This window comes from Streptosporangium sp. NPDC087985, from assembly GCF_044741965.1.
GTDB lineage: Bacteria > Actinomycetota > Actinomycetes > Streptosporangiales > Streptosporangiaceae > Streptosporangium.
In genome coordinates this window covers 1-57,671 of sequence record NZ_JBIUTQ010000003.1, presented here as the reverse complement: position 1 = coordinate 57,671, position 57,671 = coordinate 1, and the positions used below count along the sequence as shown (strand labels likewise).

General features: G+C 67.9%; 47 protein-coding genes and 2 pseudogenes (1 of these 49 running past the window's edge). 25 read left to right on the top strand and 24 right to left on the bottom strand.

Going from position 1 to position 57,671, the window contains the following annotated elements; all coding sequences use genetic code 11:
• Positions 1-1,113 carry the start of an AfsR/SARP family transcriptional regulator gene (locus ACIN94_RS09140; RefSeq protein ID WP_400701874.1) on the bottom strand. The gene continues 2,223 nt to the left of window position 1, outside the view, so the window shows 1,113 of its 3,336 coding nt (coding positions 1-1,113); its start codon is at positions 1,111-1,113; its stop codon lies beyond the left edge, outside the window.
• A 108-nt stretch (positions 1,114-1,221) separates the two neighbouring features.
• Here ACIN94_RS09140 and ACIN94_RS09135 point away from each other — a divergent pair, with 108 nt between their 5' ends.
• The 4 genes from ACIN94_RS09135 (at position 1,222) to ACIN94_RS09120 (ending at position 6,866) form a co-directional block, all read left to right on the top strand.
• A complete protein-coding gene (locus tag ACIN94_RS09135; protein ID WP_400701871.1) occupies positions 1,222-1,788 on the top strand; it encodes a YbhB/YbcL family Raf kinase inhibitor-like protein in 567 nt (188 codons plus the stop codon).
• Positions 1,789-1,971: 183 nt separating this feature from the next.
• Positions 1,972-3,483, top strand: a complete 1,512-nt coding sequence (locus tag ACIN94_RS09130; RefSeq protein ID WP_400701868.1) for a hypothetical protein — start codon at positions 1,972-1,974, stop codon at positions 3,481-3,483.
• A 71-nt stretch (positions 3,484-3,554) separates the two neighbouring features.
• On the top strand, positions 3,555-5,801 hold the full coding sequence (locus ACIN94_RS09125) for a SulP family inorganic anion transporter (RefSeq protein ID WP_400701865.1): 2,247 nt from the start codon (positions 3,555-3,557) through the stop codon (positions 5,799-5,801).
• Positions 5,802-5,870: 69 nt separating this feature from the next.
• Positions 5,871-6,866, top strand: coding sequence for an NAD-dependent epimerase/dehydratase family protein (locus ACIN94_RS09120; protein ID WP_400701862.1), 996 nt, complete (start codon positions 5,871-5,873; stop codon positions 6,864-6,866).
• A 90-nt stretch (positions 6,867-6,956) separates the two neighbouring features.
• Here ACIN94_RS09120 and ACIN94_RS09115 read toward each other — a convergent pair whose 3' ends face one another.
• Together ACIN94_RS09115 and ACIN94_RS09110 are read right to left on the bottom strand one after the other, a co-directional pair.
• Positions 6,957-7,640, bottom strand: a complete 684-nt coding sequence (locus tag ACIN94_RS09115) for a response regulator (protein ID WP_400701859.1) — start codon at positions 7,638-7,640, stop codon at positions 6,957-6,959.
• A complete protein-coding gene (locus tag ACIN94_RS09110) occupies positions 7,637-8,791 on the bottom strand; it encodes a sensor histidine kinase (protein ID WP_400701856.1) in 1,155 nt (384 codons plus the stop codon). Before ACIN94_RS09110 ends, ACIN94_RS09115 begins: the two co-directional genes overlap by 4 nt.
• A 177-nt stretch (positions 8,792-8,968) precedes the next feature.
• Between ACIN94_RS09110 and ACIN94_RS09105 the strand changes: the two genes are divergently transcribed.
• From ACIN94_RS09105 to ACIN94_RS09095, 3 genes are all read left to right on the top strand, one after another.
• Complete coding sequence (locus tag ACIN94_RS09105; protein WP_400701853.1) at positions 8,969-9,199, top strand: hypothetical protein; 231 nt, start codon at positions 8,969-8,971, stop codon at positions 9,197-9,199.
• Between the two features lie 148 nt (positions 9,200-9,347).
• Positions 9,348-9,770 (top strand): STAS domain-containing protein, encoded by a 423-nt coding sequence (locus tag ACIN94_RS09100; protein ID WP_400701850.1) that lies wholly within the window; start codon positions 9,348-9,350, stop codon positions 9,768-9,770.
• A gap of 102 nt (positions 9,771-9,872) precedes the next feature.
• The gene (locus tag ACIN94_RS09095; RefSeq protein WP_400701847.1) at positions 9,873-10,001 is read left to right on the top strand and encodes a hypothetical protein; all 129 of its coding nucleotides are present in this window, start codon (positions 9,873-9,875) and stop codon (positions 9,999-10,001) included.
• Between the two features lie 179 nt (positions 10,002-10,180).
• On the opposite strand, the gene ACIN94_RS09090 is transcribed toward ACIN94_RS09095, so the two are convergent.
• The 3 genes from ACIN94_RS09090 to ACIN94_RS09080 all read right to left on the bottom strand — a co-directional run bounded on the left by ACIN94_RS09090 (position 10,181) and on the right by ACIN94_RS09080 (position 11,886).
• Positions 10,181-10,909: a class I SAM-dependent methyltransferase gene (locus tag ACIN94_RS09090; RefSeq protein WP_400701844.1), complete on the bottom strand. Its 729-nt coding sequence runs from the start codon at positions 10,907-10,909 to the stop codon at positions 10,181-10,183.
• Positions 10,910-11,056: 147 nt separating this feature from the next.
• The gene (locus ACIN94_RS09085) at positions 11,057-11,671 is read right to left on the bottom strand and encodes an HAD-IA family hydrolase (RefSeq protein WP_400701841.1); all 615 of its coding nucleotides are present in this window, start codon (positions 11,669-11,671) and stop codon (positions 11,057-11,059) included.
• 2 nt (positions 11,672-11,673) lie between these two features.
• Entirely contained in the window at positions 11,674-11,886 is a 213-nt protein-coding gene (locus ACIN94_RS09080; protein ID WP_400701838.1) for a hypothetical protein, read from the bottom strand.
• A 330-nt stretch (positions 11,887-12,216) separates the two neighbouring features.
• Here ACIN94_RS09080 and tnpA point away from each other — a divergent pair.
• The 3 genes and pseudogenes from tnpA to ACIN94_RS09065 all read left to right on the top strand — a co-directional run bounded on the left by tnpA (position 12,217) and on the right by ACIN94_RS09065 (position 14,732).
• Positions 12,217-12,616 (top strand): annotated as a pseudogene (gene tnpA / locus ACIN94_RS09075) (IS200/IS605 family transposase).
• A gap of 6 nt (positions 12,617-12,622) precedes the next feature.
• Positions 12,623-13,912, top strand: a complete 1,290-nt coding sequence (locus ACIN94_RS09070) for an RNA-guided endonuclease InsQ/TnpB family protein (RefSeq protein ID WP_400701835.1) — start codon at positions 12,623-12,625, stop codon at positions 13,910-13,912.
• Positions 13,913-13,952: 40 nt separating this feature from the next.
• Complete coding sequence (locus tag ACIN94_RS09065; RefSeq protein WP_400701832.1) at positions 13,953-14,732, top strand: aminoglycoside phosphotransferase family protein; 780 nt, start codon at positions 13,953-13,955, stop codon at positions 14,730-14,732.
• A 143-nt stretch (positions 14,733-14,875) separates the two neighbouring features.
• Here the strand turns inward: ACIN94_RS09065 and ACIN94_RS09060 are convergent, their stop codons facing one another.
• The 3 genes from ACIN94_RS09060 to ACIN94_RS09050 all read right to left on the bottom strand — a co-directional run bounded on the left by ACIN94_RS09060 (position 14,876) and on the right by ACIN94_RS09050 (position 17,383).
• Positions 14,876-15,070, bottom strand: a complete 195-nt coding sequence (locus ACIN94_RS09060; protein ID WP_400703020.1) for a dihydrofolate reductase family protein — start codon at positions 15,068-15,070, stop codon at positions 14,876-14,878.
• 32 nt (positions 15,071-15,102) lie between these two features.
• Complete coding sequence (gene tnpB, locus ACIN94_RS09055; protein ID WP_400701829.1) at positions 15,103-16,470, bottom strand: IS607 family element RNA-guided endonuclease TnpB; 1,368 nt, start codon at positions 16,468-16,470, stop codon at positions 15,103-15,105.
• A 325-nt stretch (positions 16,471-16,795) separates the two neighbouring features.
• Positions 16,796-17,383, bottom strand: coding sequence for a TetR/AcrR family transcriptional regulator (locus ACIN94_RS09050; RefSeq protein ID WP_400701826.1), 588 nt, complete (start codon positions 17,381-17,383; stop codon positions 16,796-16,798).
• 127 nt (positions 17,384-17,510) lie between these two features.
• Here ACIN94_RS09050 and ACIN94_RS09045 point away from each other — a divergent pair, with 127 nt between their 5' ends.
• Together ACIN94_RS09045 and ACIN94_RS09040 are read left to right on the top strand one after the other, a co-directional pair.
• Entirely contained in the window at positions 17,511-19,832 is a 2,322-nt protein-coding gene (locus tag ACIN94_RS09045) for an MMPL family transporter (RefSeq protein ID WP_400701823.1), read from the top strand.
• Between the two features lie 422 nt (positions 19,833-20,254).
• A complete protein-coding gene (locus tag ACIN94_RS09040) occupies positions 20,255-20,884 on the top strand; it encodes a DUF899 domain-containing protein (protein WP_400701820.1) in 630 nt (209 codons plus the stop codon).
• 11 nt (positions 20,885-20,895) lie between these two features.
• On the opposite strand, the gene ACIN94_RS09035 is transcribed toward ACIN94_RS09040, so the two are convergent.
• Positions 20,896-21,024, bottom strand: a complete 129-nt coding sequence (locus ACIN94_RS09035; protein WP_400701817.1) for a hypothetical protein — start codon at positions 21,022-21,024, stop codon at positions 20,896-20,898.
• A gap of 181 nt (positions 21,025-21,205) precedes the next feature.
• Positions 21,206-22,216 (bottom strand): amidohydrolase family protein, encoded by a 1,011-nt coding sequence (locus tag ACIN94_RS09030; RefSeq protein WP_400701814.1) that lies wholly within the window; start codon positions 22,214-22,216, stop codon positions 21,206-21,208.
• A 125-nt stretch (positions 22,217-22,341) separates the two neighbouring features.
• On the opposite strand from ACIN94_RS09030, the gene ACIN94_RS09025 reads away from it, so the two are divergent.
• On the top strand, positions 22,342-22,755 hold the full coding sequence (locus tag ACIN94_RS09025) for a MarR family winged helix-turn-helix transcriptional regulator (protein WP_400701811.1): 414 nt from the start codon (positions 22,342-22,344) through the stop codon (positions 22,753-22,755).
• 127 nt (positions 22,756-22,882) lie between these two features.
• Here the strand turns inward: ACIN94_RS09025 and ACIN94_RS09020 are convergent, their stop codons facing one another.
• From ACIN94_RS09020 to ACIN94_RS08995, 6 genes and pseudogenes are all read right to left on the bottom strand, one after another.
• The gene (locus ACIN94_RS09020; protein WP_400701808.1) at positions 22,883-23,758 is read right to left on the bottom strand and encodes an IS701 family transposase; all 876 of its coding nucleotides are present in this window, start codon (positions 23,756-23,758) and stop codon (positions 22,883-22,885) included.
• 23 nt (positions 23,759-23,781) lie between these two features.
• A pseudogene (locus ACIN94_RS09015) lies at positions 23,782-24,159 on the bottom strand (transposase); the annotation flags it as partial.
• A 342-nt stretch (positions 24,160-24,501) separates the two neighbouring features.
• Positions 24,502-24,984: a (2Fe-2S)-binding protein gene (locus tag ACIN94_RS09010; protein ID WP_400701805.1), complete on the bottom strand. Its 483-nt coding sequence runs from the start codon at positions 24,982-24,984 to the stop codon at positions 24,502-24,504.
• Positions 24,981-25,913: an FAD binding domain-containing protein gene (locus ACIN94_RS09005; protein WP_400701802.1), complete on the bottom strand. Its 933-nt coding sequence runs from the start codon at positions 25,911-25,913 to the stop codon at positions 24,981-24,983. Before ACIN94_RS09005 ends, ACIN94_RS09010 begins: the two co-directional genes overlap by 4 nt.
• Positions 25,910-28,222: a xanthine dehydrogenase family protein molybdopterin-binding subunit gene (locus tag ACIN94_RS09000; protein WP_400701799.1), complete on the bottom strand. Its 2,313-nt coding sequence runs from the start codon at positions 28,220-28,222 to the stop codon at positions 25,910-25,912. Before ACIN94_RS09000 ends, ACIN94_RS09005 begins: the two co-directional genes overlap by 4 nt.
• A gap of 79 nt (positions 28,223-28,301) precedes the next feature.
• Entirely contained in the window at positions 28,302-29,546 is a 1,245-nt protein-coding gene (locus tag ACIN94_RS08995) for a Dyp-type peroxidase (protein WP_400701796.1), read from the bottom strand.
• A gap of 47 nt (positions 29,547-29,593) precedes the next feature.
• Here ACIN94_RS08995 and ACIN94_RS08990 point away from each other — a divergent pair, with 47 nt between their 5' ends.
• On the top strand, positions 29,594-29,728 hold the full coding sequence (locus ACIN94_RS08990; RefSeq protein WP_400701793.1) for a hypothetical protein: 135 nt from the start codon (positions 29,594-29,596) through the stop codon (positions 29,726-29,728).
• A 254-nt stretch (positions 29,729-29,982) separates the two neighbouring features.
• Here the strand turns inward: ACIN94_RS08990 and ACIN94_RS08985 are convergent, their stop codons facing one another.
• Positions 29,983-30,546, bottom strand: coding sequence for an EF-hand domain-containing protein (locus ACIN94_RS08985; RefSeq protein ID WP_400701790.1), 564 nt, complete (start codon positions 30,544-30,546; stop codon positions 29,983-29,985).
• A 75-nt stretch (positions 30,547-30,621) separates the two neighbouring features.
• Here ACIN94_RS08985 and ACIN94_RS08980 point away from each other — a divergent pair, with 75 nt between their 5' ends.
• The 5 genes from ACIN94_RS08980 to ACIN94_RS08960 all read left to right on the top strand — a co-directional run bounded on the left by ACIN94_RS08980 (position 30,622) and on the right by ACIN94_RS08960 (position 36,191).
• Positions 30,622-31,683 (top strand): SDR family oxidoreductase, encoded by a 1,062-nt coding sequence (locus ACIN94_RS08980; RefSeq protein ID WP_400701787.1) that lies wholly within the window; start codon positions 30,622-30,624, stop codon positions 31,681-31,683.
• Positions 31,680-33,338 carry a fatty acyl-AMP ligase gene (locus tag ACIN94_RS08975; RefSeq protein WP_400701784.1) on the top strand — a complete coding sequence of 553 codons (1,659 nt, stop codon included), beginning with the start codon at positions 31,680-31,682 and terminating at the stop codon, positions 33,336-33,338. The genes ACIN94_RS08980 and ACIN94_RS08975 overlap by 4 nt, the downstream gene beginning before the upstream one ends.
• Before the next feature lie 48 nt (positions 33,339-33,386).
• Positions 33,387-33,671, top strand: coding sequence for an acyl carrier protein (locus ACIN94_RS08970; protein WP_400701781.1), 285 nt, complete (start codon positions 33,387-33,389; stop codon positions 33,669-33,671).
• A 224-nt stretch (positions 33,672-33,895) separates the two neighbouring features.
• Positions 33,896-35,593 (top strand): alpha/beta hydrolase, encoded by a 1,698-nt coding sequence (locus tag ACIN94_RS08965; protein WP_400703017.1) that lies wholly within the window; start codon positions 33,896-33,898, stop codon positions 35,591-35,593.
• Positions 35,594-35,756: 163 nt separating this feature from the next.
• A complete protein-coding gene (locus ACIN94_RS08960; RefSeq protein ID WP_400701778.1) occupies positions 35,757-36,191 on the top strand; it encodes a hypothetical protein in 435 nt (144 codons plus the stop codon).
• A gap of 361 nt (positions 36,192-36,552) precedes the next feature.
• On the opposite strand, the gene ACIN94_RS08955 is transcribed toward ACIN94_RS08960, so the two are convergent.
• Together ACIN94_RS08955 and ACIN94_RS08950 are read right to left on the bottom strand one after the other, a co-directional pair.
• Positions 36,553-36,789 carry a hypothetical protein gene (locus ACIN94_RS08955; RefSeq protein WP_400701775.1) on the bottom strand — a complete coding sequence of 79 codons (237 nt, stop codon included), beginning with the start codon at positions 36,787-36,789 and terminating at the stop codon, positions 36,553-36,555.
• On the bottom strand, positions 36,786-37,217 hold the full coding sequence (locus ACIN94_RS08950) for an ATP-binding protein (RefSeq protein ID WP_400701772.1): 432 nt from the start codon (positions 37,215-37,217) through the stop codon (positions 36,786-36,788). The genes ACIN94_RS08955 and ACIN94_RS08950 overlap by 4 nt, the downstream gene beginning before the upstream one ends.
• 414 nt (positions 37,218-37,631) lie before the next feature.
• On the opposite strand from ACIN94_RS08950, the gene ACIN94_RS08945 reads away from it, so the two are divergent.
• The 3 genes from ACIN94_RS08945 (at position 37,632) to ACIN94_RS08935 (ending at position 38,979) form a co-directional block, all read left to right on the top strand.
• Positions 37,632-38,474, top strand: a complete 843-nt coding sequence (locus ACIN94_RS08945) for a helix-turn-helix domain-containing protein (RefSeq protein ID WP_400701769.1) — start codon at positions 37,632-37,634, stop codon at positions 38,472-38,474.
• A 9-nt stretch (positions 38,475-38,483) separates the two neighbouring features.
• Entirely contained in the window at positions 38,484-38,696 is a 213-nt protein-coding gene (locus ACIN94_RS08940) for a DUF397 domain-containing protein (RefSeq protein ID WP_400701766.1), read from the top strand.
• An 85-nt stretch (positions 38,697-38,781) separates the two neighbouring features.
• Positions 38,782-38,979, top strand: a complete 198-nt coding sequence (locus ACIN94_RS08935) for a DUF397 domain-containing protein (protein ID WP_400701763.1) — start codon at positions 38,782-38,784, stop codon at positions 38,977-38,979.
• A 10-nt stretch (positions 38,980-38,989) separates the two neighbouring features.
• Here ACIN94_RS08935 and ACIN94_RS08930 read toward each other — a convergent pair whose 3' ends face one another.
• From ACIN94_RS08930 to ACIN94_RS08915, 4 genes are all read right to left on the bottom strand, one after another.
• On the bottom strand, positions 38,990-39,352 hold the full coding sequence (locus ACIN94_RS08930; protein WP_400701760.1) for a hypothetical protein: 363 nt from the start codon (positions 39,350-39,352) through the stop codon (positions 38,990-38,992).
• Positions 39,353-39,555: 203 nt separating this feature from the next.
• A complete protein-coding gene (locus tag ACIN94_RS08925; protein WP_400701757.1) occupies positions 39,556-43,722 on the bottom strand; it encodes an Eco57I restriction-modification methylase domain-containing protein in 4,167 nt (1,388 codons plus the stop codon).
• Positions 43,722-46,661: a DEAD/DEAH box helicase gene (locus tag ACIN94_RS08920; RefSeq protein ID WP_400701754.1), complete on the bottom strand. Its 2,940-nt coding sequence runs from the start codon at positions 46,659-46,661 to the stop codon at positions 43,722-43,724. The genes ACIN94_RS08925 and ACIN94_RS08920 overlap by 1 nt, the downstream gene beginning before the upstream one ends.
• 45 nt (positions 46,662-46,706) lie before the next feature.
• Positions 46,707-52,949 (bottom strand): protein kinase, encoded by a 6,243-nt coding sequence (locus tag ACIN94_RS08915; RefSeq protein WP_400701751.1) that lies wholly within the window; start codon positions 52,947-52,949, stop codon positions 46,707-46,709.
• A gap of 692 nt (positions 52,950-53,641) precedes the next feature.
• Here ACIN94_RS08915 and ACIN94_RS08910 point away from each other — a divergent pair.
• From ACIN94_RS08910 to ACIN94_RS08900, 3 genes are all read left to right on the top strand, one after another.
• Positions 53,642-53,908, top strand: coding sequence for a hypothetical protein (locus tag ACIN94_RS08910; protein ID WP_400701748.1), 267 nt, complete (start codon positions 53,642-53,644; stop codon positions 53,906-53,908).
• Between the two features lie 623 nt (positions 53,909-54,531).
• Positions 54,532-55,887, top strand: a complete 1,356-nt coding sequence (gene iscB, locus ACIN94_RS08905; protein ID WP_400701745.1) for an RNA-guided endonuclease IscB — start codon at positions 54,532-54,534, stop codon at positions 55,885-55,887.
• A 19-nt stretch (positions 55,888-55,906) separates the two neighbouring features.
• On the top strand, positions 55,907-57,145 hold the full coding sequence (locus ACIN94_RS08900; protein ID WP_400701742.1) for a hypothetical protein: 1,239 nt from the start codon (positions 55,907-55,909) through the stop codon (positions 57,143-57,145).
• Positions 57,146-57,671: the final 526 nt, after the last annotated feature.

Below are 57,671 nucleotides of genomic sequence, written 5' to 3'. Positions count from 1 at the left end.
TGCCGAGAACACCGTCTGTGGGACCTGGGATGGCTCGGCCACCGGGGCGAGCTCGACCAGCCACACCCCGTCGGACATCCGGCCGGCGACCGCCTCTGCCGATTCGATCGACAGCCTGGTCTTGCCCGCGCCGCCAGGGCCGAGCAGGGTGACCAGCCGGTGGCCGGCGAGGAGCTCGGCCGTCCGCGCCACGTCGCGTTCCCGGCCGACGAAGCTGGTGATCCTGGCCGGCAGGTTGCTCCGCGGTGGAGCCGCGGGCGGTGAGGCGCTCTCTCCGGGGGTCGGACGGTGCGGGCCGCTCCCGCCGGGTGACGGGCGCGGCGGGCCGCTCTCATCGGGTCGCGGGGACCGTGGACCGTTCTCGGTCCACTCGTGGCGCAGCATGGAGAGGTGGAGAGCGGCCAGCTCGGGCGAGGGATCCGCGCCCAGCTCGTCGGCGAAGACCGCGCGGGCGTCCTCGTAGGAGGCCAGTGCCTCGACCCGGCGGCCCGAGCCGTACAGGGCGCGCATGAGCTGGCCGCGGAGCCGCTCGCGCAGCGGGTGGGCGGCGATCAGCGCGGGCAGCTCCGCGGCCACCTCGGCCTGCCGTCCGAGCAGCAGGTCGGCCTCGACACGGTCCTCGAGGGCGGCCAGCCGGAGCGCGTCCAGCCGGGCGACCGCGGCGGTGACGGTGTGGTCACACGTCAGACCGGCCAGGACGGGCCCACGCCAGAGCGCGAGCGCCGCGTGGAGCGCGACGGCGGCGCCGTCGGGGTCACCCGCCCCGAGGGCCGCGCGGCCCTTGGCCGCCAGCCGGGCGAACCGGTGGGCGTCCACCCGGTCGGGATCGACGGCCAGCCGGTAGCCGGCCGCGCCGATCTCCACCAATCCACGCTGATCGGCCAACACGGCACGTAATCGGGAGACCAGGGCCTGCAACGCGTTTCCCACGGCGTTCGGCGGGCGGTCTCCCCACACCCCGTCGACCAGCCGGTCGACGGGCACCGTCCGGCCCGCGTCGAGAAGCAGCAGGCCGAGGAGGGTGCGCAGGCGCTGTCCCGTGATCTCGACCGCCTCACCGCGGTGGCCGATCTCCAGGGGCCCGAGAATGGCGAAGGTCAATTCCGTGTCCAACCTCACCCCCTCCATGCTTTGATTCTGTCCGATTCCCGAGCATTTCCGCGCCCTGGAACCTCGCGATCCGGTCTGCGCATCTTCCAGACCCGCGTAGCATCATCGGGCATGGGGCAGCCGAACACGTCTACGCGCCGCCCGCGGCAGACCGTCGGGACGGTGCTCGCCGCGGCGCTTGTCGCTGTCTCCTCCGGCTGTGGCATGGTGGGGAGTTCCGCCTCCGCCGACAGACTGCAGCTGGAGCCGATCAGCGTCTCGAGTCCCCGGCTGAAGGACGGCGCTCCTCTGCCATCCGGATACTCCTGCAACGGTTCGGCCGGCAATCCGCCGCTGCGGTGGTCACGGGTGCCGGAGAGCACCAAGTCCGTCGCGCTCGTGGTGGACAACAACGCACGTACCGGCGGAGAGGTGAACTGGGTCGTGTTCGACATCGACCCGCGCACCAACGAGCTGGCCGAGAGCAGCGTCCCGGTGGGAGCCGTCGAGGGAAGCACGACAGGCGGCAAGGTGGGCTATACCCCTCCATGCCGCGCCAGGGAGAACTATCGTTTCACCGTCTATGCGCTCAACGGCAAGGTCGACCTCAAAAAGGGTGCCTCCCTCGACAAGACCTTGAAGAGCATCGCGGACAAGACGATCGCCTGGGGGCGGCTCACCGCGACGCACATCGAGTGACAGCTCAGACACCGGAGGTATTAGTGCTTACCGATTCTTCACGTAGGGTGTGACAACGCTCATAGTGGTCCGACACAATCAGATCCAATGTCCGAGCGCAGGTGATGCAAGGGGGCAGGTCGCGTCGATGGCCGCGCGACCTCACCGGCGCCGCTGGAAGGCCATGGCCTTGAGGGTGGTGCAATGATCGCGGTCGTAATGAGTTTGGTCGCCGTCGTGCTCCTCGTGCTCGTCGTCGTGGCACTGGGAATGCGGTCGATGAACCGCAGGGAGAGCGCACTCCCCGCAGAGCGCCTGCGCGAGATGGCGGAGAAGGAGGCGCAGACGCCCGTCACGTCCATCGACGACTTCGCCACGCGTGAGCCGAAGATGAACCACTTCTCGCCCGATCTCACCCCGTTCGACGAGCCCAAGCCACCGCGCCAGCCGCGCCCGGCGAGCTCGCGCGGCAAGAGGGGTATGAACGAGTTCGGTCAGGCCGACGACTACGACGACGACTACTGGACACGGCTCCAGGCCGACGAGGGCGGTTTCGGAGGCTCCCTGGGAGCCCGGATGGGCGCCAGCCGTCCCGTCGAGGAGAACGATCCGTTCCAGGCGAACGCCGACTCCGCCACCGTGCAGGTCCCGCTGCCGAGCAAGACCCCGTCTCCCCGGATGGACGCCGACGCGGTGACCACGCAGGCACCGCTGCCGAACAGGACTCCGGCGCCCCGGCCCGCACCCACACCCGCACCCGCATCGGCCTCCACCTCTCTGCCTTCGGGTCTCGCCGATCTCATCGGGCCGGTGCAGCCGAACCCGGCCCCCACGAGCGCAGCGCTCGCCGAGCAGAGGACGGTCACCTTCGCGGCCCCCACGCCCGGCGCCTTCGGCGAGAGCCGTCCCCCGCGCTCGAGTTCCCGCAGGAGCAGAGGCAACCGCAACTCCGGTTCGGGCCCGGGCAACGGCGGTCCTTCCCGGCCCGACCCGTTGAGCGACCCGCTGGGCGGCTCCTACCCGCGCGGCACGGGTCCGGCGACCTCCAGCGGCTCCATGCCGGCGCTCGGCGGTTCTCCGAACCCGGAACCCGGCATCGGATCGCTCACCCCGATGCCTCCGATGGGCCCCACGACCAGCGGCGGCTTCCCCGTGGCGCCGGGCACGGATCCGTTGTCGGGGTCGCCCTACGGCACCACGCCGCCCCCGCCCACCTCCGACAACCCCTGGGCCCAGGCCACCGCTCCGGGCTCCGGAGGCTGGCCGGCCGCCAACACCGCCGACATCCTCGACGACCCGGCGCCGTCCTACAACTCGTACCAGGCGCCGGTGTACAACGCCCCGCCGGCGGCTTCCTACGAGGTCAGTTCCGGCTGGGCCACAATCGACGACGACGCGCTCACCGGCCCGACTCCGGCGATCTCAACTCCGACCGGCCCCTCCCGCAGCGTCTCTCCCCACGAGGGCCGCCCAGTCGAGGCGCGACCGGGCGGGGGCTACGGCTATGACCCCCACCAGCAGTCCACCCCGGCGCCGCCCGCCGCCTGGCCTGACCCCGCCCCCGGCGGGGGTGACGGTACCAACACCAACTGGCCGAGCTACGGCGACCTTTACGGCGCTCCCCCCGCCGCCACCCCCGAGGGACCGGGCCATGCCGACTCCCGGGGCAACCGCCGCCGACCGCAGGAGCCGGACTACCCCGACTATTACCGCTGATTCCCCCCTCCCCCGGTAAAGACCTCCGGCAACCGCTCAGGCGGGGGAGGGTGGAACCGTAGAGTCTGCCCATGAAGGCAGACACGGATAGTGGCGCGGTTATTACGGAAAGTCATTTCACGTCCGTAGTACGGCACGATCTGCCCGCCTCTCTGGTGGTCTTCCTGATAGCGGTTCCCCTGTCGCTGGGCATCGCGGCGGCCTCGGGAGCCCCGCTTGTGGCCGGGCTCATCTCCGCCGTGGTGGGGGGCGTGGTGGCGGGTTACCTGGGCGGCTCCGCCGTCCAGGTAAGCGGTCCCGCCGCCGGCCTCTCCCTGGTGGTCGCCGACCTGGTCACGACGTACGGCTGGCGCGCCACCTGCATGATCACTTTGCTGGCGGGTGTCCTCCAGTTCCTCCTGGGGCTGTTCCGGTTCGCCCGCGCGGCGCTGGCGGTCTCCCCCGCCGTGGTGCACGGCATGCTCGCCGGGGTCGGCGCGGTGATCGCACTCTCCCAACTTCACGTCGTGCTGGGAGGCAGCCCGCAACGCTCCGCCATCGAGAACCTGATCGAACTGCCTCAGCAGATCATCCACAACCACAACCACGCGGTCTTCGTCGGCCTGCTCACCATCGCCGTCCTGATCGGCTCGGCCCGGCTGCCGCAGCGGCTGCGGACCGTCCCGGCGCCGCTGACGGCCCTGCTGGTCGCCTCGGTGACCGCCGGGGTGTTCGGCTGGGACGTCACCCGGGTCGACCTCTCCTCGGCCATGAGCGAGTGGGCTACACCGATCTGGCCGCGGGGCGACTGGCACGCGGTCCTCGGTGCGGTGCTGCTGGTCGCCTTGCTGGCCGGGGTGGAGTCTCTTCTCTGCTCGGTGGCCACCGACAGACTGCACGACGGCAGGCGGGCCGATCTGGACAGAGAGCTCACCGCCCAGGGCGTGGCCAACATGGTGACCGGCGCGCTGGGCGGCCTGCCCGTCGCGGGAGTCATCGTGCGCAGCGCCGCCAATGCCCGGGCGGGGGCGCGCAGCCGCTGGTCGGCGATCCTGCACGGCGTATGGATCCTGGTGCTCACGGTCTGCCTGGGACAGACGATCAGGCTCATTCCCATGGAGGCGCTCGCCGCGCTGCTGGTCTTCATCGGCGTCCAAATGATCAACATGGGGCACCTGCGGAACCTGCGCGGCCACGGCGAGGTACGGGTCTACGTCGTCACCATGGCCGGGGTCGTACTGCTTGGCCTCGCCGAAGGCATACTGTTCGGCCTCGGCCTCGCCGCGCTGTCCGCACTGCGCCGCCTCACCTGGATCACCGTACGGGCCACGCCCGAACCCGACGGCCGCTGGCATGTGCTGATCGGCGGCTCCCTGACCTTCCTCGGCGTGCCGAAGCTCACCTCGGAGCTGCAGGCCGTCCCCGCCGGAGCCGCGGTCCAGCTGGACCTGAACATCGACTTCATGGACAACGCGGCTTTCGAGGCCGTCCATGCCTGGCGGCAGGACCACGAGCGCGGCGGCGGCATCGTGGACATCGACGAACTCCACGACGAGTGGTACGCCATGGCCGCCGGCGGCGCCCGGACGCTCCGGGCCAAGACACCGCCGCGCGCACCGGAGCGCTGGTGGCTGCCCTGGGCTCACCGGCGGGGACGGCCCGGCCCCCAGGGGGCGCCGGTCTCGGCCCCGCACGCGCCGGCGGCGGGCAGCCCCGCCGTACCGGACCTGCTCGCCGGGGCACGGGAGTTCCACCGTAGTACGGCGCCGCTGGTCCGTCCGTTCCTGCATGCGATGGCCCGCGGGCAGGAGCCCTCCCACCTCTTCATCACCTGCGCGGACTCCCGGATCGTGCCAAACCTGATCACCGCCAGCGGTCCGGGGGACCTGTTCACCGTCCGCAACCTCGGCAACCTGGTGCCGCGCCGGGGCACGGCCTCCCCGGACGACTCCGTAGCGGCGGCGATCGAGTACGCAACCGAGACGCTCAACGTCCAGACCATCACGGTCTGCGGCCACTCCGGCTGCGGGGCCATGGCCACCTTGCTGGACGGCGGCCCCAAGGCGGCGTACAGGACCGCTCTCGACCGCTGGCTACGTCATGGCAACCACAGCCTGGCCAGGTTCGTCGCCGGCGAGAGCGACGGCGCCGACAACGGCCCGCTGGACCGCCTCTGCAGGGTCAACGTAATCCAGCAACTGGAGAACCTGCGGACCTATCCCGAGGTGGACCGGCTCGTCCGCGCGGGACGCCTGCACCTGGTGGGCCTCTACTTCGACATCGCCACGGCCCGGGTCCACGTCCTCGAAAGACCAACGATCCCCGCCAGTCCGCTCTGAGCGTACGGCTTGCGCCAGGGGTGAAATCTCATGGCCTCCTCCCTGGACGGGGACGAAGAATGAGCCGCCATGAGAACTCTGATCATCGGCGGTTCGGTCTTCCTCGGCCGGGCGATCGCCGAGGAGGCGCTGCGGCGCGGGCACGAGGTCACGACATTCAACCGGGGCAGGAGCGGCACCGACCTGCCCGGTGCCGAGGCCATCAGGGGTGACCGTGGGGTCACCGAGGATCTGAAGCGCCTGGCGGACGGCAGGGAGTGGGACGCCGTCATCGACGTCTGCGGGTTCGTCCCCCGCATCGTCGGGGAGTCGGTGCGCGCGCTCAACGGCAGGGCGGCCACCTACGCCTTCATCTCCAGCATCTCGGCCTGCGCCGGCTGGCCGGGGGCGGTCGACGAGAGTACGCCCCGGTTCGAGTGCGCCCCGGACGCCGGTCCCGAGGACGGGGACTACGGCACGCTCAAGGCGGGCTGCGAACGGGCGGTGGAGCAGGGTTTCGACGGCAACGCACTGATCATCGAGCCGGGCCTCATCCTCGGCCCGCACGAGAACGTCGGCCGGCTGCCCTGGTGGCTCACCCGGATCGCCCGGGGCGGTCAGGTGCTCGCCCCGGACGACCCGGACATGGCGATGCAGCTCATCGACGCCCGCGACATCGCCGCCTTCACGCTGACCCAGGCCGAGGCGGGGGTGAACGACCGCTTCTTCACCAGCGGGGTCCAGGGCAACATCACCTACGGCGACTGGCTGGCCGAGTGCCGCGCGGTGACGGGCTCGGACGCGGAGTTCGTCTGGGTGAAGGACCGGTTCCTGCTCGACCGGAAGGTCGAGCCGTGGACGGAGCTGCCGCTCTGGGCCCCGGAGATCCCCGAACTGACCGGGGCGTGGCTTCCCTCGTCCGCCAAGGCCCACGCGGCCGGGCTGCGCTGCCGCCCCGTCACCGAGACCGTCCGCGACACCTGGGCCTGGCTCCGCGACATCCCCGTGGAGGAGCGTTCCTTCGGCAGGCATGGCATCGATCCCGGGAAGGAGGCCAGAATTCTCGCCGAGTGGGCCCAGAGATGACACCGCTGGAGGACCGCCACGGGGACGTGGAGTCCGGAGCCGGACGGCTTGTCGGCGTGGGCGCCCGTCCGGGGCCGGCCCGCCGATCCGTCACTCCTGGCCGTCGAGAAGCCCCGCGTCGTGGACCAGCAGCGCGATCTGGACACGGTTGTTGAGACCGAGCTTGGCCAGGATGGCGGAGACGTGGGTCTTGACCGTGGGGACGCTGAGGTAGAGCGCGGCGGCGATCTCGGCGTTGGACCTGGCCTGGCCGACCGCGAGGGCGACCTCGTGTTCGCGGTCGGCCAGCAGTGCCAGGCGGTCTCTGGCGTGGGTGCGACGCCGGTCCTGGCCCGCGTCGGCGACCCGGGCGATGAGGCGCCGGGTCACCGCCGGAGACAGGACCGGATGGCCCCGCGCCACCTGGCGTACCGCGGTCACGATCTCCTCGGGCGGGGTGTCCTTGAGGAGAAACCCGGCGGCTCCGGCACGCAGGGCGCGCAGGACGTGTTCATCGGCGTCGAAGGTGGTCAGAACGATGACCTCCGGCGCGCGGCTGCGGTCGCGCAGGATCTCGGTGGCGGTCAGCCCGTCCATCGCGGGCATTCTGATGTCCATCAGGACCACGTCGGGGGCGTGCCGGTCGACCAGGGCGAGCGCCTGTGCGCCGTCACCCGCCTCGGCGACCACGCGGATGTCGGGGGCGCCGCCCAGCATCATCACCAGGCCGGCGCGGACCAGCGGGTCATCGTCGACGATGATCAGGTCAACCGTCCAGGGCTCGGATGCGGTCATGGCGGCCATGGTAGCCAGGCCGCCAGCCGCCAGCCGCCTCCGGCGGTGGGGCCGTGCTCCAGGCGCCCGTCGGCGAGGGCGACGCGTTCGGCCAGACCCACCAGCCCCTGACCGGGCCGCTCGCCGGGCATGGGCGTGAGGTCAGAGGCGGCGTTGTCCACCTCGACGGTCAGTCCCCGGCCTGGTGCCCCCGTCAGGCGTATGCGCACCTCGGCTCCGGGGGCGTGCTTGCGGGCGTTGGTCAGGGCCTCCTGCACGATCCGGTAGGCGGTGCGGCCCACTCTGTCGGGGACGTTCCCGGTGATCTCCTCACCCAGGTCCACCCGCATCCCGGCCCCGCCTGACTCCTCAGCGAGCTGCCGGACGTCGGCGAGGGTGGGCTGGGGCAGCTCGCCGACCGGGGCGCGGAGAACGCCGACGACCTCGCGCAGGTCCTGCAACGCCTGATGGGCGCTCTCCCGGATCACCTTGGCCGCGCGGGCGACTTCCTCGGCGGAGGCATCGGGGTGATACTCCAGCGCGCCGGCGTGCACGCTCAGCAACGACAGCCGGTGGCCGAGCACATCGTGGATCTCCCGGGCGATCGCCTCACGGGCCTGGTGCTGGGCCTGCTCGGCGCGGAGGAGCGCCTCGGTCTCCGCGCGGGCGGCGCGGTCGCGCAGCGACAGGGCGAGCCGGCGCCGGTGGTGGATGAACAGACCCCAGCCGACCGCGGCGCCCTGGAGCGTGACACCAAACGACAACAGCAGGAAAGGAGATGTATCGGGCTCGGGGCGGAGCGCGACGTAGACGAGGGCCGTAAACAGGCTCAGCGCGAAGACGGCCGCCGTGGTCCGTGGGCGACGGTGCACCGCGACCGTGAACAGCGCCACCAGCATCGCACCGGCGACCATCTCGGAGAGGGCCGACAGGACGACCAGCGCCACGGCGAGCTCGACCGGTCGGCGGCGGCGCAGCCAGAGCGCGGCGCAGCCCAACGTGCCGACGAGCTGGTCGAGGTTGAACAGCCATGCCCCGGACGGGGAGGACGCCTGCAGCCGCTCGGCGGCCGTCAGGATCCCAAAGGCCACCGCGAGCAGGAACAGGCAGATGTCCACGGCCCAGTCGCGGGAGCTACGCCGGGGCGCGGGCGCGGTCACAGATCCGTTCATCTTTCCGAGAGCCTACGGTCCGGGAGAGGATCTCGCCCGCTGCGGGCATCGGGCGATACCAAAGTCGCGGCGGGCGATACCTCTGTCGGCCGTGACGGCCGGAACGGCTACGCCGGTCGAGGGGGGAGATCCCGATGGCCCATCCCCGGCAACGGCGGCGGTCCCTAGCGTCGAGGCATGCGCAAAGCCATTCAGCTGCTGGGGATCGTCATGCTCCTCCAAGGTGTCAGCGGAGCCATCGACCATCTGGCCTTTCAGCCCTTCCTCGGCCTGTTCCTCAACCTCTTCAACCGGGTGATCGTCAGTCACGTGGACTTCCTGGCCGAGCACGCCCTCTACGCGAACCTGAGCCTGGCGACCCTTGGAGTCGTCGTGGCCGTCGCCGCGGACCGGGCCCGGCCGTCATGACGTCCAACGGCATGCTCGCCCGGTTGACGAGGAAAGTCCTGATCCCGGTGGAATCACCGCCGGCTTTACCCCCTGTGTCAGTAGATTCCCGGCACTGATAAGAAGACTTGTGGCCTGCCCTGGAACCTGCAGGCGTGAGGAGTCTGTCATGTTGTTCGGGGCCGGGCGTGGCCCGGCGTTCACCCTCTCGTGCGACGTGCACGAGAGGGCGACCGTCATCCGGGTCGGCGGAGAGCTCGGATTCCACTCCGCTCCACTTCTCCGGGAGCAGCTGGACCGCGCCTGGGGGTCCGGTACGGCCTTTCTCATCGTGGACCTGACGGATGTCACCTTCTGCGACTCGGTCGGACTGAGCGAACTGGTCTCCGCCCTGCAGCACAGCGAGGCCGTAGGTACCCCGTTCGTGCTCAGCGGCGTGCACGGCTACCTTGAGCGCGTGCTGACCATCACCGGTCTCCGCAAGGCCTTCGAGGTCCACCCCAGCCCCGAGGACGCGCTGCGCCAGGTGCCCCCGGCCCTGCCCGGCAGACGTCCCGGCCCGCCGGATCCGGTTGAGGAGTCCGGTCCGTAGGAACATGGCGCTTCCGTCGCACCAGACCGTCACCCCGGCCACCTCACCGCGCATCTGCGCTCCCTCGGCGTCACCGCCTTCGGCGTCGACCTGTCGCCGGAGATGATCGCGCTGGCCCGCGACGCCCATCCAGGGCTCCGCTTCGAGGTGGCCCGGCTGGTCATCGCCCCGGGCGAGGACCCCCAGCGGGGCTTCCCACAGGCCCACCTCCTCGCCCGCCGTACGGCCTAGACCGCTCCGGGAGACGGCCCGCTGTCCCCTCTCAATGGATCTGAGCCATTGAGTAGGCATGTGCCTGTGGTGGGCGACGTTGCCGTCACCTCGCAGACCCTGAAGCGGCAGCGGAATGGACTATTGGATGTCAGCATCGGCTACCGCCGCCAAGAGAGGAACTCGCGTCTACGTAGTAGTCACCACGGGCGCAGTGCGAAGAACACGAACTCTCGGCCGGGCCGATCGGGCGCGCCGCGGACTTCTTGAACAGCGTAGCCCTGCGCGACCAGCGTTGCCTCGACCTCGTCACTCTCCCGGAAACGTAGCGTCGAGTCCGACGTCAACACCGTCCCGTCCGAAGCGAAAACGTACGTCCAACGGAACGTCACCAGCGGCCCGGTGAGGTCGATCACCTCTACCCAGCTCTCGACCGCGCCAACGCCCTGAAGCTGCGTGATCTTGTGCGACGCCGCGTGGTTCCAGTCCTGCCACGCACGTTTTGCCGGATCGCGCGTTTCGAAGACGAGATGTCCGCCGGGCCGCAACGCGTCATAGACCCCGCGCAATGTTCCCGCCCAATCCCCCGGGTCAATGATCTCTTGGGCGACGTTCGCGGTCATGGTGGCAAGGTCGACCTGCATCGAGGGCAGCGCTGTCGCGTCACTGCGGATCCACCGCACACGCTCGCTGCCCGGCTTGGCTCGCGCGACATCGAGCGAGCCGCCGGCCGGGTCAACACCGGTGACCTCGAGGCCGCGAGCGGCCAGAAGCAGCGCGAACGTGCCTGTTCCGCACCCGACGTCCAGCACGCGATGCGCACCCAGCTCCCCAGCGATGGCGACGTATACGTCGAGGTCGCTGCGGTCGGGGTCGAGCTCGTCGTAGATAGCAGCCAGCCGCGGATGCTCGAATATCTCGTCAGCCATGCAGACCACCGTACGTTTTGACCTCACGCCGCGTAGAGAACTCCGTGATCACACAGGCCGGTGCCTGTCTTGTCTACGGGACTCTCAGCCGATGAGCGGCCTCATCATTTGCCGGCCGCTCGTAGTCGCTTCCGTATACCCCCCTGACTATAGGTCGAAGAGCGGTGAGAGGGCGTCGCGGAGATCTTCGAGTTGGCGGTAGTGCAGGGCAGTCATCCCTATTTCGCGGGCCGCGGTGACGTTGGCAACGGTGTCGTCGATGAACAGACAGCGGTGGACCGGCGCCCCGACGTGTTCGGCGGCGATGAGGTAGATCCGCGGATCAGGCTTTGCGACACCGACGCGGGCGGTGTTCACCACAGCGTCGGCGAGGTCGTCCAGCCTCTGCCGAGCAAGATCTGCCTCCAAGCGGGTAGTCGCGTTGGATACCAGGGCAACGGTTGCGACTTCGCGGACCTTGGTGAGAAGGGACACCACCTCTTGGTCGACGAGGGGGACGAGCTCAGACCAGGCGGTGACCACGGTGTGGGCGCGCCCCAATGATCCACATGCATTGGCGAGGTCTGCGGCCACCGCAGAGCGCCATTGCTCATCGGTGATCTTTCCCGTGATCGCGGGGTGCAGGCGGGACGGCGTGAAGGCCGCTGCCGCGAGCGCGCCCGCGGGGAGTCCATGGGCGCGCTCGAGATCATCGGTGGCGGGCCAGTGCCGGAGCACGCCGTCGATGTCGCAGAGCACAGCGTCATAGGGGAGGACAGCCATGATCAGAACTCCTTGGTGGTGGTTGTCCGACGGCTGACGTGGGCAGCGTAGATCATCCAGCCCCCGGTGGAGGCGTGTTGCCAGGCGACGGCAACGTCGATGTGAATGCCGATCATGCGAGAGAGCAGAGCGGCGGGGAGTTCGATGACGAGTTGGAACAGCGCGGTGGTACGCGCCTGACCAGGTTGGATGCCGAAGTCCTTGAGGCGTTGCACGATGGGAGGCGCGGATCGCCTCCCGGCCCACCGTCTGGGCGCCCGGCGGGTAGGCCATCACCGCGTCCTGTCCGTAGAGTGCGGCGACCCCGGCCCCGTCACCGGGTTCACCTCCGACGGCCACCACATCCTGGAAGGATGGTGAAGATCACCGGTATCGAAGCCAGCGATCGGAGATGCCGGGTGCGGACCCCTGGTTTTAGCCATGGTGGTAAGCCCGGCGCGGGAGGGCCGCCAGGCCCGAGCGTGCTCTGACCTAATGAGAGTTCTCCTTGATGGGTAGTCGAATCTTTGAGCGGTAGATAGCTTCCTTCTGCATACTGACTCAGTGTGACCGTGACGCTCCGGACGAACGGCAACATCGCCTTCCAGTGCGCGTTCCACGTGGTGTGGTGGCCCCAAGTACCGGCGGCGGGTTCTGGGTGGTCGGATCGGAGAACGGCTTAAACAGTTGATCCGTGAGGTGATCGAGGAGAAGGGGGCGTGGCCGGTGGAGCTCGAAGTCCTGCCCGACCACGTTCACCTGCTGGTCGAGGTGGACCCCCAGTTCGGGATCCACAAGCTGGTCAAGGCCATCAAAGGCCGTACCTCTCGCCTGCTCCGCGAGGAATTCCCGGCGCTGAGGTCGAAGCTGCCGACCTTGTGGACGAACTCCTACTTTGTGGCGACCGCGGGTGGTGCGCCCCTGGATGTGGTCAAGCGCTACGTCGAGAACCAGAAGAACCGGTGATCGCCGATGCTTACCGGACGCAGGTACCGCCTGGACTTCACCCCCGAACAGGGTGAATTCGCCGAACGCATCGGCGGGGTGTGCCGGTCGGTGTGGAACACCGCGCTGGAACAGCGCCGGATCCACCGTCGGCGCGGTGGGTGGATCGGCTACCACGACCAGGCCCGCCAAGTGGCGGAGGCGAAAGATGACTTCCCCTGGCTGGCCGAGGTACCCGGTCACTGTCTCCAGCAGGTGTTGATCGACCTGGATCAGGCGTGTGCCAGGCACGGCACGTGGAAAGTCCGCTGGAAGTCGAAGGTCGGCAACCCGCCGAGCTTCCGGTTCCCCGAGGGCGGGAAAATCACGGTCGAGCGGCTCAACCGGCGCTGGGCGCGGGTGAAGCTGCCGAAACTCGGCTGGGTCCGCTTCCGGATCACCCGCCCGCTCGGCGGGAAGGCCAAGAACGCCACCGTCAGCCGGGACGGCGAGCACTGGTATATCAGCTTTCTCGTCGAGGACGGAGTCACCCCGCCTGAGCGGCACGCCGACCCCGGCAGCGCCGTGGGGATCGACCGGGGCGTGGTCAAGGTCGTGACCCGCTCGGACGGCCGCTTCCACCACCAGGTGTTCGCCCGTGACCGGGAGGTCGAGCATGCCAGGAAGCTTCAGCGGGACTTCGCCCGGACCACGAGGGGATCGGCCCGGCGGAGGAAAGCTGCCGCGCGGGTCGCCGGCATGGTGCGGAGGGTCCGCAGACGCCGGGAGGACTTCGCCGCCAAGACCGCCCATACCCTGGCCACGGGCTTCGAGATGGTCGTGTTCGAGGCGCTCAAGACCAAGAACATGACCGCTGGTGTCGAGCCCAGGCCAGACCCTGAGCGGCCGGGCGTGTTCTTGCCGAATGGGGCCGCCGCCAAGGCCGGGCTGAATCGGTCCATCTTGGACAAGGGCTGGTACCGGATCGAGCTGGCGACCCGTAGTAGGGCCCGGTATACGGGCACTCACGTGATCACTGTCAGCCCGGCGTACACGAGTCAGACGTGCAACGTGTGCAAGGTGGTGGATCGGAAGTCCCGCGAGAGCCAAGCGGTCTTCCGGTGCACCTCTTGCAGACACACCGAACACGCCGACGTGAACGCCGCCAGGAACGTACTCACCGCCGGGAGGGCGGAGTTCGCACAGCCCGGACCGGGTGTGCGAGCTGGGGCGCGCGAACCACGCCACCGCGTGGGCCGGAAGGCCAACCGCCTAGCAACAGCAGCGCAGACCACCGCAACAGCGGCGTCCGGGCTGGCTGGAATCCCCCGGCTTTAGCCGTGGGGAGCGCTTCAAAGACCAGGAGGGAACGCGACTGATGTCCGATCGAGAGATTCTGACCGGTGGCGGCGTCAACGAGGTCGTGCGGATCGGTGGGACCGTGCGACGGCCGACCGGACCGTGGTCACCCCTGGTCCACGACCTGCTGCGGCACCTGCGGGCGCAGGGCTTCACGGCGTCACCGGCGGTGCACGAGGTGACCGAGGACGGCTTCGAGATCCTGGACTTCCTTCCGGGTGAGGTCAGCAACTACCCGCTCACCCCTGCGGCCGCGTCCCTGGAGGCACTGGAGAGCGCCGCCGAACTACTGCGTTCCTACCACGACAGCACCGTGGGGTATGCCCAGGACGCGGCCGACGGCTGGATGCTGGCCGCCCGGACGCCCGCCGAGGTGATCTGCCACGGCGACTACGCCCCGTACAACTGCGTCCTCGACGGCGACAGGGTGGTGGGGATCATCGACTTCGACACCGCCCATCCCGGCCCCCGGCTCTGGGACATCGCCTACGCCGTCTACCGCTGGGCCCCCACCACCGCGCCCACCAATACCGACGGCTTCGGCACGGCCGAGGAACAGGCCCACCGCGCCCGACTCTTCTGCGACCGCTACGGGCTCGACGCCGCCGGCCGCGCCGGCCTGGTCGACACCGTCATCGCCCGCCTGCACGCCCTGGTGGACTTCATGCGCGCCGAAGCCGCCTCGGGCAACACGGCCTTCGCGGGCCACCTGGCCGAGGGGCACGACCTGCTGTACCTCGCCGATGCCGCCTACATGGACGGACAGCGGGCCGTCTTCGACCATCGGCTCGGCCTTTGAGACCGTACGGCACCGCCTTCCGCACCTCGGTGACCGGCGCGGTGACCTGCTCGACGGCTTCGGCCCGGCTCAGGCGTGCGACGGCCGGGACACATCGGTGCGGATGCGACCGACCTGCGTCCCGGCCGCCGAGCACGGACGGCTCACCGGACGACGCGTAGCCAGATGCTCGTCGCTCGCGGCGTGTGGGTCAGGCTGAGGCGTTCAAGCCTGACATTGGTGCCACCCGGGTGGTCGAACAACCGGACGCCGTCGCCGAGCAGGACGGGCGCCACGAACACCAGGATCTCGTCGAGCACCCCCGCCTCGACGCACTGCCGGGCGACGTCGGCACCCAGGATGTTGACGTACCTCTCCCGTTCGCTGATTCTCAGTGTTTCTCGGTGAGAGCCAGCGAGCTGCCGCGTTGCCGGGGCAGCGTTCCCCGTTGCCGGGGTTCCCGTTTCACCGGTGCGCGCCCGGCGCGGGCGCCGGGTCTTACCGCTCCTCCACGGGCGTTTACCGTCTCCCCGCAACTCTGGGCGACGTCGGCCGCCAACGCGGCCAGATTACGGGCGGCGTTCAGATCCCGGTCCAGAACCAGACCACACGCCGCGCAGGTGAAGGTGCGTTCGGACAGGGCGAGCTTGGCTTTCACCACGCCACAACCCGAACACGTCTTACTCGACGGATACCAGCGGTCGGCCACCACCAGCCGGCCACCGCTCCAGACGGTCTTGTAGGTGAGCTGCCGGCGGACCTCGGCCATGCCGGCATCGGCCACCGCGCGGGCCAGGCGCCGGTTGGCGAGCATCCCGGCCACGTGCAGGTCCTCGACCACGACCGTGCCGTACGTCGTGGCCAACCTGGTGGTCAGCTGGTGCAGGCCGTCGCGCCGCTGACTGGCCACCCGGGCGTGCGCCCTGCCGAGCGCGGCCTTGGCCTTGAACCAGCGGGCCGAGGGCTCCCGCCGGCCGCCGTCGAGGGTGCGCGGACCGGTACGGCGGGCCAACTGCTTATTCAACCGGCGCAGCCTGCGCAGCGCGGAGCGGTGGTGTTTGGGGTGGGGGACGACGTCGCCGGTGGACAGCACGGCGAGGTTCCTCACCCCCAGATCCACCCCGACCACCGCGTCCGGCCGCAGGGGCGGCCGCTCGGTGCGGTCGATCTCGCAGGTGAAGGATACCGACCAGCGGCCGCCCTGCAGGCGGACGGTGGCCGACAGGATCCGCCCGGTGCCCCGCTCCAGATGGCGGGCCAGTTTCCGGGTCGACTCGCAGGTGCGGAGGGTGCCCAGCCGGGGCAGGGTGACGTGGCGGCGGTCGGCCTCGACACGGATGGTGCCGGCGGTGAACCGGCACGACGGGGTGGTGCGGTGCTTGGACTTGAACCTGGGAAAGCCGATCTTCGGTCCTTTGCGGGTGCCTGTGCGGGAGGCCGACCAGTTCTTCAACGCCCGTGCGACACCGTCCAGGCCGGTGTTGTAGGCCTCCTTGGAGTGCTCCGCCCACCACGGCGCCACCACCCCCTTGACCGCGTTCCACACCTTACGCAAGCCGTACAGCGACCACGGCACCTCGGTCAGCCGCTCGGCGGCGACACCGTAGGTCTTCTCGGCCTCCCGCTGTTCCAAGGCCGCCTTGACCCGGCCCAGAGCCCAGTTGAACGCATACCGGGCCGCCCCGCAGTGCGAGGCCAACGCCGCAGCCTGCTCAGGGGTGGGATCCAGGGCGTAGCGGTAGGCCTGATGGACCCGCACCACCCCACCCCCCCGCCCCGCTCTTTACTCACCGCTGTCAACCAATAACGGTGAGCTCATCTTCGGGAAGTGATCGACAGCCACCGGACCGGCGGAAAAACCCGCACCGCACCCCGGCACCGCATCCTCGCACCGCCCCGATCCCCCATCCACCGCTCCAAGGGCCGGCCAGGTGAACGAGCTCAGACCGCCCGAGGGTCCGGATCCGCGGGGCAGGCGTTCCGCCAGGAGCTCGGCGAGCCGGGTGGCGAACACCGAGCCGACGATGGACGCCGCCCATGATGCCCGCGTACTTGCCGCGTTCCCGGGCAGGCACCGTCCCTCTCTAGCGTGTGTAGAACTGGGCCACGATGCGGTCCATCAGTTCCTCGCCCGGCCGCTGGTCGCTGACCAGCCGCCATTGCTGCATGATTGCCACGGGCAGCAGCGACAACAGCTCTATGTCCGTGGTCGCCGGTATTTCTCCGCGGTCGATGGCGCGGGTGACGATCATGCGAAGGCTGTTCACGAGTGTTCCGGTCATGCCGGCGCGGAACGCTTCACGTAGCTGGGGGTTGTTGGCGATCTCGCCGCTGACGGCGGCCAGAGCCTGCGCGCCGCGGTGCTCTCCGCGCAACAGTGCGCGCAGGAAACGTCGCATGTCTTCGGCGAGGCTACCGGTGTCGGGTATGTCGGGGACGACGTCGGCACGGCGCTGCATCGCTTCAGCCGCGAGCGCTGCTTTGTTGGGCCAGCGCAGATAGAGGCTGGCTTTGCTCACCTCGGCCCGCGCGGCGACCTGTTCCATCGTCAAACCCGCATAGCCGGCCTCGGCCAGCAACTCCAACGCTGCGGCCAGCACCGCAGCATCCACACCGGGATCGCGTGGGCGACCCCGGCGAGGCCGCGCCGCCTCGCCGGCCTGGTCCGCCATCTTTCTCGCCTCTTCCCGTCGGCAACTCTTTACTAAACGCCAGCGTCTGGATATTGTCGGCCGCCGACGGCATTACCAGACGCGGCCGTTCAGATAATACACTCAGGCATCCGGTGAGGACGTGGTCATGTTCGAGGCTTTGGCGCGGTTCGTTGTCCGGTTCCGCTGGCTGATCGTAGTGGCGTGGGTAGCCGGCGTCGCCGGTGCGGTGTTCGCGCTGCCGAGCCTGTCCAGCGTCACCCAGTCGAACAACGCCCAGTTCCTGTCAGCCGACGCGCCGAGCCGGCACGCGGCCGACCTGGCCGCTCCGTTTCAGGGGGCCAGCCCCGGTGCCACCGCGATCATCGTCGCGTCCAGGGCGAACGGGCCGCTCACCACGGCCGACGACGCCGCGATCGAGCGGGTGCTGCAAGCCGCCGCAACCGTCAAGGATGTGACCTCGGTACGCGATCAGGGCGTGTCGGCCGACGGACAGGCGCGCCGGGCGCTGCTGGTGACCGTGCCCAACGGCCCCGGCAACGCACCCAACTCCGATCTGGTCACCGCCGTCCGCGCCACGTTCACCTCCGCCTCAGCGCCGGTGGGGCTTACCTTCCACCTGACCGGCCCGCTGGCGCAGACCACCGACGCGGGTACCGCTTCAACGCAGGCGGGCACCAACATCCACCGGTTCACCCTGCTGTTCGTGATCGTGTTGTTGTTCGTCGTGTACCGCTCGCTGCTGGCCCCCGTCGTCACCCTGATCCCCGCGGTGCTGGCGCTGCTGCTGGCCGGGCCGGTGATCGGCCAGGCCGGGCAGGCCGGGCTGCCGGTGTCACCGGCCATCCAGCAGTTGCTCGTGGTGCTGCTGCTCGGCGCCGGCACCGACTACGGTCTGTTCCTGGTCTTCCGGATGCGTGAAGAGATCCGCCGCGGCCGGGAGCCCCGCGAAGCCCTGATCGCCGGGATGGCCCGGGTCGGGGAGTCGATCACCTTCTCGGCCATCACCGTGATCGCGGCTCTGGCCTGCCTCGCTCTTGCCTCCTTCGGCCTGTACCGCGGCCTCGGTCCAGCGTTGGCCATCGCCCTGGGCGTGATGTTGCTGGCCGCGCTGACGCTACTACCGGCCCTCCTGGCGATCGCCGGGCGGGCGCTGTTCTGGCCCACCCACCCCGCCAGCGGGCAGCAATCCGTCGGCGTGTGGGGTCGCATCTCCACCCGCGCGGTACGACGGCCCCTACCCGTCCTCGCCGCAGGAGTGCTCCTCTTCGGTGGTCTCGCGGCAGGCTTGAACGGGTTCACCACTGGCGGTTTCACCTCCAGCAACCCCGCCACGGCCGGCGATTCCGCCGCCGGCACCGCCGTGCTGTCCGCACACTTCCCCGCCCCCACGAACAACGGCGAAACGTTGCTGCTGCGGTTCGCCGACCCTGTCTGGCACAACCCGAACGCCCTGCAAACGGCCCAGCGGCAACTGACCGCAGCAGCAGGCATCAGCGCGCTGACCGGTCCGCTCAACCCCAACGGCACCACCGTCACCGCCGCCGATCTGGCCAACCTCCACTCGAGCCTCGGCTCGGCCACAAGCCCGCCCGCGACACCGCCGGCCGGGGTTTCGCCCAGCCTGTACCAGACATACCGAGCCAGTACACAGTTCATCAGCCCCGACGGACGTACCGTACGCTTCGACGCGGTACCTGCTGCCGGACCGGCCGGCAGCCGAGCCGCCATCGACGCCATCCCCGCGCTGCGGACCACCGTGACCGAGGTGGCGACCGGCGTTGCCGCAACCGACAGCGGCGTCGCCGGACTCGACGCGACCGCGCACGACATCTACACGGCCTCCACCAGCGATCTGGCCCGCCTGGTACCCATCGTGCTGCTGGCCATCGCATTACTGCTCGCCTTGATGCTGCGCAGCCTCATCGCGCCGCTGTATCTGATCGTCACCGTGGGCCTGTCCTACGTGGCCGCCCTCGGCTTCGCCAACATCGTGTTCGTCCACTATGGCAACGGCGAGGGCCTGAATTTCATCATCCCGATCCTGCTGTTCGTCTTCGCCATGGCCCTGGGCGAGGACTACAACATCCTGCTCATGGCCCGCGTCCGCGAAGAAGCCCACACCCATCCGCTGCGCGAGGCCCTCACCCGGGCGATCGGACGCACCGGCGGCACCATTACCGCAGCCGGGCTCATCCTGGCCGGCACCTTCGCCGTCCTCGCCATCGCCGGCAACAACACCCAGGCCCGCCAGCTCGGTTTCACCATCGCCTTCGCCGTCATCCTGGACACCTTCTTTGTACGCACCCTCCTGGTCCCCGCCGCCGCCGTCCTACTCGGCCGATACAACTGGTGGCCCTCCGCCCTGTCCCGCATCCCCGCCGATCACAGGTCCACCGCCGCACCCGACCCCACAGCCGGCAAAGCAAGCGACCCCACCCGGCCGGCCACGACAGGAGGTAAGCCATGACCCGACCCGATAACCCCACAGGGTTCCGGGCAGGCGCGAGTCCTGACTGGATAGCAGTTCTTGCACGCTGCGTACGTCCAGCTCGCCGATGAGTCCCGCCGTCACCGAATTCGGGAAGGACGGGACACGGGACGGCGAGGACGTGCCGTTGTAGGCAGGCCGTCCGTACCCGACGACGTGACGCAGGTTGCGCGACCGGCGCGCCACGACGTTTGACGTATTGCCGTCGATCGTCTGGATCGTCGTGCCGGAGCGCACCTTCTCCACCACGCCGACGTGCTGGATCCCCGGCAAGGAAACACAGCGTCCGATGTGCGCCACGCTCCTGTACGTGGCTCGGAACCGCACGGAGCCAAGTGGCATTGGGAACCGCCTGCCAGGGGTTGCGGGATTTTGTCGGTCCCGCGGAGCACAATCGGCGGATGGAGAAACCGAGGATCGTTTCGGCCGGGGAGTGGCAGCAGGCTCGCGACGAACTGCTCAAGGCCGAGAAGGACGCCACCCGCGCTCAGGACGCGCTCGCGGCGCGACGTCGCCGCCTCCCGATGGTCAAGTTCGCCAACGGGTACGCATTCGACACGCCCACCGGCACGAAGACCCTGCTCGACCTGTTCGAAGGCCGGGACCAGCTGGTCGTCTACCAGTTCATGGACAACGGGCCGGACCACTACTGCCCGGGCTGCACCGGGTTCACGAACAACGTCCCGGTGGCCGGGATGGCCTGGCCGGCCGAGCTCGGGGTCACCTGGGTGACCGTGTCGAACATGCCGCTCGCCCAGATCGAGGCGTACAAGGCGCGGATGGGCTGGACGGTGCCGTTCGTGTCCTCACACGGCACGTCGTTCGCGGACGACTGCGGCGCCGGCGGCGGCTTCATGCTGAGCGTGTTCCTGCGCGACGGCGAGGACGTCTACCGGACCTACAACACCACCGCCCGCGGCGTGGACCGGCTCGTCTTCGCCCACAACATCCTCGACCTCACCCCGTACGGCCGGCAGCAGGACTGGGAGGACTCCCCACCCGGCTGGCCGCAGCACCCCACCTACGGATAGGTGAGCCGGCGTCACGCCCTGTCCTGGTCGGCGGCATCCACCAGTCCATCACCACGACCATGGATCTTTACCGGCACCTTGTCATTGATGGCCTGCTCGCCGGAGGCGGCCAATCCGGCCTCGCGCAGGATTCGCCGCACCGTCTCCTCCAGTGGGCTGTCCTCGCCGATGATCGCCTCGTCGCACTCGGGGAGTACGCGGGCGCAGTCCTAGTAGGGCTTTGTTAGAAGCCGTTGCTCAATCGATCATGCTGAGCATGGTTGGGACCGAGCCGCGAGGCGCGGTTCCAGCCGGCTATCGGCTGTGTGAGACGCGCCGTCGTCAGACTCGCGCGGTGTCCGCGGGCCTGCCGATCCGCTCCGGCAGGCCGGGGAAGAGGCGCCTGGCGTTGGTGTGGCCGATCTTGACTCGGTCGTTCTCGTTGATGGCGGCGTTGTCGAACCAGTCGGCCGCCTCGCGCATGGATTCGTAGGGGTAGTCGCTGGAGAACAGCACGCGGTCGACGCCCATCTCGGCCAGTGTCGCGTTGAGCGTCTGGGTGTGGAAGTTGCCGCTGGTCGTGACGTAGAAGTTGTTGAGCAGGTAGTGGGTCAGCGGCTTCTTGAACTTGATCAGGTCGCCCATCATGGCCGCGCGGTGGTCGATGCGCCAGATGTTGAACGGCAGGGTCTCGCCCAGATGACCGAGGATGACTGTGAGTCGGGGGAATCGGTCGAACAGGCCGCTGGTCATCAGCCGCAGCGCGTGGGTGGCGGTCTCGACAGTGAAGCTCCACACGGCGCCGAACAGTTCCGGATGACCCTCATAGATGCCCTGGTTGCCCGGCAGGGGATCGCGCGGGTGCAGGTAGACCGGCACGCCGAGTGCCTCGACGCGTTCCCAGAACGGCAGGAAGCGTTCGTGGTCGTAGTACCAGCCGGTGTCGGCGTCACCGATGTTGGTGAAGCCGTTGAGCATCACTCCGTGAAACCCGAGTTGGGTCACGCAGCGCTCCAGCTCGGCCACGGCCGCGGCCGGGTCCTGCAGGGGCAGGGTGGCGAATCCGCCGTAGCGGGTGGGATTGGCGGCGACGATCTTGGCCAGCTCGTCGTTGACCCGCCTGGCGCGGGTGACGGCACGGCGTGGGTCGGTCTCCGCCTGGACGCCGGGCGCTGTCAGCGACAGCAGTGAGTAGTCGATGCCGGTGGCGTCCATCTCCCCCAGTCGCTCCGTGCTCACCTCGAGCAGGCGCCGGGAGACCTCCCTCATCATCTCGGGGTTGACGTATTGCGGGAGTTCGTTGCTGAACTCCGGGAGGTTGAAGTGCTCTTCGAGCGCGATCTTGCCTTTCATGTGGCCGCTCCTTGTTTTCGGGCCCGTATTGAAGCCACCTTCAATATAGAAGGCGCCTGCTATGATTCACGGTGGACACGGACAGCGACGGCGGCCTGGGTGCGTCACCGGTGATCGACTTTGGTGTGGCCCTTAAGCGTGCGCAGCACCTGCTGGCGCAGCGAATAGACGATGTCCTGCGTCCGCTGGATCTCAACCTGGGACTGTGGGGGGTGCTGCGGGAGGCGGCGAGGCAGCCTGGCGCCTCCGCCTCCGAGCTGGCCAGGGCCTTGTTCCACACGCCGCAGACGCTGAGCGGGCTGTTGCGGCGGCTCCACGAACGTGGGCTCGTCGAACGCACGGGACGCGGCCGCATCGTGGAGAACCATCTGACCGCCGCGGGTCACGACGCGCTGACCGCGGCGACGCAACGCGTCGAGGAGGTCATCGCCGCCGCGCTGGCGATCTTCGGCCCAGCGGAGCGCGCCAGTTTCGAACGGTTGGCGGCCGACTTCGCGAGGGCGCTCGCGCGCGACCAGCCGCCCGGCCGCCCGACCTGACATGCAACCCCATCACCGACGGCACCCGGCACCACCCACTGAAGAGACGACACGATGCGCCATCACTGGCGCACGGTCACCAACTTCATGCCTGACTAGCGGAAACTCAGCGATTAAGTGCGGAAACTTAGGTGCGGTGGTGTGGTGCTGGTGCAGGTTGGCCGCATATGGAGCAGGCGCCGGTCCAGGTGGCCAGGAGGGCCTGGAGTTCGCGGTAGTCATGCTCAACTCGCCATCGGATCTTGGCGATTCGTACCAGCTCGCGTAGTGGGGTGTCGGCGGGCAGGGTCGAGAGCCAGTAGTCGGTGGGTGCGGCGGAGTCGGGCGGCCACTGGGCCAGCAGCCAACACTCGGGCAGGGAGCCGTCGGCGGCCCGGCGGATGGTGCGGTTGGCCGGACGGACGCGCAGGGCCAGGAACTGCGCGCGCATCTCGGCGTTCGGGTTGTGCCTGCCGGCCTTGCTGCCCTGGCGCCAGGTGACCGTGCGGGCTTTCTCGCGTCCGGCGGCCAGGGCCAAGGCGCGCAGGGTGGTGTGCGGCTGGGGATAGGCGGACACGGGTGGGCGGCCCTGTCCGGAGTACGGCGGGCGCTCGGGCCTGGCGTCGCCCGGGTGGGCGGTGGTGGTGGCCTTGACGGCGACCGCGTAGGCCAGGCCGCGTTCGGTCAGGCCCTCGCGGAAGCCCGTGGCGTCGCCGTAGCCGGCGTCGGCGACCATCGGCAGGCCAGGCAACTCCCAGTCCCCGCGCACCTCGTCGAGCGTGTCCAGGGCCAGGCGCCACTTCTCGCGGTGCCGCTCGGTCTCGGGGATGACAGCCTTGTCCCGGCGTCGGCGGATCGCCTCGGCCAGCAGCGCATCGTCGCCGTGCTTGGTGTCGTCCCAGCTCTCGGGCAGGAACAGGCGCCAGTCGACCGCCGAGGACGCGCGGTCGGACACCAGGTTGACACTGACCCCGATCTGGCAGTTGCCCCGCTTGCCCAGCGCGCCGCAGTACATCCGCGCCACCCCGGTGAGTCGTAGCCGTCCTTGGGGAAGCCGACATCGTCGATGGCGTACGCCTCGGGCGCGATGTGCGCGGCAGCCCAACGAGCCAGCCGCTCACGGACCTTGGAGTAGTCCCACGTGGAAGAGGAGACGAACTGCTGCAGCTGTTCGGGTTCCAGGCCACGCCAGGCGACGTAACCGGCATACGCCGGGCGGGAAGCGGGGTCGAGCAGTCTACGCGTGGCCGAGCCGATTCCGTCGGCACCGACCAGGAAGTTGCCCTGCGCCGCATACCCGTCGGTGAAGCCGGCGGTGACCTCGTGGCTTTCCACGCGTAGGCTGCTGAGCGAACTGTCCAGGCGGTAGCACACTCCCTCCAGTGGCCCCCGGAGTGTGCGGTAAAGGGTGTCCCACGAGGTCATCAGTTGCGGAGCCGCGTAGCGTGCGGCTCCGCCGTGCAGGTGCAATTGCTGGCGTTCGCGCAGTTCGACGCTCACGGACCGTGCGCCGACGCCCAGCCGGGTCAGCAGTGACTCGGCCTCTGGTTGCATGACGATTCCGGCGCCGCGTGGCCGTGTGGTGCCAGCCGACCGTTCGTACACCGCGACCTCCACGTCGTCCATACGGATCAGACCGAGTCCAACCAGGGTGCCGTCTGAGGAGGAGACAGACTTCGCGAGCCGGTCGTTGCAGGCCGAGACGTAGTCGTCTGCCTCGGAGGGCGCGAAGACGGGGAAGGCGAACGGGGTCGTCACGAGGCGGGGTCAGGTCACGGGCTGCTGCTGTTCCTGCGCTGCCCGCATGATCGCGCGACGAATGGGTTCGTAGCCGGTGCACCGGCAGACGTTGGATCCGACGATGTGCTCTACGCGCTCGGGGTGGTCGCCGAGGGTGGGGTCGGCTTCCAATGCCCCGGCGGCCACCATCAGGAATCCGGGCGTGCAGAAGCCGCACTGCAGCGCGTGTTCGGCGGAAAAGGCCCGCTGCAGCGCGCTGGGCTCGCCGTCCGGACCGGCGAGCCCTTCCACGGTCCGCACCGACCTGCCGTCACACTGCACGGCGAGTATCAGGCAGGAGCGCACCGCCTCACCGTCCACCAGCACGGTGCAAGCGCCACACACACCGTGCTCGCAACCCAGATGTGTGCCAGTGAGCCGGCAGTCCTCCCGCAGCACGTCGGCCAGGATGCGCCGTGGCTCCACGTCGAGCGGGAACTCCTCGCCGTTCACGGTGAGGGTGATCTTCATTGGCTGTCTCCCTTGGGCTCGCTGATGCGGGACCGGTGGTCGTTCGCCGCCTGGCACAGTGTCCTGGCGGTCACGACGGCGATGGCATGCCGCCGGTATTCGAGGTCCGCGTACGGCTCCGCCAGGGGTGCGGCGTCCTGCTCCGCGGCGATCCGGCCCGCGCGGGCGAACGAATGGTCCTCGGGCAGCCGGTACCCGTCCATCGGTGGTCCGCTCTCGACGCCGATCAGGGCCTGCTCGGCGGCGTGCGCCCGTAGCGGCCGGTCAGCGCAGTTGACCAGCCCAATGCGTGCTTCCCCGATCACTCCGTCGTGCATGGTGAGGACCGCCGCGACGGCCACCTGGGCAAAGCAGAAGTGCGTGCGCCGGTGCTCGATGAAGCCGACGCCGGTGTGCTCGGCGAGCAGCGGGTACCGCACGGAGGTGATCAGCTCACCGGGTCGACGGGCGGTCTTAAGGGGACCGTGAAAGTAGTCGCGTGCCGCGACGGTACGAGCACCTTCGGGTCCTTGTAGTTGGACGTCGGCGTCCAGAGCCATGGCGATGGCGCACCACTCGGACGCGGGGTGTCCCCAGCCGAAGCTGCCCACCATGGTTCCCCGGGACCGGATGGGTGGGTGGGCGATGTTGACGACGGCGAGGGAGAACAACGAGCCGAGCGGACCTGGCACGGCCTGCGGGGACTCGAAGACGTGGTGCCTGATCAGGGCGCCGACCTGCAGGGTGTTGTCGATGATCTGCATGTCGTCGAGTGCGGGGATGCGGTTGATGTCGACGACCAGGTCGGGACGGATGCGCTCCAGGTGCATCTCCAGGAGCAGGCTCTGGCCGCCGGCCAGGACCTGGGCCTTGTGGCCCCCGTTTCCCAGGGCGTCGACGGCCTCGGGCACCGTGCGGGGTACGACGTAATCGAAGGCGGCGGGCTTCACCGGGCCTCCTCCAGCTTCGGGGCTCGGGCCGCTCGCCAGATCACGTCCGGGGTGAGCGGCATCTGCAGCAGGTCGGGGTCGGCCGGCTGGAGTGCGTCGACCACGGCGTTGACGACTGCGGCCGGCAGGCCGATGCAGCCCGACTCGCCGGCGCCCTTGGCGCCCAGCGGTGAGCTCGGGCTCGGCGTGCAGGTGTTCTTGACCTCGATGGGTGGCAGTTCGGTGTAAGTCGGCAGCAGGTAGTCCAGCAGGCCGTTGGCCAGCATGGGCACTCCGTTGTCGTCGTAGGGGATGGCCTCGTACAGCGCCTGGCCGATGCCCTGCAGAGCGGACCCGAAGGCCTGCGCGTGGACGATGTCGGGGTTGAGCACCACACCGCAGTCGTCGACCATCACCACCTTCAGCAGCTGCACGGTGCCGAGTTCCGGGTCGACCTCGGCCACCGCCACGTGGGCTCCGAAGGGGAACGCCATCCCCGTCTCGAACCGGTCCTCCACGCGCAGGGGCCCGGTCGCCTTGACCAGCTCGCTGACGTCCATGGCGGCCGAGCCGTCGTGGGCGGCGTGTACCGTGCCGTCGGACCACTCCACCTGCTCCAGGGGCAGATTCCACAGGTCCGCGGCCCTCTGCTTGGCCTCCTCGATGACCAGTTGGGAGGCGTGCTGCAGCATCGCACCCGCGACCTGCGCGGTGCGGCTGGCGAAGGATCCCAATCCCTGGGGCTGTTCATCGGTGTCGCCCTCGATCAGCCGGACGCGCTGTTCGTCCACGCCCAGGGTTTTGGCGACCAGCGCGGGGAACACCGTCTCGTGGCTCTGACCGCTGGAGGCCGCGCCACACCGCGCGGTGATCGTGCCGTCCGTGCCGACCTCGATGCTGCCGAACTCGTGCAGGCCGCCCGGCTCCCCGCCGGAGCGTTCCACGTAGCAAGACAGGCCGATACCCAGGGGCTTGGCGGTCGGGTCCGTCCGGCGGCGGGCCTGCTCGGCCCGCCACGTGTCGTAGCCGACGGTCTCCAGCGCCAGGCCGAGCGCGCGTGCGTACTCGCCGCTGTCGTAGGTCCGGCCGGTGGGGGTCGTGTACGGGAAGCTCTCGGGCGGGATGAAGTTGCGGCGCCGCAGTTCCGCCGGGTCCATCCCCAGCCGACGGGCCATCATGTCCATACACCGTTCCAGGGCGATGACCGCCTCGGGCCGGCCGGCACCCCGGTAGGGGTAGGTGAGCATAGTGTTGGTGAGGATCGAGCGGACGGTCGCATGCACCTTGGGGGTGCTGTAGGCGCCGGTCGCCATCCAGGCGGTCTGCATCGGCAGCCCGACCCCGAGGTGAGGGTAGGCGCCGACGTCGGCGTCGATGTGGAGCTCGTAGGCGAGAAGTCGGCCGTCGGCGTCGGCGGCCAGCCGGGCATGCTGGTCCTGGCCGCGGCCTCGGGTGGCGACCATCATGGATTCCAGGCGGTCCTCGATCCACCGGACGGGCCGCTGCAGCTTGACCGCCAGGAAGGCGACCACGACGAACTCCGGGAAGGACGCGCTCTTCGACCCGAACGCGCCGCCGGTGTCCGGGACCACCACACGCACCTGCTCCTGCGACCAGCCCAGCAGCGCCGCCAGCTCGCGGCGGAGCCGGTGGGGCATCTGGTGCCCCGACCAGACCGTCAGCCGGTCGCCCTCCGGGACGGCGAGGATCGTCCTGCATTCCATCGGTGTGGGCATCAGGAGGTTCTGGCGGTACCGGCCCTCCACCACTGCGGCCGCTTCCTGCCACACCTTGTCCTCGATGGGCTTTCCGGCCTCTCCCCGCAGAGCGATGTTGCTCAGACCTTCGAAGAGCAGGGTCGAATCTGCGGCCGCGGCGGAGGGTGTCACCATCGCGGGTAGTGGGTCGACCTGAAAGGTGACCTCGGCTGCCCCGTCCTCGGCCCGGTAGCGGTCCTCTCCGAGGACGACCGCGACCGCTTCGCCCGCGTACCGCACGCGCTCCTTGACGAGCGCCGGCCACTCGCGGCCGACGACCGCCTCGTCCGAGGACAGTTTGGCGAGCACGGTGTGCGGAACCGGAGGCAGGTCTTGCAGGGAAGCTGCTGAGTGGGCGCATGGAGGCATGTCCGTGAGGTCGGCGGCGGACCAGGCACCCGCCACACCGGGCACCTCACGAGCCGCACTGCAATCGACCGCGCGCAGCGCACCGTGGCCGACCTTGCTTCTCACGAACACAGCGTCCAGACAGCCCGGTACTTCGATATCGGCGACGTAGCGGCCATTCCCCGTGAGTAGCCTTTCGTCCTCGCGCCGTGTCCATTGATGCACAACCACACCTCTTGCCGGCTCGAGTCCTGCGATGGTCGATCTTGCGGCGTCATCGGCCTGAGGCAAGGCGCGTGTCCGTTCAGGTCAGCAGCGCGCGGGCGTAGTAGTCCTGGGCGCCGGTCACACCCGGCAGGGCGAAGAAGTACCCTCCGCCGGTCGGGGTGATGAAGGGAACGAGCGTTTCGTTTTCCAGCCGCTGTTGCATGTCGATATAGGTGCTGAGATTGCGCTGGAAGCAGCAGAAGGCATGCCCGGCGTCCATGCGCCCGTTGATATCGGGGGCGCGCATGTACTGGTAGCTGCGGCGCCAGATGTGAACAGGAGGCACCTTGTCCGGTACGTACGGGTTGGGCGCGCTGAAACGGGAGTCGACCGTCTGTGGGTTGGCGAGGCGGATGTGGCAGTTGAACGGCATGACCTCGCCTTGCGGATCGTAAACCACCGGGGAGTTCTCGTTGGTACCGCCGTTCAACGGGATGCCGGTGACCTTGTGTCGGCCAATGATCTTCTGCTGCTGGACGACCGGTACCCGATTCCATTCGTCCAGGTGGAATCGGACGATGCGGATCACCTGGTAGGTGCCGCCGGTGGTCCAGGCCGGTTCGGGAGAGGGCGGATGCACCCAGATGAACTTGTTGATCCGGCCCTTGACGTCGGTCAGGAAGTGGTTGGCGACGTCGTCGTGGAATCCGAGCAGGTCACGGGGGGTTCCGCTCGGTCGTTGCGGGCTGCGGAACCCGTCGATGCGCCAGCGCTGCCGCATCAGCGCACTGGTGCGCGTATGAATGTCGATCAGCGCGTTCACCAGCGCGTCGTCGTGGTTGGCGCACAGTTGCAGAAGGAGGTCTCCATGGCATTCGGCGGGATTGAGGTCATCGTGGGCGAAGGCGGTCATGGGGACCAATTCGACCGGTTTGCGGTCAGCCAACCCGAAGCGGTGGTCGAACAAGGACGACCCGACACCGACGGTCACGGTCAGACCGTCCGGCACCAGGGTGCTGCCCAGGAGCCCGGAGCCCGATGAATAAGGGTCGGGATGCGCGGGGCCACCGCTGGTGAGGAATCGGGCCCGCTCGGTGAGGGTACGGAACAGATGGGTGAGCTCACTGCGGTTCCTGGCGGTCACCTCGTAGGCGGCGAAGATCCCCTGCTGCTGCGGGACCAGCGGCGGCATGATGATGCCGGACTGGTGCTCGCCGTGAAAAGGCACGATATCGCGGGCGATCGGGGAGCTCTCTTCGACCGCTTCCCCGCGCGCCGCGCCGACCAGTCCAGCGGCCAGCGACCCCCCGACGAACGAACGGCGAGAGAACGAGTGACACATACCCTCACGCTAAGTAACCGGAGGATGCACACACAAGAAGGCATCTGGTGTTTTTGCAGGTCATTGGCCACCGCTGGGTACGATCCGCCAGCAGGGTCGATTCCCTGGCCGACCTTGCCGTGATTCGCGGCATCGCCATACTCGCCGCCGTCACCGCCAGTGCCGCGGGGGAGCGCTACTGATCGCCGCTGTCCCCGCGGCACTTCCCGCCATTCCCCTCGCCGCCCTGGCCATCGTCATCACGACGGCCACCATCCATCACTGCAGGACCCGGAACGGCGGCTCGCGCGTCTGACCGGTGGGGTGAAGGCCAAGTTGTTCGGCACAGCAGACTCCTTCTTCCGGGAACCGGGGTTCCCCAGAGATCAGGTGTCCACCAAACCGGATCAACTCCAGAACAGCCTGCTCCGTCTGATCGGTCGTGAGCCGCTGGGAGTCAGATCCGGGTGGGGAGCGGGCCGAACAGCCAGTTACCGCGGGCCTGCGCGTCGGCGCTGCGGAAGAACTGCTCGTTCGCCAGGTGCAGCTCCTGTCGGCTCAGCGAGCCGTTGGCATCCAGGTCAAGGTACTCGAACGCGATGAGACTGTCCGCCTCCGACATGCGGAAAGCGCTTCCGGCCATCCGGAGGTACTCGGTCCGGGTGATCCGCCCGTCTCCGTCGGCGTCCATCAGATCGTAGAAGGCGTCGGCAACCGGCGCGATATGCGTGCGGTAGCCCTCCTCGGGCTGGGTGACGAACCGGCCGAATCCCGCTGTGAACTCTCCCAGGTCGACCCGTTCGTCTCCGTTGACGTCCATGGGGAGCGTCACCTCGTCCCACAGCCTCGCGTACCGCTCCCGGACCCGCTGCGACTCGGTCGAGCCCGGCGCGAACCCGAACGCGTTCACCAGCCGGTCGGCCGAGGCGGTGTAGTCCATCTTGTCGACAGTCCCGTCGTCGTCCACGTCCAGAAGTGCGAACAGATGGGCCATCTTGCGCCGCTGCAGGTCGTTGAGCATAGAACCTCCCGAGTTCCGCTTACCGTAAGCGTTCGATACTTTACTATTTGCTACCTCCCATAGGAAGGTTAATTGGTGAGCGTTCAGGTGATCGACGGAGCCAACGGCTTCGTGGGCTCCCATCTGATTGGTGCCCTGCTGGCCCGGGGTGACGAAGTGATCGCCCTGGCTCGCGCGTCCGAGGAGGTGGTGCGCCGCCGAGTCGTGGACGCACTGCTCTGCCTCGGCTTCGAAGAGTCCCTGGCGGCCAGACTCCGGGTGCGCGGGCTGGCGTTGGACGGGCCGGACCTCGGCCTGCCGGTGGCCGAGGTCTTCGCCGAGCGCTGCACCTACTGGCACACCGCCGCGCTCGTCACCTTCTTCCCACGCCGCGAGGAGGAGCTCTTGAACGTGAACGTGGCGGGATCCGCGAACGCACTGGCCACCTACGAGCGGCACGCCCGTCCGGGGTCGCGCTACATCTCCATCGGTACGGCCTACCAGTGCGGCCTCGACACCGAAGGCCCCGTTCCCGAGGACTGGCCCGCGCACGCCTCCCCGGACCGCTTCCGGAACTTCTACGAATACTCCAAACGCGAAGCGGAGATCGCGCTGGCCCGGTCGCGGTCGGTCCGCGAGGGCGCCGTCCTGGTGGCTCGGCTGGGCGTGATGGTCGGCCACTCCCGCACCGGCCGCGCGCTGACCGACTACGGCCTGTACGACTTCCTCCGGGTGATGGCCTTCTTCGCCCGGCGCACGCCCGGTGAACGGGTCCGTCTCCCCTGTCATCCGGACGCCAATCTCCATCTGACACCCATCGACACCACGGTCTCCCGGCTGCTCTCGCTCGCCGCCGGAGACATCGACCGTCCGATCTTCCATGTGGTGAACGGAGGAACCGTGCCGGTCCGCGACCTGTTCGACGCGATCAACGCTCGGCTGCCGATCGAACTGGTCCCCGCCACACCCGAGCAGATCCGGGAAGAGCCGTTCAACCGGTTCGAGGCGGTGGTCAACATGCGGGCCAAGTACACCGCGACCTATTTCCGGCACCATTACGACTTCGAGTGGCGCGACCCGGCGGCCCCGCCCGCCGTCACTCCCGCGGTCCTCGACCGGTTGGTCTCCTGGTACGTCCGTGAGGGGCTGCCCGAATGACCGATTTCGTCACGCACGTGCGGGACCGCCTCAGCGATGATCGGGAACTGGTCTTCGTCCGGGACGACGGCGAACCGACCCGGCTCACCTTCACCGAACTGGATCGGCGGGCCCGTGCCGCCGCCGTATGGCTCACCGAGCTCGGCATGACCGACCAGCCGGTGCTGCTGCTCTATCCGGCCGGGCTCGACTTCACCGTCGCGTTCCTCGGCTGTCTTTACGCCCGGGTGCCGGCAATCCCCGCGCCTCTGCCGGATGCGGGTGCACCTCACTCAAGTCGCGTACGGACACTGCTGCGGGACGCGGGTGTCCGGCTGGTCCTGACCGATCCCGCGCACGCGTCCAAACTGTCCGACCTCTCAGCCCGCGTCGTCGACCCCGCCGCCGATCCGGACGCCTGGACTCCCCCGGTCCTGAGCGCCGACACCGTCGCCTACCTGCAGTACACCTCCGGCTCGACGAGCGAACCACGCGGAGTCGAAGTCTCACACGGCAATCTGCTGCACAACCTGGAGCTGTTCCAATCCCTGGCAGGAGCGAAACCGCCACGGCGGCTGGCCGGATGGCTGCCCCACTACCACGACATGGGCTTGGTCGGCCTCCAGTTGCACGCGCTCTACGCGGGTGCCGACCTGGTGTTCATGTCGCCGCTCGCGTTCGTCGCGCGGCCGGTGCGCTGGCTGGAGCTGATCAGCCGGTACGGTGCGGAGTGGACCGTGTCCCCGGACTTCGGATACTCCTGGTGCACCCGCAGGATCACCGATGAGCAGCTCGCCGGCCTGGACCTGTCCACATTGGCCATGGCCCTCAGCGGAGCTGAACCGATCAGAGCCGGTACGCTCACCGACTTCGAGCGGAGATTCGCTCCTGTCGGCTTCCGCCCGACCACGTGGAATCCCGGCTACGGCCTGGCCGAGTCCACCCTGATGGTCACCTGCGTACCGCGAGGGCAGGGCGTGACCGTACGCAGGTTCGATCCCTCGGCGCTGGAACGACATCAGGCGACTCCGGAGCCCGACGGGGTTCCCCTGGTGGCGTGCGGCCCGGTTTCCGGCCTCGACCTGCGGATCGTCGATCCGGGCGATTCCGCCCCCGTCCCCGATGGCACGATCGGGGAGATCTGGGTGGCGGGCCCGAGCGTCGCCCTCGGCTACCGAGGCCGCCCAGAGGAGACCCGTGCCACCTTCCGCGCGGGTGACGGCCGCTGGCTACGCACCGGTGACCTGGGGTTTCTGCTGGACGGGCAGCTCTACGTGACAGGGCGGATCAAGGACGTCATCATCGTCAACGGCCGCAATCTCTATCCGCAGGACTTGGAGGAAGCGGCCTGCCGGGCGGACCCTGCCACTGGACGGAGCGTCGCCTTCGGCGTCCGCCGGCGGGACGGCGGGGAACACGTCGTCCTGATCCAGGAGGTACGCCGAGGACATTCGGAGGTCCTGAGCGAGACGGCCGACCGGGTCATGGACCTGGTGACGAGAGAGTTCGGCGTCCCGCTCAGCCTGATGCTGGTAGCCCGGGGCACGGTGCGGCAGACCACCAGCGGCAAGCTCCGTCGCCGGCATATGAGGGAACTGTTCCTCAGCGGGAGCCTCACCCCACTGCACGCCGAGCTGGAACCCACGGTCAACGATCTACTGAGGGCCGTTTCATGAACGTGGTCACCGATCCGCGAAGACACTTCATCTATGCCGGGAGAGGCCGTGCCCAACCGTGACTTGCACCGATGGCTCACCGAGCGGGTGGCCACGTACCTCCAACGGCCGCCCGCCGAGATCGATCCGACGGTCAAGCTCCGCGCTTACGGACTGGACTCGGTCCACGCGCTCAGCCTGTGCGTCGACGTCGAAGAGATCGTCGGCCTGCTGGTCGAGCCGACCCTGGCCTGGGACCACCCCACGATCGACGCCATCGCCGCCCACCTCACCGAACTCCTGTCCCAAGACCGGACAGCCGGGGCCGTGGGATCAGGTGCGGATGAACCGTAGGCCGGATATCGGTTCGCCGATATCCGTCAGATCATGCACAGCAAGAATAATGCTATTGAGTGTTCGCTTATTAAGCGATGGAGTAGCAAGCGCATTTATGATGAGATGCATCGGTGACGTCCCCCGATATGACTTCGACCGCGAAATACGCAATCGAGGCATATCGCAGAGTGGCCGAGCTCGCGCAGACCAACGCACCTGCGCTGAACAGAGCGTCTCAGGTGATGCAGACCAATGCCTGGGTGGGCGGCGGAGCATCTGATTTCGCCAAAGAGCTGTTCTCCCACCGCGTACGGCTTCAGCAGGCGTTCCAGTCGGCGCTGGACGAGATCGCCGAACTGATCGTGCGCGAGGGCGGGGCCTCTCCCCCGCACCTACGTGTGATCACCCCGCTCCAAGCGACCCTGAGTGCGGGTGCCGGTGGGTTCAGGGGGATAGACGTCGGCCAGATGGAGCTCCTCATCAGAGAGCTCGACCGTGCCGGTAACCCACTGCTGGAGGCCGGATCTCAGCTGCAGAGCTCCTGCTCGGCACTGTGCGTGGCCCCCGGCGCCGGCCGTACGGTCGGCTTCACCGGGGCCTGGGCCGAGGCCCAGACCGGAGACCTGCGAAAGCGCCTGGAGACCATCACGCGCAGAACGCCGATCGCCGAGAACGGGCTCCCCCTGACGGGGCCGTTCCTCAGTGCGAACACGATCGGTGCGGGAGCCGCGGCGTATGAGCTGTTCGGCGCGTTCGACACCGCGCCGAACAAGGCCAGGGACCTGCTCTCCCGCGCACGCAACGGCGACGCCAAAGCCCTGGAAGGGATACTGGAACTCCAGCGGAAGGGGAAAGACGCCAGCCTGGCGCAGCGGGTCAACGCCTGGTGGGAGACGCTGAGCCCGGCCACCGCGAAGGAGCTGACCAGCATGGCTCCGGGCCTGATCGGCTCACTGAACGGGCTGCCCTCGGCCACGCGCGACAGACTCAACCGGACCTTCCTCGACCAGGAGGAAAAACGGTTGACCAAGATGCTGTCCAGTTTCACCGGGAGCGCCGGGCAGGTCTTGTTCTCCGAACAGGCACGCGCGGGATTCGAGGCGGCCAGGGAGCGGGTTTCCACCATGTTGAAGAGAATCCAGCAGGTGAGAGCGGCCCTCGCCAAGGGAGGCCAGAACGGCTTTCCCCCGGCGCTGCTGCTCGCCTTCGACGCGGTGAACGCACACGGCCGCGCGGTGGTGTCGTACGGCGACCCCGACAAGGCACACAACATCACCACCTACGTGCCGGGGTTCACCACCCAGGTCGAGGTCGGCGCCGCCGACTTCGACCGCGCCCTGGTCACCTGGAACGCGGCAGATATCTTGGCCGCTGGAAAACGGACGGCCTCGATCGCCTGGCTCGGCTACGACGCTCCCCAGCTCGACCCCGGGTTGGTCATCCCAGGCCATTCGGTGGCCACGGACGGGGCCGCCGACAAGGGCGCCCAGGAACTGGCCTCCTTCACCGATGGGCTGCACGCCACCCACGACCTCGCCGTGCCGGCTCGCCTGACCATGGTCGGCCACAGCTACGGCTCGCTGACCACCGGTAAAGCCGCCACGCTGCGCCCTCCCGGGACGTTCGCCGATGACCTAGTGTTCGTCGGCAGCCCCGGCGTCGGTACCTCCCAGGCCGCCGAGTTGGGGGCGAGCAGAGATCATGTGTGGGTCGGGGCCAGCGACAATGACCCTGTCACCAAGCTCGGGCGGTTCGGTGGAGATCCGGACGCCCCCGAATTCGGCGCCATCCGCTTCCTCGCCGGTACGGGCGGCCACTCCGACTACTGGAAAGACCATTCGGATTCTCTAGGTAACATCGGCCGCATCGTCGCAGGAAAGTTTGATAAAGTCGAGAAAATTTCCGTACCCTTTCTCCGATCATCGGATTTATCTCCGTAAATGTAAATGTCGCGAAAAATCGCGCGAGGCACCTACCAGGTGAGCTGCCGAGCGGCCAGGTGAACTGCGAGAGGAACTCATGGCACGGCGATTACGCGTACTCGCGGCGCTCACCGCGTTAGCGATGATCGGCTGGCTCAGTGGCTGCGCGAAGGAGTCGACGATGAACGATGGGCCGGATATTTCCGAGGCTCAGGCCCTCGCCCGGGTGGAGGAGCTCATCCGCTCGGTCCTCACCGGAGTCACGCCGACTCCCGGCATGGACCTTATCCCCACAAGTCTCGCCGACCACCCCTGCATCCCCGATGAGGGGAACATTCTCACCGGGGATATCTATATCGTTCGAACCTACTACCTGACAGGGATTCCCAAGGAGCGCCTTGTCGAGGCGGCTCGACATATTCAGGCGAACTGGGAGAAGGCCGGACATAAAATTACAAGCACACACGCGTTCGACCAAGGGGAACCTCAACTATCCGGCTGGACCGACGACGACTTTCGCCTCGCCGTAGAGACAGTCGAACGAGACTCCACCTTGCAATTTTTGTTCTCGGTGGTCTCGCCGTGCTTTCCCCCTGACAAGCCTTCCTCCCCCTGACCCGCCGTACTCATTTCCCCTTGCTCGCATGGCTCATCGGCCGAATTCTGCCGCGTCATCGTGGGATGGGGAGGCCGGCGTCCTGGACGAGTGGGGATCAGGTCCGTGGACGCCGGCCTTTTGTACGGTCCACGCTCGGCAGGGGGAAGCCATGGGCGTGGACCGGCTCCGGGTTCAGGGGATCGGTGGGAAGTGGGGACGATCCCCTGAACCCGGAGGTCGGGGGTTCAGGGCTGGTGAGACCGGGTGGGGAGGTCGAACCAGACGCCGGTACCAAGCTGACCGGTGCCGCGTAGCGGGGTCCATCGGGTTGCCGCAGTGTCGGTGGGTGGGTTCGGTGACGAAGGGCCGCCCGGCGCGGTCAGCCCGGGCGTGGTTCGCGGTCGACCGGCGGGCAGGACGGGTTGCACAGCACGTCGACCCAGACATCGTTGACCGGCGCGGTGATCTGCTCGACGGCATCGGCAGAGAGCGTGTCGTCCGTGATATCGGCCCAGATCATACGTACGGCGGCGGCCAGCGTGACGATATGCGTGCCACACCCCGCGCAGACGCGCACTCCGCCAGGCATGTCCAGGATGGAGAGCGAGCTACTCACCGGGATCTCCACTCCGCGCAGATGAACCAGACGGTCTTGCCGTCCTGGGCGGGCTCGACCCCCCACCGATCCGCGTAGGCCGTGACGATCGCCAGTCCGCGACCGTGCTCCTCATTCGGACCGGCCGGGATCGGGGTCGGCCACACGGTGCTGTGGTCGGTGACCTCCCCGCGTACGATCCGCCCGTACTGGTGCAGGGAGAGGGTGATCGGCGCCTTCCCGTGCACGATCGCGTTGCTCACCAGTTCGGACACGACCATGGTCACGTCCTCCGCCACGACGGGCATGCCCCAGGTGGCGAGGGCTTCACGCGCGAGCCGGCGCGCCTTGCCGACTGCTTCGAGATCGGCGGGCAGATCCCAGCATGCCTCCCGTGCGTTCTTGTCGGCCCTTATGGGATGTGGGGGGACAGGGTTAGGGTTCTTCATAGGTCAGAGGGCTCCGAGTTCCTGATCCAGTCCTCGGGCTGGTGGTTGCGTCACCACGCCCGAGGACGCCGGGAATTGTTTCCGCTCGTCGCTATAAAACGAGCGCATTGCAATAGGCGGCATGGCGGGTTTGCCTGGCTGCGCGCTAAGTAGGCCCGCAGGTGCGTCGGCCGTCAGCCTGAATCATGATCAAGCGTCCGGCATGGACCTTTACTGCTTCGATCTCGATGGACAGCGCGCCATGCATGTGCATGGCTGAAGCGCTCTCTATGAGCTGCTCGTGATCGTCCACAATCAGCCACCCTCACACATGGTTACGAGTACCCTTCCGATAGTGACTGATCGCATAGATACTTTCAAGGCGATAGTTTCAATGCGTTAATATGTCCCATTTTCGGGACAAGAGAGGAAATTATGGCGAGTCCTACGGTCCGCCGACGCCGTCTCTCCGCCGAACTCATTCGTCTGCGCGAGCAGACTGGACTCAGCGTCGAAGAGGCAGGGCGCCGACTGGAGTGGTCACGCGGTCGTCTCAACAAGATGGAGGCCAACAAGTGGACCAGGCCCGATCTGGGAAACATCCGGGCACTGCTGGACCTGTACTCGGTGACGGACCCGGCACAGCGCGAGGCCGTCCTGACGCTGGCTCGCCAGTCACGTGAGAAGGGATGGTGGGCTAACTACCAGGACATTTGGCGCGGTTCCCTGGCAGGATTCGAAGCAGAGGCATCCTTGATCAGCACCTACGAGGATCTCCGCGTGCCTGGCCTGCTCCAGACGGAGGACTACGCCACAGCGATGTTCAAAGGTGGCCGGGTGATGGAGGATGCCCAAATTCGTCGTCGCGTAGAGGCTCGGCTGACAAGGCAAACCGTTCTGCACAGTGAGACTCCGCCCACGCTATGGGCGGTGATCGATGAAGCCGCAGTGACCAAAATGGTAGGCGGCCCGTCGGTGATGCGACGGCAACTGCGGCATATCATCGAAATGAGCGCTAGACCGAACATCTACGTGCAAGTCTTACCCGACTCAGCCGGAGCCCACGCCGCAATGGACGGCGCATTCACAATCTTGAATTTCCCGGACCGGAATGACCCGAGCATTATCTATATCGAGACCGCGACAAGTGACCTATACCTGGAGACTTCCGAAGATCTTGAGCGCTACAGGCTTATCTTCGACCTCATACGGTCGTCCGCGCTCGGCCCAGATGCGTCCGTGGCACGCCTGTCCAATCTGATAGATCAACTCAGTTAAGAGGTAATCATGGATCTCCCCCAGCCTCACCCCCTCGCCTGGCGAAAGAGTTCCTATTCCGGCTCGGGCGACAACTGTGTCGAGGTCGCGGCGCTCCCCGATGGAGGACGGGCCGTACGGGACTCCAAAAACCCTGGAGGCCCCATCCTGAAGTTCACCCCGGGCGAGTGGAGCACCTTCATCAGCAGCATCAAGGACGGCCAGTTCGGCGTGCCCTGGTGATGCGGCGCCTCGTCGCCGACGCACTGGGAGTTGACTCGTCGACCGCGTATCTGTCCGAACCGATCGACCAGTTGTGAGGCACCCAATGGATCTATCTGGCGCCGAATGGCACAAGAGCACCCTCAGCCAGGGCGGCGGCAACAACTGCGTAGAGGTCGCCCGGAACCTTCCCGGCATCGTCGCGGTGCGTGATTCGAAAGTCCATGACGGACCGAGCCTGATCTTCACCCACTCGGAGTGGTCCGCCTTCGTCGGCAGCATACGAGACGGCTGGTTCGGCTAGCGAACACCAGCTACGCAGGTGCGACCACAACGAGCCGCCGGGCCAGGGCTTCTACTTCGGCGAGTAGCCCGGCCGGTGGCTGGTTGAGTTCGAGGGCGTGTTGGTGGATGGTGATGCGGACGTGCCGGACACGGTGGGCTGCGTGCGGGGCGTTCCCCTTGGCGTAGACGAGGTGCCCTTCCGGGAGGTTGAGCGCCGTGCAGTAGGCGAGCATCTGGTAGAGGTCGGAGTCCGGGAAACCCTCGGGTCTCTCCGCCTTGTACTTGGCATCGGCCACGGCGCGCGAGGTGCCGTCGTCGGCATACCAGACGAAGTCGGGAGCCATCCGGACCGCCTGACGTTCGTCGAGGTGGTGGGTGGGCTCTACGATCACGTCGTCGATCAACTACTGCCGGAGCAAGTACGAAGACAGCATACGGATGGGGAAGGACGGCACGACCTCCGGCCGGACGGGTGAGCCAGCGTGCACCAAGAACTTCTGGCTACCCTTGGTCCCCTTTTCGTCCAGCAGTCGCCCGCGCGCCGTGGGACCGCTGTGGGGCAGGCGAATCTGGAACTCGGGATACTCCCCGGGCATCAGGCTCCTTCGTCTTCCGTTCGATCGGTGACTGTGGTGTGCGCTGCGGGATGGCGGGGGCCGTGGCCGGGGGGTGGGGTGAGGGTGGAGGTGTAGTTCTCGCCGTCGATGAGGGGGACGGTGAGGCTTACGCCGGATGCGGCCATGCGGTCGTATTCGGCGAGAACGAGGTCCTTGGTGCGGTATGTGCCGTATTTGGCGATCTCGTTGTTCTTGAGGCCGCCGTTCTCGGTCTGGAAGGTCTCCAGAATGTAGTCCGCGTCGGGGCCGCTGATCCCGTAAAGGTGGAAGAAGTAGGCGTCCAACTCGGCGCGGATCTGGGTGCGGCGGTCCTCTTCCCATTTGAAGGGAGCACCAAAATCACCGAGGTCGCGGGCGAGTCCGGCCATGTCATGGGCGGTGTAGACGAGTTCAAGGACCCTGGGAACGATGAAGGCTGTGTGGGGCTCTAGGTCCTGGGGCGGTGGGACGGGGAGTTGCTTCCAGGCCATGAGAGCCATGTGGATGCCGTTTACCTTCTGACGGCTCACGAAGTCGAAAACCAGGGAACTTTGGGCGGCGACGAGGGCGGCGACAAGGGCAGGCGAGACATGTGGGAACATCAGAGGGAACGTGTGAACGACAGCAGTGCGTGGAATGAAGGCTGGGATGGCTGTGCGCTCGTTAGTCGATGCGGTGACATCACACCAACCACAGAGCCAGTCGCGGTCCCAGCGAACATCCTTCAAGCGCAAGGAGACACCAGGCACAGCAATATCTTTTCCGTTCCTGCGTGTTGGGATCGATTCGCGCTCAGCGATCCAGTTCAGCGGGAAAGCGGACCGCTCCGCGTCCTGGAGCTCCTTTGATGTCAAATAGCGCGGCTGGTTCTGGCGATTGACTGCAGTCTCGCTCTTGACAACATCGGCGGCGCGATGGTTGAAAAAGCTAACCATCTTCGCTTCGTACAGCGGGAGCATCCGCTCATTGTCTCGTATGAAGATGTTAGCGTGAAGCTCCCATCCCTCATCGAGCAATTTCTCTCGTGCGTGGAAGAGATCACCATCGTTGGCATTGCGGAAGAGATATTTGAAGTCGATGCGCCACGGATTGTCGCTTTTCATAGCTTCATTGCTTAGTACCGGGAATCGTCGGTAGATCGCAAGCGTGATGTCAGCATCGCGGCGAGACCTGAAGATGGGAAGGCTTCCGGTATTAGGGCTTATGAGGTTGATCTCTTCCGCGCTGAATACAAAGACGCGCCCGGAATCATCGAGGTCGACTGTCTCTTCAAGGAAGAAAGCGAACTTTGCTGCCGGTTCGCGTAGGTCACGTCCCGCCATCGAGAGCAGGCAGAACTTGTAGCGGGAGTCCACTCCGAGGAACAGCGGCTTGCGGTTCTCGAAGTCGTACAGGGATGCGATGGCGCCTCGCCGGGTGAAGCTACTGAAGAGGTGCTGGGAGCCAGCACTAGTGGCCACACCTGTGGGGATGATGCAGCCGAAGCGGCCCTCAGACCCGACAATCGATGAGAACAGCTCGGCGAAGAGTTGGTCCACCTGCAGTTTGGTGACACCACCGGTTGTGAGTCCTCTCGCGCACAGCGGAAATACTCCCGAACCTCCCGCAAACAGGGATGTCAACTTCAGCTTGCGCCGCTCGGCCCGGTACTCCGCCCCTGCCTCGGGATTCTCCTTGGCCCAAGCCGCGATACGCCTTCCCCGCGCCGCACCAGAGATTTCGGCGATCGACGGCTCGACAACGCTGAAGTACTTCTTGTCTTCGAACTCCAGCCTGTCCCACGGCGGGTTGCCCAGGACACAGGAGAAACCGCCCGCCCAGCCGGTGGCCGGGTCCACCTTCGCGTCGGTCTCCTCGTCCGGGACGGTGAAGACCTCGGGGAACGCCAGATGCCAGTGAAAGAAGCGATACTCCTTGCGGAGCCGCACGATCTCGTCATGGGTCGCTTGGGGGGCGGCTGTGGCGTCCGGGTCCTGCAGGGCCCGGAAGACGTCGTGGGTGATCGCGGGCGGGGCGTCCTTGGCCTTGTGCCACATGAACGCCGCACACCAGGCATCGGCCACATGCACGGCATTGACATACTCGGCGGAGGTCTCCCACTTGCGGTAGTCCGCAGCCTGCCGGTGGACCTCTTCTAGGGTGTCGGAGGGGGCGTTGATAATGCGGCGCAGGCCAGAGGCGAAAGCGGTGTTGGCTACCTTCGTCTCCTCGGCCACGTCGAACAACCTGACCTGTCCCGCGCGTTCCTTGTCGTTCTGCTTCTCCAGGAACGCGGCGTACTTGACATCATCGCCCTCAACGGGCTTGAACGCCTTGCTCGGGATGCCGTCACGCAGCAGGACCGGCGTCGCCCCGATCAGCCCGTTGCCGTGTTTGATGTGCGCGTCGAGGAAGCCGAGCGGTTTGCCCGGCTCCAGGGCCTCCAGCCAGAGCGAAACCTTGGCGAGTTCGACGGCCATCAGGTTGAGGTCGACGCCGTACACGCAGCGAGCGATGACCTCGTGCAGGGCATGCCGGACCGCGTCGAGGGTGGGTTCGGGGTTTCTCTCCCGTACGGCGGCGACGCGCTTGGCGATCCGGCGGGCGGCGGCGACCAGGAAGTGGCCGGAGCCGCAGGCCGGGTCGCAGACGGTCAGGGAGAGCAGCTCGGCGACGATGCTCTCGGCCGGGTCCGGCTCCCCCGCGGCCGATGCCCGCTGCTCGCCGCGCTTCTGCGCGTCGTCGATGACCGGGTCGAGGGTGGAGTCGAGCAGGGTCTCGATCAGAGAGCTCGGTGTGTAGTACGAGCCGGTCTTCTTGCGGTCGTTGCCGAGGCGGTTGACCAGCTCGAAGGTCCTGTCGACGGCGCTGTGCTTGGGGACGAGCTCAAGGAGTGACTCGTAGATGGAGCCGAGTTCCTCCGAGCCCATGTTGCGGTAGTCCACCTGGCGCCAGCGGGCCGAGTTCACGTCGCGGACCCGGTCGAGGTGGCGTACCGCCTCCAGCAGGTGCGTGTTGGAGAGGGACAGGCCGTGCAGTGGAGCGTCGGCGGCGGTGTCGTCGAAGAGCCCACCGAGGCCGGGCAGCCCCAACTCCGGGCGGCCTTCCTCGTCTCCGAGCGCCTTGAGCACGATCCGCAGAGCCTGGTAGAGGTCGGTGTGCGCGGTGCCCCGGCGGCGGCTCGCCTGGCGGCGCAACCGCTCGGAGGAGAAGTAGTCCGCGTATCGCTCGCGGGCTTTCTTGTCCGTCCCGCGCGGGTGGAGCACACCCCGGTCCTCGGTGACGAAGAGGAAGATCAGCCGGTAGACGAGGCGGAGCAGCGCGGCGTGGAAGTCATCGACGTCCAGGTTCTCGCGGAGGGCCTTGTTGGCGGGGTGCTTGAGGAAGCCGGTGCCGAGCGCGGTGATGGCCTTCTGGACCCCGTCGCGATGGTTCTCCAACGCTCGCGTGCCGGATGCGATCGCCTCGATGCGCCATTTCTCCAGCCAGCACGCCGACGGCGCCTGGCCCTCCTCGATCCTGAAGCGAGAGAAGTGCAGCAGCCGATAGAGCAGGACGAACTCGCTGAACAGCTCGCCGTCGAAGATCGCTTCCAGGTCGAACTCAACGTACGAGGCGGTGGCGAGCGCGCTGGAGTCGCGCAGCAGGCGTAGCCGGCGGCCGTTGGTGAGGACTCCCCACAGGTGGGCGTCGGTGCGGTTGAGGCACTCCTGGACGAGGGACTGCGGCGGGACCGTGCCCGCGCCGCCCGGCCGCCTGTCCAATGCGGCGTTCCAGGCGGTCAGGTGCAGAGGAACGTGGCTCCAGCGGTGGCTGATCGCGAAGATCTTGCCGCCGTCGTCGGACGGGATGCCCGCCGCTCCGGTCGCCGTCAGTTCACCGAAGCCAAGTTCCGCGAAGAGGGGTTCGAGCCATTGCGTGATCGCGAGGCCCGTGGGGTCAGCCGGGGTCTCCGCCTCCGGGGCGACGGGGAGCTTCGTGCGCAGCTCGCTCCAGACCGACTTGAGGTAGTCCCAGTGACGCTCGGCGTCGTCGCGGACCGAACGGGAGCCGATGACGCGGTAGTCGGCGGGCAGGGAGCCCTTGACGTCCCTGCCCTCGGAGATGCGGACCAGCATGTCGGCGGGGAGGAGGCCGCCGATGGTGTGGACGGCGGAGAAGACCTGGTTGCGGGTGGTGGCGGACATCAGGCGGTTCCTCCGGCGACGGTGGGGGTAACGGCGCCGGACACCGGCAGGTAGACGTAGGCGCCGAGGATGTCGGCGGGTCTCTGCGCGGTGACGTCCACGCCGCGGACGATCTCGCCGGAGGCGCTGCGGACCCGGCGGTGGGAGGCGAGGAGTTCGGCGGCGAGCTCCTCGCCGTACGCCTCCAGATGCGCGGTCGTGGCGGGCAGGCCGTCCAGGACGCGGCTCATCGTGCGCTCGCCGAAGGTGGGGTCGGTGTTCTCGTCGGCGGCCGCGTCGAGCAGCTTCAGCGCGTCCTCGGCGGGCAGCCATACGGCGTTCGCGGGCGAGCCCTCGAAGGCGAGGAGGCGCGCGTCCTCGGCGACGAGTTCCCTCTCCCCCGACCTGGAGGGCAGGGTGAGGTGGAAGCGGTAGCGGACCAGGAGGAGCGTGGTGCGGTTGCCGACGGCCTTCGTACGGATCACTCCGCAGCGGCGGGCCGGGCGGGGACCGTCGGCCTTGCTGTCGAGGGCGGCGTTGAGGACGTAACCGGCGAGCGCGCCGACCACCGGGTCGGTGCGGACCAGGGCTGCCTCACCGCGCGCGACGGCCGCCGTCGTACGGAACGGGACCGGGCGGCCCAGCTCGACGGCGTCGCCGCCGAGGACGGGGGCCAGAGCGTCGCGGAGCCCGGCGGGGGTGCCGCTCACCTCCGCGGTGAAGTCGCCGGTGCCGCTCATGTCGTCGCGCAGGACGCCGTCGAGGGCGGCCAGGGCGTGCCGTACGAAGCCGTGGATCTCACCCGACCGCCCCAGGGTGTCGCGGATCGCGGCGACCTCGCGGGCGACCTCCTCGGGGTGGATGGAACGCTGGGCGAAGCGGGAGCGGGACGTCTTCTCGCGCTCGGCCGCGGAGTTCCACTCCGCCTCCAACTCGGCGGCCCTGTCGTCGACCGCTCTGAGTTCCTCAACGCCGAAGAGAGTCTCCTGCCCGTGTTGCCGGCCGCGCATCAGCATCCATTCGACGATCGCGTCGGTCACCCCTGAGGAGGCCGCGTCGGGAACGGAGACGGAGATGCCCAGGTCCTTGCGGATCTGGCGGTGCTTCTTGATGAGGACTTCGAGGACCTTGCCGTCGATGCCGTTGTCACTGCCCCAGAGAGTGATGATCTTGACGATGTCTCTCTTCTGGCCGTAGCGGTCGACGCGGCCTTCGCGCTGGTCGTGGCGGGTGGGGTTCCACGCGAGGTCGTAGTGGACGACGGCGTCGAAGTGATGCTGGAGGTTGACACCCTCGGAGAGGCAGTCGGTGGCGATCAGGACGCGGCGGGCGGCGGTGTCGTCGCCCGCCTCGTCGGCGAGTTCCTCGATGCGCTGCAGGCGCTGCTGCGGGGAGAGGGTTCCGGTGACGGCCCGTACGACGGTTTTCTTGCCGAGCTTGCCGTCCAGGTGTTCGGCGACGTACTCGGCGGTCGGGATGTAGCGGCAGAAGACGATCGGGTGGTGTCCCTCGGCGAGGAGCGCCTTGAGATGCCTGACCAGAGCCGCCAGCTTCAGGTCCTGGGCCGTCCCCTCCAGCTGGGCCGCCCGGTCGGCCAGTTCGGCGAGCCGCGCGCCCGCTTCCCCGGTCTCCGCGCCGGGGGCGACGTCGAGACCTTCCAGAGCGTCGCTGTCGGAGGAGTCGCTGGTCAGGGGTGCGCCGAGCTTGTCGGCCTCCTCGGCGGTGGCGGCCGTCGCGGCCGCCGAGCGGGTGCGCAGCGTCTGGGCGGCGGCACGCGGTGAGGAGACCAGGGAGCGGAGCAGCGCGATCGCCGACCACCAGGCGATCCGGGCCTCACGCTTGCCCTGGCCTCCGGCGGCGGTCACCCGCTCGCGGGCGTAGGCGATGGCGTCGTCGAGGAGGGCCTGGTAGTCCGGGGAGAGCTTGTAGGTCTCGTCCTTGAAGTACCGGTCCGAGGGGAACGTGGTCTCCTCGGCCAGGCTGTTGTCGGCCAGGCCGTCGTTCACGGTGAGGAACCGGCGGACGTCGGCCCGCTTGCGGTGCACGAAGTGCGCGGCGAGGAGCTTGCGGCCCTCCTCCGAGCCGAAGTCAACCGTCGCGAGCTCCGGCCTGACCAGGCCCAGGAGATTGCGGAACGCGCTCTCCTTACCGCTGTGCGGGGTCGCCGTCACCAGTAACAGGTGACGGTCGGCCTTGGAGTCGGCGATGCGTTGGAGAAGCTCGTAACGCAGTTGGTTCTGCGTGGAGCTGTTCTCGTCGGCCGCGACGCAGGTGTGGGCCTCGTCGACGATGACCAGGTCGGGGCAGTGGCGTACGAAGTCGTCACGGTGGCGGGTGGACTTGATGAAGTCCGTGGAGACCACCACGTGGGGGTGCCTGTCGAAGAGGGACTGTCCCAGGTCCAGGCCACGCTCCAGTCTGGAGACCGTGGAGGCCAGGACCAGTTCGGCGTCGATGCCGAACTTGGTGCGCAGCTCCTGCTGCCACTGCTCGGCCAGCGCGGGCGAGCAGAGCACGGCGAGCCCCTTCGCACCGCCCTGGGCTAGCAGCTCGCTCGCGATGAGACCGGCCTCGACGGTCTTGCCGATGCCGACGTCGTCGGAGATCAGCATCCGTACGATCTTCTGGCGCAGCGCCATCATCAACGGTACGAGCTGGTAGGCGCGGGGATCGACGGCGATGCCGGCGAGCGAGCGGAAGGGGCCGGCACCGGAGCGGAAGCCGATGCGCAGGGCCGAGCGGAGCAGGCCCGCGGCGCGTTCGTCGCCGAGGTCGGCGGCTGACGGGGGTGCGAACTCGGCGCTCGTGACGTCCTCGAAGCCGGGGAAGACGGCCGCGATGTCGTCGTCCGCCCCGCCCAGCGGGCGCAGGACGAGCATGTCGGGGGCGCTCTCGGGCAGCACGATCCAGTCGCGGCCACGGGCGGAGACCAGGGAACCGGCGGTGTAGACGGTCGTCATCGGGGGGTGAGTTCCTTGGGTAGAGGTTGCTGTCGGTTCTCTGATTCAGCCGCCCACGCCGGGTCCGAAGTAGCGCTTGAACTCCTCCGCGATGGCGGACCAGTCGGCGTCGTAGGGGAACCGGACCACGTCCCAGCCCTTGTCGAACAGCCGGTCTTCGGCCTCGCGATCGCGCTCGGCGACCGCGGCGTGGTCGTGGACGGGCCCGTCGACGAAGACCGCGACGTTGACACCGGGCAGCCGGTAGACGTAGTCGGGCCTGGCGAGTGCTTCCGCGATGAAGGTCTGCGCCTCGTCGGGCAGGCGCAGACCGCGCTCCTTGAGCCAGGTGATGAGCTTGGCCTCCAACGCGGTGTCCGACTGCGCGGTCAGGCGCGCCAGCTGCTCCGACCGGGACTCGCCCCGGCCGGTCGTACAGGCCGTCGAACCCGCGATCCGGAGCAGCAGGTCACGCATCGAGTGGCGGTCGATGAAGGCGTGGTTGAACTGGTTGCCGTAGGTGAGCAGGCACTCGTAGCAGCCCTTGGCACAGGGACGGTCGGGGTGCGGTCCGCGCAGGTCGTTGCCGTCGGCGTCGAAGTGGCAGATGGCCAGGGCCTCGGCTGCGGCGTGGGCGAGCGCGCCTGGCTCGGACTGCATCAGCCGCAGGACACCGGCACCGCCCTCGGCGGCCTCGGTGAACAGCATCCGGTCACGGGGGCCGTCGTCCGGCGGCAGCAGTTCGCTGCTCAGCTCGGAGTCCTCCAGCTCGAAGGCGGCCTCGATGCCGCGTTCCAGCGCGTACATGAGCGAGAGCGCCACCGGCTCATCCAGCGGCTCGTCCAGCTTCAGCACCAGGATGTTGCGGCTGTCCTGAACGTAGGGGATGACCCGCTTCTTGCGGCGCTTCTCGTTGCCGTCCGCGTCGGTGACGGGCATCTCACCGGAGTCACCGGAGGCCTCACCGGCGTCGCGCTCGTTCATCCAGCGGCCGTCGGCGGGGTCGAGCCAGAAGCCGTCCGGCTCGTTCGGCTTGGCCCGCACCCGGCCGACATTGGTGATGCGGACGATCGCCGAGTCGCCGTAGGACAGCGTGGCAAGTTTGTTTCCGGCCTCGAGAACGAGGGCGTCCTGACGGCCCGAACGCTTGCCGTGATCCTGGAAGCTGTAGGAGGTCACCAGCCGGAAGCCCGCCCTGCGCCGCTCCTCCTCATCGGAGGAGATCCGCTCGCGACGCTTGGTGTAGACGGTGTGCAGTTGAAGCAGCCCGTACGTGGTCTCGCCCAGCGGCTCTTTGCACATCGTGCAGCGGTCGGGACGGTCGTGGCTGTCGTGGTGGTAGCCGCAACAGACGCACCTGCGGGCGCTACTGGTCACGACGTCGCCCGTCGCGTCCGGCGGCAACTGGATGCGGGTGACCTGGTAGCGGGCGCCCTCGTGGTAGATGAGGGCTCCGGGCCCGAACTCGCGGATGGCCAGGAAGCGGGGGCGCTGGAGGTAGTCGCCGTCGCCAAACCGGCTCCCGACCGTGGGAATGTAGGCGGCGAGCGGCAGGCGAGGGAAGGAGTAGCCGGGCAGGAAGCCCTCGCTGGCGAGGTAGCGGTAGGGGTTGAAGTCGGAGAGTACCGACTTGCTGTCCGCGCTCTCGTTCTTGAGGAGGTTGAGCTGGGTCTCGGCCTCTCGGCGGCGGCCGACGGCGATCTTACGGTCGCGCTCGGAGAGGGTGTGGTCCAGGACCCGCCGGTTCTGCTCGGCCTGGTCGACAAGGGCGGCCTTGAACAGCCCGCGCCAGCGGTCGAACGCCCGGTCGAACTCCTTCGGAGCCAAGCGGATCGTTTTCTCGATCCACTGGTCGTCCCACCAGGTGGTGTCCGCGAAGTCGGCCAGCAATCCACCGAAGACCTTGTGTGCGGCCTTCACGGCGCGCTCCTGCGCGGCGGTGTCGCGCAGAGCCTCGGCGATGTGGTCCTGCAGGGCGAGTTCGGGGTTGGGGATGCGGGCGTCCTCGGCGTAGCCGATGTCGATGATGTTGGGGATGACATTGCCCAGTTTGAGCTCGGCCTCGGCCAGCCAGACGGCCTGAACGTGGGAGCGGACCAGGTCCTCGTTGGCGAGGTCGAGACGGGGCGGGGCGACGGCTCCCGCGACCATGCGCTCGGAGCGGCGGAAGTAGTACTGGTCGTGACTGTTTCCGGTCGCGCAGTAGGTGGTGACGAGTGCGGGCTGCCCGGACCGACCGGCCCGGCCGCTGCGCTGGGCGTAATTGGCCGGGGTGGGCGGCACGTTGCGCATCATCACGGCGTTGAGCTCGGAGATGTCGACGCCCAACTCCATCGTCGGTGAGCAGTAGAGCAGCTTCAACGTCGCATCGCGGAAAGCGTCTTCGCGCTTCTCCCGCTCTTGGGGAGTCACCTGGGCGGTGTGCTCACGGGCGATGAGGCCGCCCAGGGCGCCGGCCGCGCCCCGGTAGAGGTCGCGGAAGAAGGTGTTGACGCGGGGACCGTCGCCGCTGGCGTAGGTGCGGGTCAGGTGGTCATGGGTGCCGGTCTCGCCCCTTCCGGCCCGCCAGACGAGAGCCGCGGCGGAGATGCGGTAGCCGGTGATGGTCGGGCCGGAGGAGCCCCGGAAGCGACCCGCACGCTGCGGGGCCGCAGCGATCTCCTTGACCAGCCCGGCCTCGGTGAGCACCTTCAGGAGTTCCACGATGATCAGTTGGGTGTCGTCGATCGACAAACCTTTGAAGTGCGCGCGCCGCAGGTATTTGCCGAACTTGCCGCGGCCAGACAGGAACAGACCCGAGCGGTCCAGGCCGGGCCGGGATCCCTGCGGGTAGGCGGTGCCGACCTTGGGACGGTCACCTGCGGCGAGCACCCAGGGATCGATAAGGCGTTCTTCGCTGGCGCGCTGGAGGGTGTCGAAGTCCTCGCGGAAGTGCTGCACGTCGATGGCGAGTGCCCGGCGCATCTCGTTGAGCAGTGCCCGCATGATCTCGGTGCGCTGACCCGAGTCGGCGTCCCGCAGCGCCGCGTGGGTTTTGGACCACCGTTCCGGCTGCCTGGAGAGCCAATCGAGGTCCGCGTAGTCGATCTCCAGCAGGCCGGTCTGCTCCAGGTTGGGCATGGTGATGCGCCAGCCGCGTTCGAGATCCAGGTAGAGGCGGAAGGCGATGACGTCCCGCAGGGTCTTGGCGGCGTTGCGTGCCATCGAAGGAGGCAGGTCCGCGCTGCCGGCGTAGTCGGCGAGCTCCAGGCCCAGGGCGACCGAGACACGGGAGGCGAGTTCCTCGTGGTTGATGCCCTCCTCGCCCGCCTCGACGGCCGCCTGGTAGAGGGCGCCGCGCAGCTGGGTGATCTGCACGAAGTCATTGAAGTGACCGGCCTGGAGGGAGGCGTCCTGCCGGTTGTCGACGAAGGTGAGAAGCTTGCGGGCCTCCTTCTTGAGCGCCTCGGCGGGAACCTCTTTGAGAGAGCGGACGATGGAGGCGGAGACGAGGGAGGTCGCCGAGGAGCGGCCCTCCTGGTCGAGGGTCGCGAGCTTGGCGAAGTCCTTTCCCCTGACCTGCTCGTAACTCACCCCGCAGTGCATGCAGAAGAGGAACGGCGAGGGGATGAAGGCAGCCTTCAGCTCGCCCCGGCCCTCAACTCCGTACGGGTCGACGGTGATGGCTATGGGCAGCCGCACCCGGTAGGAGGCACGCACAACCTCCTGTCCCCGCTCGTCGATCTCCAGCCAGGACTCGGGCAGCCGACGATCGGCGATGGCCTCCTCCGGCGTGCTCGGCCAGGGCCGGTCGGAGTCGACGTAGAGGTAGCCGTCCCCGGCGCGGCCACCGGTAGCGGCGGTGTCCCGACGCGGCTCGTAGACGACGCGACCATTCTTCTCGGTACGCCACACGGTCGGGTACTCCTGACCGCACTCGCGGCAGAAGGCCAGCGGCAACAGGATCTTGCCGTCCGAGCCGGGCTGGACGAGCTGGTAGTCGCGCGTCAGGTGGCGGACCGGCTTGTCCTCAAGGGTGACGTAGACGGTGTCGCCCTTGGAGAGGAACTGGTGCAGCCGGAAGGCGAACAGGGGGCGCTCGGTGACGGGGTTCTTGGCCTCGGAACCCGCCTCCAGCGTGCGGCGGATCGCCCGTGCGCAGTCAGCTTCGGTCAGCCCGCTGTCCTCGGCGAGTTCGATGGCCGCTTCCTCGATCTTGGCCGGTCTCTGCCGGACCAGGCGCCCCGTCTCGTCGGTGGTGAGACCGAAGCGCGTCTCGATCCAGCGGGCGAGAGGGTCCTTCACCAGGTCGGCATAGGCGCGCGGAGCACCCGGAGCTCGGAGGCACTCGACCGGAACCCTGTCGGGGGCTTCGCCGGTGGCGCGCACGAGGGTCTCGCCGATGACGTTCTCGGAACCCACCTTGGTGCCGAAGAGGGTGGTGGCGACACGGTCGACGGCCGTCCGCCGATCCTCGGCGGAGCCCTCGCTGGAGATGGTGGCGGAGGTTCCGATGCACTGCAGGCGCTCGGCCTGGCAGGCCTCACGCACCCGGCGGATGAGCAGGGCCACGTCTGCGCCCTGGCGGCCGCGGTAGGTGTGCAGCTCGTCGAAGACGAGGAACTCCAGCCCCTTGGCCATCTTGATGAGAGAGCGCCGGTCACCCGGGCGGGTGAGCATCAGCTCCAGCATCACGTAGTTGGTGAGCAGGATGTCCGGCGGATTGTCACGGATCTCCTTGCGCCGCGCCTCATCCTCCTGGCCGGTGTAGCGGGCGTAGGTGACCGGCTCGCGGCCGGGGCCGTAGCCGTCGCGCAGATACTTGTCGAGTTCCTTGATCTGACTGTTGGCCAGCGCGTTCATCGGGTAGACGATGATCGCGCGGACCCGCTTACGGGCCTCGGGCCCCTGCTGTTCGCGGTCCCTCAGCACCTTGTCGACGATCGGCACGATGTAGGAGAGGGATTTGCCCGAGCCGGTGCCGGTGGTCAGGACGTAGGAGGCGCCGGACCGGGCGGTGTCGATCGCCTCACGCTGGTGGCGGTGGAGCGTGAGCGGACGACCGTCGCACACCGTGCCGCCCTCGGTCTTCCCCGACTGGAAGATGCGCGCGCACTCCGGGTGCAGCACTCCTTCACTCGCGAGCTCGAGAACGGTGCCGCCCGAGGCGAAGAACGGGTTCAGCGACAGCCAGGGGTCGGGCCACTGGGACTTGGCGTCCAGGTCGTCCTCGACGAAGGCCTCGATCCGCTCGTCGCGGATGACCGTGCCGCCCTGGGTGAACGACCGGTAATCCTCGATGAGCTTCCGGTGCACCCCAAAGACGTCCATGCCGGACCCGGGCGCCCGGGACTCGGGGGTGTCCGCGAGGTCGGTGGGCGGCCGGGGAAGGCGGCTCTCGGCGCGCACCGTCGCGAGGTGCCGTACCGGGTCGAGCTCTTCCCAGCCGGGGACGTGCTCTTCCCCCACGGCGAACGGCAGCAGTGCCTCACGGACAGCGACGGCGTCGGCGGGCCGGTCGGCCGGGTCCTTGGCGAGCAGCTGTTCGACGAGTCTTGCCAGCTCTTCGGGGACGTCGGAGCGGAGCAGCCGTACCGGGGGAGCCGGTTCGGTGAGGTGCTTCTGGCCGAGCTCGTGCGCGGACTCGCTGTGGAACGGCGGAACACCGGTGAGGAGTTCGAACAGCACGCAGCCAAGGGCGTAAAGGTCCGCCGCCTGGGTCACCGTCGCGGCGAGGAACTGTTCGGGGGCCATGTAGCGGGCGGTGCCGACCGTGACACCCGTGCTCGTCACCTTGCCGTTCTCGATGTCGTCGAGGATCCGCCCCATACCGAAGTCGAGGACCTTGACCACTCCGCCGCGGAGCAGCATCACGTTGGCGGGCTTGAGATCACGGTGAATGACACCGGCGGTGTGCGCCGCGGACAGACCGTCCGCGATCTGCGCGCCCAGCGCCGCGACCCAGGCGATGGGCAGCTGCGGATGTTCGGTCACGAGGTCTCGCAGGGCCTCCCCGTCGAGAAACTCCATGGCGAGATAGGGCAGGCCGGTGTCGTCCACACCGCCGTCGATGGTGTGCGGGAGGTTGGGGTGGTCGAGCTTGCGCATGATGCGCACCTCGCGGTCGAACCGCTGGACCGCCTTGACGTCAGCTCGCGAGTCGATGATCGCACCGGAGCGGCTGCGCAGGATCAGCTTCACCGCGACCACACGCTTCTTGGCGTCCGCCGCCTGGAGATCCTCCGCGCGGTGGACCTCCCCCATATTTCCCTTGCCTATGGCCCCCAGGAGACGGAACCGACTCGCCACCTGGTCCAGGTTCAAAGGCACTCCGTGTTCTCCCCGCGTTCCGGGCTGGGAACGGAGCCCAGCGGCAATCGGCAGGTTCCCCTGCCATAAGTAGGTAGATCCCTACTATCTCCAGCAAAGTGACGGAAATCAGGGGAATCGGATATGTATTTTGCGTTGACAGCGTCAACGCCGATGCACAGTTCTCGACAGTCAGCCGAATTCACAGACAAAACGGGCGGGCTAGCTGATTGAGAAGGCAGGGACCGGAGGTGGCGACGGCGGACCCATGCAGGTAGGTGCATACCCGTGATATCAACGCCCAGGCGGGCTGAAGTTACGCCAGACATGCTGATCGTTATGAACCCGGAGCCATCCTCGGTGAGCCCTCGCTCGACAAGAACGAGACCGTCACGATCTGCGGTTCTTCCTCTCAGCATGGCGGGCGTTGACCTCGGCGATCCGTAGGAGGCCACCTACCGAAGGTGCTCACGCACTAGGCATTCAGGCAGTTCCAATATCCAACAGTGCCGTTCTCTATCCGCAGGATCTGGAGGAAGCCGCCTGCCGGGCGGACCCCGCCGCCGGGCGAAGCGTCGCCTTCGGCGTCCGCCGGCGGGACGGAGGGGAACACGTCGTCCTGATCCAGGAGGTGCGCCCTCTCGTAGGGCCACGTCTACCTCCACGACACCGACTTCAGATGCCTGACCTATCAGCCCGGCAGGCCATCAACGTTGGAGCTGGAGTTCGCCTACCATCCGCAATGGACCCCGCCCGAGCTGTCCAGGACACCTGTTGTGGCCTTCCGATTCGAGGATGTTCGCCTCGTCGAGTGGCGCGAGGACCAAGAAGGGCATGACTGCGTGACCGCCCAGCCTGACGCTCCGCCTGGGCAGGTCGAATGCTTCGACTGGGACGGCACCGACTTGTTCACGTTGGATACCTTCACGCTGCGTTTGGCATTTCAGGCGCCCCGGATAGCGGTGACCGTGCGAGCGTAGAGAAAACCACTGCCAAGATGGGTCGCTGGCCAGATCGCTTCTTTCCCATGCGACATCGTGCACTCCTGCATACCATTTCCCCATGCTTGCGGTGATCGTGGTTTTTGCCGTGGTGCTGAGCATCTCCTCGGCGTCCGTGTGCGGCTCCGTATTCTTCGCGGCGCGATCAGCCCCTTGCGGCCGATATGACCACATGCGTGGACATCACCTGGTCTTGGTAGCGGCTCTGTCGACGGCCGGCATCGTGGTGATGGCGCTCACCGCGTGGTCCACGTGTCAACGACCCCCTCCTGAAGGAGGGGGCTTGAGGTGCAGTAATGCACCTTGAAGCCCCGCGTTGACCAGCCCTGGCCATCAGCTCAAGGAGGTGCATTTTGATGGCTACGTTGAACACAAGATCGCAGACCGACCTTGGGGTGCTTCCTCAGCCCCAAGCTCTCGAATCCGTGGGAGCAGACACGCCCGAGGGTGGGCACGAAACGGCTCACGGACACCGCCACACGGCGGTACCTGGTGTTCAACCTGGGCGAGGGGAGATCGAGCAGACCGGCACCCGGTCTACTCGGCGTCACCCCGACCCGGCTCCGGCGGGGAAGGGAGCGGGCAGCCCAGCCCACCCGGTCGTGTTCGTCCTGGACAGGCACGGCCAACCGTTGCAACCCACGAGCCCTGCCTACGCGCGGAAACTCCTCCGTTCCGGCCGGGCTGTGGTTGGCCGGCATACCCCGTTCGTCATCCGGCTGAAGGACCGCACGGCAGCTGATTGCGTCGTGGCAGGTGTGCGGGTGGGTATCGACCCCGGCTCCAAGCACACCGGCCTGGCCGTGTTCACCGAGCGCGGCGGGAGCCGGACCGGCCGGTACGCGCTCCAGCTCGACCACCGGGGCGGGGCGATCCGCGACCAGCTCACCGCCCGCTCCCGGTATCGGCGGCGGCGCCGGAGTAAAAACCTGCGTTACCGCGCGCCCCGTTTCTCCAACCGCACCAAGCCGAAGGGGTGGCTGGCGCCGTCCCTGCACCACCGCGTCGACACCACCCTGTCGTGGGTGACCCGGCTCACCCGGTGGGTGCCGGTGGCCGCCGTGCACGTCGAGCGGGTCGCGTTCGACACCCACAGCATGTCGGCCGGGCGACCGCTCCAAGGGGTGGAATACCAGCAGGGCACCCTCGCCGGGTACGAGGTCCGCGAATACCTGCTGGCCACATGGGGCCGGGTGTGCGCGTACTGCGGCGCGACCGGTGTGCCGCTCAACCTCGACCACCTCCACCCGCGTTCCCGGGGCGGCTCCGACCGGATCAGCAACCTGACCCTGGCGTGCATCCCGTGCAACCAAGGCAAGAACGCCACCCCGGTGGAGGAGTTCCTGAAAGGCAGGCCCGCCCTCCTGGCGAAGATCCTCCAGCAGACGAAGACTCCGCTGCGAGACGCCGCCGCCGTCAACACCACCCGGTGGGCGCTATGGCGGGCCCTGGAGGCGACCGGCCTGCCCGTTCACCCCGCCTCCGGCGGCCGCACGAAATGGAACCGCTCCCGCACCCAAGCGCCGAAGTCACACACCCTTGACGCATTGCACGTCGGCGAACTGGAGAACGTCACCGCCTGGCCGTCGACGGTCCTGGTGGTCAAGGCGACCGGGCGCGGCACCTACGCCCGCACCCGCACCGACCGCTACGGTTTTCCCCGGCTGCGGCTACCCCGGACCAAGCAGGTCAAGGGGTTCACCACCGGCGACCTGGTCCGCGCCGTCGTACCCAGCGGCAAGAAGACCGGTGTCCACTCCGGACGCGTCGCGGTCCGCAGCACCGGCAGTTTCAACATCACCACCCGGCACGGCACGGTGCAGGGCATCCACCACCGCCACATCCGCCTGCTCCAACGAGCAGACGGCTACGGCTACACCACCCACCCAGAAGTACGGCACCGAGCCGCCTTTCCTCCCGGCCCTGAAGGACCGGGTCTCCACGCTGGAGATAATTGATGACGACTTCGGGTCAGCAATGACCGCCTTGGCAGGCCTGATGGGCGGAGCGCTGCTGCTCCTCGGGTTAGGACCCTTCACCCCATGGCTGCTGGGAATGCTCGGGCGAAACGCCGTACGGCTACCGCTGGCATTTCGGCTGGCAGCCCGCCATATGGCCGACGAACCTGCCCGGACTGCTCCTGGAGTGGCGACAACGATGAGCGCGACCGCCGTCGCAACCGCAGTGATGATCATCACGGTTGCCGTAACAGCGCAGGCCAGGGCGGACTATCAACCCGAGGCCCGGCTGGGCGCGCTCGTCGTGGAGGGGTTCTCCACAGACCAGTCGGCCACCGTGCGGGCGGCCCTCCAGCACGAGTTATCCGGCGCACCCATCGCACAGAATAATCGTCAGCGCGAGTCCGGCTTCCTCAATGTGGAGACCCCCGACTCTTACACCGGGATGGAGGCCCACATTGGTGACCAGGCACTGCTCCGCTACCTCACCGGAGATCCATCAACTCCCTACGACGAGGGCACAGCCGTGGTAGTCACGGCAGACGGCGAAGAAGCGGACTCAGCGCGGATCCGGTACACCTTCTCCGGAACCGACCACTCGCCATCCACCAAAACCATCCCGGCGACCACCGTCAGACCCACCGATCCCCGTGTGGGCGGAGTCTTCATCCCCGCGAATGTCGTGCAAGATCTTGGCTTCCACCTGGAGTCGGAGCAGCTGATCATTGACCCTTCTCTTCATCGAACCTCGGCGATCGAGCAGGAGCGGCTCGACCGCCGACTGGGCCAGACCGCGGTCACCTACCTTGAGCGGGGATTTCAGGCTCCGACCGGCTGGCTGTACTTCGTCGCGGTGGTGGCCCTCATCATCCTCGCCCTCGCCGGCGCACTGGCCACGATCCGCTCGGTCGGCTCGAGGGGCATCCTGCTACGGGTCAGCGGTGGCTCAGCCGCGACCCTACGGTTCTTCATCGCCTGCCGAGCAGCCTTCAGCGCGGCCTGCGGAACGGCGATGGGCGCATCCGCCGGGTGCGTCATCGGTCTGCTCCTGGTGTGGCCCATGACCACCTCGATCGACTGGGATCCGCCCCCACGGGCACCCTTCGAGATCCCATGGACGCCGATCGTCGCTCTGGTCGCCGGACTTCCCGTACTCGCCGCAGCGATCGCGGCCCTCGCCTCGCCCAGGTGGCTCATCCGGTCGAACCTCTCGTCAAGGCCGGCACCCTCGACCCTGTCGGCGCCGTCCGAACTGTGACTCCCTCCACGAGCTTCGGCGCACCTTCGCCAGTACGGCGTTCGCCGAGGGCGTGCCCATCTCCGAGGTGTCACGGTGGCTCGGGCACGAGTCCATCACCACAACCGTGGACCTGTAAGGGCATCTCGTCCCGGAGGCGTCCGAGTGGGCTCGCACGGCGTTGGACAGAGCCTTCGCCGCGGTGTCCGGGCTCACCTGAATGTGCCCTCGCTGTGCCCTCCGGCCGCTTCGATCTTGCCCGGCAGGGGCGCCCGATGTCCAGGCCTCTGCCGCGGCGGACGGCGCGCCTTCCTTGAAGGCTGCCGTTTCGGAGTCCATCGAAAGCGCACAAGTCGGGCGTGCGGGCTATCGAATTGATCGGGTGATTCACCATCTCACGGGATCAAACATCCACCGAGGGACTGTCAATCCCCCCGGGGTGTGGAGACGGTTCCCTCCCTGCCAAACTAGACAGAGGCAACAAAAAGGTACATAACTCTGTATCGAGGGCGGGGAAGGAGACATCCCTTCGTGGGAGCACGACAGC

Coding starts and splice junctions, on each gene's coding strand:
- ACIN94_RS09135 (WP_400701871.1), top strand. CDS start 1,222: ATGGGGCAGCCGAACACGTCTACGCGCCGCCCGCGGCAGACCGTCGGG.
- ACIN94_RS09130 (WP_400701868.1), top strand. CDS start 1,972: ATGATCGCGGTCGTAATGAGTTTGGTCGCCGTCGTGCTCCTCGTGCTC.
- ACIN94_RS09125 (WP_400701865.1), top strand. CDS start 3,555: ATGAAGGCAGACACGGATAGTGGCGCGGTTATTACGGAAAGTCATTTC.
- ACIN94_RS09120 (WP_400701862.1), top strand. CDS start 5,871: ATGAGAACTCTGATCATCGGCGGTTCGGTCTTCCTCGGCCGGGCGATC.
- ACIN94_RS09115 (WP_400701859.1), bottom strand. CDS start 7,640: ATGACCGCATCCGAGCCCTGGACGGTTGACCTGATCATCGTCGACGAT.
- ACIN94_RS09110 (WP_400701856.1), bottom strand. CDS start 8,791: ATGAACGGATCTGTGACCGCGCCCGCGCCCCGGCGTAGCTCCCGCGAC.
- ACIN94_RS09105 (WP_400701853.1), top strand. CDS start 8,969: ATGCGCAAAGCCATTCAGCTGCTGGGGATCGTCATGCTCCTCCAAGGT.
- ACIN94_RS09100 (WP_400701850.1), top strand. CDS start 9,348: ATGTTGTTCGGGGCCGGGCGTGGCCCGGCGTTCACCCTCTCGTGCGAC.
- ACIN94_RS09095 (WP_400701847.1), top strand. CDS start 9,873: ATGATCGCGCTGGCCCGCGACGCCCATCCAGGGCTCCGCTTCGAGGTG.
- ACIN94_RS09090 (WP_400701844.1), bottom strand. CDS start 10,909: ATGGCTGACGAGATATTCGAGCATCCGCGGCTGGCTGCTATCTACGAC.
- ACIN94_RS09085 (WP_400701841.1), bottom strand. CDS start 11,671: ATGGCTGTCCTCCCCTATGACGCTGTGCTCTGCGACATCGACGGCGTG.
- ACIN94_RS09070 (WP_400701835.1), top strand. CDS start 12,623: ATGCTTACCGGACGCAGGTACCGCCTGGACTTCACCCCCGAACAGGGT.
- ACIN94_RS09065 (WP_400701832.1), top strand. CDS start 13,953: ATGTCCGATCGAGAGATTCTGACCGGTGGCGGCGTCAACGAGGTCGTG.
- ACIN94_RS09050 (WP_400701826.1), bottom strand. CDS start 17,383: ATGGCGGACCAGGCCGGCGAGGCGGCGCGGCCTCGCCGGGGTCGCCCA.
- ACIN94_RS09045 (WP_400701823.1), top strand. CDS start 17,511: ATGTTCGAGGCTTTGGCGCGGTTCGTTGTCCGGTTCCGCTGGCTGATC.
- ACIN94_RS09040 (WP_400701820.1), top strand. CDS start 20,255: ATGGAGAAACCGAGGATCGTTTCGGCCGGGGAGTGGCAGCAGGCTCGC.
- ACIN94_RS09030 (WP_400701814.1), bottom strand. CDS start 22,216: ATGAAAGGCAAGATCGCGCTCGAAGAGCACTTCAACCTCCCGGAGTTC.
- ACIN94_RS09010 (WP_400701805.1), bottom strand. CDS start 24,984: ATGAAGATCACCCTCACCGTGAACGGCGAGGAGTTCCCGCTCGACGTG.
- ACIN94_RS08995 (WP_400701796.1), bottom strand. CDS start 29,546: ATGTGTCACTCGTTCTCTCGCCGTTCGTTCGTCGGGGGGTCGCTGGCC.
- ACIN94_RS08985 (WP_400701790.1), bottom strand. CDS start 30,546: ATGCTCAACGACCTGCAGCGGCGCAAGATGGCCCATCTGTTCGCACTT.
- ACIN94_RS08975 (WP_400701784.1), top strand. CDS start 31,680: ATGACCGATTTCGTCACGCACGTGCGGGACCGCCTCAGCGATGATCGG.
- ACIN94_RS08965 (WP_400703017.1), top strand. CDS start 33,896: ATGCAGACCAATGCCTGGGTGGGCGGCGGAGCATCTGATTTCGCCAAA.
- ACIN94_RS08960 (WP_400701778.1), top strand. CDS start 35,757: ATGAACGATGGGCCGGATATTTCCGAGGCTCAGGCCCTCGCCCGGGTG.
- ACIN94_RS08950 (WP_400701772.1), bottom strand. CDS start 37,217: ATGAAGAACCCTAACCCTGTCCCCCCACATCCCATAAGGGCCGACAAG.
- ACIN94_RS08945 (WP_400701769.1), top strand. CDS start 37,632: ATGGCGAGTCCTACGGTCCGCCGACGCCGTCTCTCCGCCGAACTCATT.
- ACIN94_RS08940 (WP_400701766.1), top strand. CDS start 38,484: ATGGATCTCCCCCAGCCTCACCCCCTCGCCTGGCGAAAGAGTTCCTAT.
- ACIN94_RS08935 (WP_400701763.1), top strand. CDS start 38,782: ATGGATCTATCTGGCGCCGAATGGCACAAGAGCACCCTCAGCCAGGGC.
- ACIN94_RS08925 (WP_400701757.1), bottom strand. CDS start 43,722: ATGTCCGCCACCACCCGCAACCAGGTCTTCTCCGCCGTCCACACCATC.
- ACIN94_RS08920 (WP_400701754.1), bottom strand. CDS start 46,661: ATGACGACCGTCTACACCGCCGGTTCCCTGGTCTCCGCCCGTGGCCGC.
- ACIN94_RS08900 (WP_400701742.1), top strand. CDS start 55,907: ATGACCGCCTTGGCAGGCCTGATGGGCGGAGCGCTGCTGCTCCTCGGG.